This is a genomic window from Paenibacillus sp. Aloe-11, from assembly GCF_000245715.1.
Taxonomy (GTDB): domain Bacteria; phylum Bacillota; class Bacilli; order Paenibacillales; family Paenibacillaceae; genus Paenibacillus; species Paenibacillus kribbensis.
In genome coordinates this window covers 63,546-121,216 of record NZ_JH601081.1, presented here as the reverse complement: position 1 = coordinate 121,216, position 57,671 = coordinate 63,546, and the positions used below count along the sequence as shown (strand labels likewise).

Below are 57,671 nucleotides of genomic sequence, written 5' to 3'. Positions count from 1 at the left end.
GCTGAAATGAAATTGAATCGGTTGCCATCACAACGTCGTTATATGCCAGGCTTGGATGGATTAAGAGCGCTGGCGGTCATCGCAGTTATTGTGTATCATCTGAGTCCGGACTGGTTGCCGGGTGGTTTGTTGGGTGTAGGCGTGTTTTTTACTTTGTCAGGGTATTTGATTACCGATATTTTGGTCAGTCAGTGGGATACATATCATAGCTTTAAAATGAAAGATTTCTGGCTGCGTCGTGCCAGAAGGCTGCTGCCTGCCATGTTGACGGTTGTGGCTGTCATTGTTCTGTGCTCGCTGCTTTTCGATCCGTCACGGCTTACAGCCTTGCGCGGAGATGTACCTGCCGCTTTAGTGTATATGAGCAACTGGTGGTTTATTTTTCATCAGGTTTCGTACTTTGAAAGCTTTGGGCCACCTTCTCCGCTCGGACATCTGTGGTCGCTGGCGGTGGAGGAGCAATTCTATATTTTGTGGCCGCTACTGCTGGCGCTGGGGCTTAAATGCATGCCAAGGCGCAGTGCACTCGCCGGCTGGGTGACAAGTCTGGCGTTCATCTCTGCGCTTCTGATGGCCGTGATTTACGTGCCGGGAAGCGATCCGAGCCGGGTGTATTATGGCACGGATACGCGCGGGTTCGCTCTGCTCATCGGTGCAGCGCTGGCCCTGGTATGGCCGAGCGGCAAGCTGAAAGAGCAGACCTCAGCCAAGGCGCGGTTGCTTTTGGATAGCATCGGCGCCATTAGCTTGCTTCTGCTGTGTCACTGGGCGTGGGCCTCGAATGAATATGACCCGTCTCTGTACCGGGGTGGTTTGTTAGGCATCGCGCTGGTCACTGCTATTGTAGTCGCAGCATTGGCACATCCGGTGAGCCATCTCGGCCGACTGCTGGGACTCAAGCCCTTGCGCTGGATTGGCGCCCGTTCCTACGGGCTGTATCTGTGGCATGTTCCGGTAATCACACTGACGACACCTCAGGTGGATACCGATGGTGTGCATGTCACGCGAATCATTGTACAACTGTTAGCTACCATACTTCTGGCGTCACTCTCGTATAAATATATCGAGGTGCCGATCCGCCACGGGGGATTCCGTAGCTGGCTTACGGGAATCCGTTCAGCGGTTCGCAGACAGGCACGGTGGAGATGGATACCTGCAACGGCAGCATCTATGCTTTTGGTAGGCGTGCTTGCAGGTGCTGTTCACCTGTACGTGGCGTCTCCTGATGCAACGATACAGGCAGCATCAAGCGATGAGAAGCCTATTGCGAAGTCAAAGGCGATGCCTCCGCTTCATGGAACGGTATCCGTGGCTTCCAGAGAGTCCCAGGTCAAGCCGCCGCAAGCATCCCAAGGCAGCAAGGAGCAGACTCCAGCGTCGACCGGGCCCCAAACGCCCAAAAATACGGCGGTCAAGGCTGGGACTACCGATAACCTTACGACACCTTCGGATATTTCAACCCAACAAGCTGCGCCTGCGACAGTTGATGGCTCAAGTGTGACCGCGATTGGGGACTCGGTCATGCTGGATGTGCAGTCGTACATTGAGGAATCCTTCCCAGGCGCTGTTGTAGATGGGCGGATCGGCCGTCAGATGGCGGAAGCGCCTGCCGTGCTGGAGCAACTGAGGCAGAATGGGCAACTGGGGAAGACGGTTATTATTGAGCTGGGCACGAACGGTGCTTTTACCAAGGACCAGCTATCCAATCTGCTGGCCAGTCTGAAGGATGCGAAGCGTATTATACTTGTGAATACCCGTGTACCACGACCGTGGGAGAGCATTGTGAACAAGCATCTTGCCGAAGCGGCCTCCCAGGACTCACGAATTACGATGATCGATTGGTACGGAGCCAGCTCTGGTAAAAACTCATACTTCGAACATGACGGAGTCCATTTGAAACCCAAGGGCGCTAAAGCCTATGCGTCTTTGCTGGCTCAGGCCCTAACGAAGCAATCTTCATGATTGGCAATCATACTTCATACATTTCTTTAAGCTATGTAAGTGAAAAACCACCGGGAGTAGGCTATCCCCTGATCCGGTGGTTTTTCTTATTTAGTATCCGAAGGGAAGCGCACTTTGTGGTAAAGTAACCTATGTAAATATGTCTATATTGAGAGAAATATTAAATGTGGTGTGGAGGTACATAAGCTTATGGAAAAGGGCTATTCACATAGTAGGGCAAGCGAGTACCGCTCAAAGAGGAACAGAAGAAGACTCGTGTTGGCTGCTATTTTATTATTTATAGTGGGTTGTATTACTTTGATTACAATTATGTTTTCAGACAGCAAACCAGCGCAAACACAGGAGCTTGCTAAAAAGACAGATTCCGTTGCGCATGATCCATCTAAAGTAAAAGCAAATACGGATTCCAAGGGTAAAGCAGCTTTACCAAAAGACGAGACCGGCGTTGAAGATGGCGCTTTTGTTGAGAAATATTTAAACCAGCAAATGCTCGGACAAAAGCCGGATGGAGCTAATGGAAAAAAGGTAGCCTACCTATCTTTCGATGACGGACCATCTGTGACGGTAACACCTCAAATACTGGATATTCTGAAAAAACAGAAAGTAAAGGCAACCTTTTTTATCGTAGGCAAGGAAGCCAATGAAAACGAACATACAAGGAACATCGTCAAAAGAATCGTTAAAGAAGGCCATGCGATCGGAAATCATACGTATTCACATAATTATAGGTATTTGTATCCTCACAGGAAAGTAAATACTGAGCGTGTTATGAAGGATATTGAAAGGAATAATCAGGTCTTAAAGAGCATTCTGGGGCCGGACTTCTCTACAAGAATGGTCCGATTTCCGGGAGGCCATATGACATGGGAGAGAAGAGATCCGCAGGGGATGGCTGCATTGGATAAAGTACTGCTACAAAAGGATTACCATCAAGTAGATTGGAACGTGTTAAACAAAGATGCAGAGGGTAAGCCCAAGAAAGCAGCCGCATTGATAAATCAATTTATAAAGTCAGTAAAAGGTCGGGAAAAGGCCATAATCTTAATGCATGATACCTATGGCAAGGAAGAAACTGCAAAAGCTTTGCCACAAATTATAGAGTATCTCAAAAAGCAGGGATATGAATTTAAGATTATGAAGTAGATAATCGATATTGAGCTACATTTTCTGGAGTTGCCAAAACTGGACGATCACGCGGTTCCCGTTGAAAATGGTGGATTGGTCAACTGGTTACTATTTTTAAAGGGCGCCGATAAATCCAATTGGGAGGTGCTGAAGATGAATGAGCCTGTATTAAAGAAAGCAATGGATACGTTAGAATTTCTTAGTCAGGATACAGAAGCCCGCCGATTATATGAGGATAGACAGAAATACTTGCATGATGAAGCTTCTATGATTGAAGGAGCGCTAGCTGAAGGCGAGGCTCGTGGTGAGGCTCTAGGTAAACGGAAGAAGGCGGTTGAAATGGTCAAAGAACTTCTTGCTTTGGGAGTTGAAATTTCCATTATAGTAAGAGCCTCTGGGCTGTCTGAGTCAGAGATTTTGGCTTTAAAAAATAAATGATGGATCGCAAAAGGACGAGGGTCATTAGCCCTCGTCCTTTGTATTGCAGCATATGGAGTTGCTCTCTGCTTTTAGATCCGCTCTGCTTCACCCATCGCCTGAATAAAAGCACCGATTCCTTTAGGATCGTTGGTTACAATAGGCTCGCTGATATAGTAGGCGAATGTACCGTCCCGACGATCTTTACCGCCCAGGCCGCTTACTTGCACCGTTTTGTTCAGATTCACAAGTCCTTCTTCGGTAATCGTAATAAATTCATCGATAATCCCCTTGCGGATGATTTCCGCTTCTTGGCGATAATGCTCTGGCAAATAGCCTTTGCGTACGCCTTTGGCGATCGCATACAGAATCATGCAGGAAGCGGATGCTTCCAGATAATTACCTTTCACGTGGCCCAGATTGAGCACCTGATAAAAGACCCCGCTAGCTTCATCTTGGACCTTCAGCAGAGCTTCCAGTGTTTCTGTCAGCATATTGATCAAGGCAGGACGATCTGCATGATCCTCCGGAATATAGTCCAGCACGTCAACGAGTGCCATGACAAACCAGCCCATCGAGCGGCCCCAGAAGTTTTTGGAACAGCCTGTCTCCGGGTTGCACCAAGGCTGCTCATGCTTCTCATCCCAAGCGTGGTAGAGCAGACCTGTTTCAGGGTCACGCGTATGTTTGTAGCATAGCTTGAATTGCAGGGTCACATCGTCAAACTCTGATGAATCTCCGAATTCGCGGATAAATTCAGCGTAGAACGGTGCACCCATGTACAGGCCATCCAGCCAAATTTGGTATGGATAGATTTGCTTATGCCAGAATGCGCCCTCGCTGGTGCGCGGATGTTTTTCCAGCTGACTGCGTAATTGGTAAGCTGCCTTTTTATAACGTTCATCCCCTGTGGCACGATACAGAGTGAAGAGCAGCTTGCCGTTGTTTACGTGGTCAATGTTGAACTCATCTACTTTATAGCGCTGAATGACGCCATTTTCGTCAACAAAATGATCCATTTGTTTCTTTACATATTCCATATACTTGGGATTACCTGTTAGCTCGCCAACCCATTCCAGGCCTTTATAAATGACACCGTGGTCATATTCCCATTTTTCAAAAAATTCAGGACTACGTGCCAGTACAGAGTCGCTCATGCGTACAGCCCAGGAATCTGTTTTTGTCGGATTAGTCGTTGGTTGTGATATCGGATTTGCCATGATACAGTCACCTCTTTGGAAAATGTTCGATCGATGATCGTTGTTTTGGTTTACATGGACGGAGTATGTGTCTTAGGGTCAACGGGTTTGTTCTTGAAGCCTACATTGTTGTTGCCCCAGCACCGATCGTAATTAAACCCTGTCAGCTGTTCGAACACCTTACGTGCTTCCGGCTTGGCTGATTTCATGGAGCCCCCGTTTTTGAGACGATCAATTTCGGTGATAAGCTTCTTGTGGCTGTCAATGTCCAGCTTCATGATGACGGAAGCAATCATACCGATGATCGCCAGAGCGATCGTGCCGACGACGAGTACATAAAAGATGGCGTGCTGGGCAGCAAGCGGTTGGGTATCGGCTCCGGATACGAAGCCATAGTGCTGTAACACCCAGCCGAGAATGAAGACGACAACGGCCCGCACCATTTTGCCAGCAAACGTCATCATACCCGCGTAAATGCCCTCGCGGCGACGACCAGTCAGTGCTTCATCCACATCGGCAAGGAACGTATATTGGTTCCAGGGAATGTAGTAGACACCGCCTGTACCAAGTCCCATGAACAGTGTGACCACGTACAACCACATCATCATATTGGAGGCACCTGTCAAGTAGAGCACGCCGTAGCCCAATACGCTGAAGCAAACGATGACGAGTGCGGCGATGAAAGGCATACGGAAGCCTTTGCGCACGCAAAATTGAATGAACAAATAGGTGGAAATCAGTTGAATTACAGAGTTAAAGCTGTTGAGATTGGATACCATCTCCGAGCTTTGGAACAAGGAGAAGACAATAAAGTACGTGAAGGCAGATGTGAACAGCCACTCGGCTGAAAAGCCCCCTAAATACATACCAAGATGATGACGGAATGTTTTCACCCGGAAGGTCGATGAAATATCGACGAAGAGCTTTTTCATGGAATCAATAAAAGAGAGAGGAGCCTCGCCTTCCAATTCCTTTTGCAGCTCCTCGTCGGGACGTTCCCAGGAGTTTTTGTACAAAAATGCCATAGCAATCAGCAGAATCGCTGCAAACACAAGCCCGGTGTACAAAAAGGGCAATGGAGAATCTTTGCCGTAAGCGGCGATAAAGCGACCAGGGATGAAGGCAGCAGCAAAGTTGGCCATTTTACCGAACATTGCTTTCCATCCAGTCAGTCTGGAGCGAGCGCCGAAATCCCGGGTCATCTCTGCGGCAAGTGCTTCATACGGCACCATAACAGAGGTATATATCAGCTCAAACAGCACGTAGGTACTCAAGTAATACCAGAAGCCCAACCCATCTACCCAAAGCAACGGATACACGAGCATCAGCGGGATACCCAGCATGATGAAAAAACGGCGTCTGCCGAATTTACGGCCCAGGCGGGTTCGGTGAAAGTTGTCGCTGATGAAGCCCATGATCGGATTGCTGACTGCATCTATAATGCTGGCAACGGAGAAAATGGCTGCGGCCTGAACTGGAGACAGTCCGCAAAAGGTCGTATAGAAGTACATAAGCCATGCGCCGCTGACGGCAAGTGCGCCGCTTCCCAGCATGTTACCGCTTCCATAGGCGAGAGTGTGTTTCAGTGTGATTTTTCGTTCCATGGTCTGTTCACCTCATATTTTCTATGGTTATGAGGACAATCACCGGTCACTATATAATGCAGAATTGTCTAAGTTGGTAGATGGGCCAGGGCGTCCTGATTGGAAGGGGCTTTTAGCGCGCCCCTATATTGGTACCGCTCGGTGTTCCCGAGCCGATCAGATCGCTTCCCTTGGCCAGCTTAAGGAAATTGCCCAACTGGATGGAACCGTCTGCACCTCGTGTGATGGAAGGCGTGAGACTGACAAAATCGTCTGCACTGACTACCAGACCTTTGGCATTCGTTGATTTTTTGTTTTTCCACCAAACACTGGAATTGTCTTGATCTGTACCGCTTGTTTTGTCACTGGAGCTTCCCTCAAAGGAAAGATTATTGATGAACACGTGATCACCCTTGTCAAAAGCAAAATTACTTTGTCCATTGTCCCATGAGGTATTATTGGTCAACGTAATGCTGCCAGGATTGCTATTGTAGGTGAAGCCATGCTTCTTGTTCTGGAAAGCAATACTGTTTTTCACGATATGGTTGACCTTGATTTTGTCTCCACCCAGCTTAAAGCCGTTGCCGTCACTGTTCTTGGTAGACGTTCCATCTGAGGTCTGCCCGTTGTGGTGGGCAACACTGTTCAAAATCGTTACTTCACCGATAGGGCCCGTTTCGGTTTTGCTATACAAATCCCAGCCATCGTCTACGTTGTACGCAGCCAAGCAGTTATCAAATACATTGCCTGGTCCTACAGTCAGCTTGGCTGCAAAACCGTCGGCATCCTCACCATTATCGGGATCAGCGTTATCGTGAGAGTAGGAATTCAAAATCAAATTGTTTGAAGGCCACTCACTGTTGGAGGCGGTAGTGGAGTAACGTCCGAGCTGGAGTCCAGTATCCCGGTTGTGGTGGGTTTCCACATTTTCAATCCGGTTATTGCTGCCGCCAATATAGATACCGTTATCCCCGGCACCTTTGACTTCAAGCCCTTTTACCAGCCAATAGTCTCCGTTAAGCTGAAGTCCCCGGTTGCTTGAACCAAAGGCTTGAGCTGAAAAATCAAGCACCGGCTTTTCGCTGCCGTAAGCAACAAGCCCCTTGAGTGAGCCCTTGCTTCCGTTATTCCCATGCTGAACGGTGATCGTTGAGGAGTAGGCGTAGTTGCCGCCGCGCAGGTAAATCGTCTTACCCGGTGCAATTTGTGTTAGTGCTGCTTCAAGAGTGGTCGGACTGGATATGGTGCCCGGATTGGACACGTTACCATTTGGTGCTACGTACAAGTCGCCCGCAGCCAAGGTTGTGGCAACAGCAGATGAATCAACTGTGCTGGAAATCTCTGTAGAGAGGGCAGAGGAAGAAATGCTGGATGACGTATCTGCGTAAGCGGTTCCAATAAGGCATGAAGAAGCGAAAACAAAAGAAACACCGAGGCTTAGAGCGTTAAAGCCGTGTTTTGGACGATCATTGCGTTTAAACATGTAAATTCCTCCTTATTTGAGTTCTTATTTTGAAATAGATAGCATATTTACAAGCGGTCCATGCTGTCTTTCGAGTAAAAACAGGACACCTCCTGGGTGACAGATTCTCCTACCCTATGTCCAAAACGCTCTAAGATGCATATGCACAGTGTAATATATGTTAACGTTTGCATCAACAGTTTTTTGCTGTTTTTTTTGAGATTGTGAAAAAAAGTTCACACATTTGTTTCAACTAAAAATGTAGCTTTGCCAGATTGGGAAAATTTGATTATACTTAAACATTATACATATAATAGGAATGAAATCTGTGAGAAAAGGCGGGTTTAACGCATGGAGAACGGGAATGATTTGACGAATCCAACGTCTAAAGAATTGCTGGAAAAGCAGCCGCTAGCTAAAAGCGAGATGATAGATTGGCTTAAAGCGATTATTGTAGCCATTGTGCTCGTGTTCATTATACGTTGGCTGCTATTTGCGCCATTTATCGTTGAGGGAGCATCCATGGAACCGAACTTCAAGACAGATGAACGAGTTGTCGTGAACAAGATCATTTATAGTTTGCGTGATCCCAAGCCCGGTGAGGTTATTGTATTTCATGTCAGAAAAGAAGGTGAGGATTTTATTAAGCGTGTCATTGGTGTTGCGGGGGACCAGATCCAATACCAAGGCGACAATCTGTACGTAAATGGCAAGAAAGTAGAGGAGTCCTACATTCAAGGGGCCATCCAGAAGGCGCATGCCAAGGGAGAGCTATATAATAATGTGGACTTTCCAAACGGGACCATAACGGATTCCAAGGTTCCCGAGGGTTATATATTTGTCATGGGTGATCACCGCAATAACAGCAGGGACAGTCGTGCCATTGGCTTTGTCTCCATTAAAGATATTGTTGGACGTGCAGATGTGATATTTTGGCCGCTGGACAGTATGCAGTGGGTCAAGCACAAATAATATAGGTTGAGCTTAAAAGCTACCTATCATGCCACTGCATATTTTCTAGTTCAGCTTATATATTATATTTTTTTCGTAAAAGGGTCAGGCAGCTTCCGCCAGTCCTGTTCCATCTCTTCAGGAGTCAGCAGCGTCTCATCCAATGTACGTTCGATCTCTTCCCGGTCCATATCGATACCGATGAATACAAGCTTGGTAACCCGGTCGCCATATTGTTCATCCCAGTCAGGTGTCTTTTCAAAATCCTCGCCGAGATAGTATTGTCGTTCTTCTTCAGTCAAAGCAGATACCCATAGCCCTGCGCGCGCGAATTGCTTGGAGCTGCCCGCCTGACTGAATGTAAAAGCAGTACGGTTCTGCGTGGCGAACCACACCAGCCCCTTGGAACGGACAACCTCAGCAGGCCATTGTGCCAGCCATTTCAGCAAGCGTTCGGGGTGAAATGGAATCTTGCGCTTGTACACAAACGAAGCAATGCCGTATTCCTCTGTCTCCGGTATGTGCTCATCTTTGTTCATTTCCTGTATCCAGCCAGCCGCTTGACTGGCTGCTTCAAAATTGAAGCGATGCGTGTTCAAAATTTCCTTTGGATCAACTTTACCGTATTCGGAACGAAGGATTTTGGCGTTCGGTTGAATGCCGCGCAGCGCTTTTTCCAGTCGTTCCAGCTCCTCCAGGGACACAAGATCACATTTGTTAATGATCAGCACGTCACAGAATTCCACCTGCTCTATCAGCAGATCAACGATGCCGCGTGCATCCTCCTCCGCCACTTCCTGCCCACGCTCCTTGAGCGAGTCTCTCGAATAGAAGTCCTTCCAAAATTCCGGCGCATTCACAACGGTCACCATAGTATCCAGTCGCGTCAGCTTGGTCAGATCTATGCCATTCTCTTCATCTACATAGCTGAACGTCTGGGCAACCGGAATCGGCTCGCCTATGCCCGTAGACTCAATAAGGATATAGTCAAACTTTTTGTCGAGCGCCAGTCGCTCCACTTCCTTTAATAAATCCTCCCGCAAGGTGCAGCAGATGCAGCCGTTGGACATTTCCACCAGCTTCTCATCTACGCGCGATAATCCTCCACCGTCACGAACGAGATCGGCATCTATATTTACCTCACTCATGTCATTGACAATGACAGCTACACGCAAGCCTTCGCGGTTGTTCAGTACATGGTTGAGCAGCGTGGTTTTGCCGGCGCCGAGGTACCCGCTTAGTATCGTAACCGGTATTTTCTTTTCCGATTCCATCGTGTTTGCCAACGTAATCACTCATCCTTTCGAAAGTTTATGAAATGCTGAATATGTTGCAGTACTTTTCTTTTTCGAATTACTTAATCGTAATAATTACGAATAATAAAAATAGTAAATCATTAATGAGAGAAAATGTCAAGGAAAGGGAGAGGTAGCTGACGACAGAAGAGATGCTCAAGGCATTGGGGCGGTTTAAGGCTTAGTGTGGTGCTATACAGATGCACAGGCTCGATTATGATAAGGCCAAGAGGACTTGCGTTAATCACACGCAAGTCCTCTTTTTTCACCTTTATATTCATATAGCTGTCTCAGCCCTTTACAGCTCCGGCAACAACGCCTTTGACAATGTATTTTTGCAGAAAGATAAATACAATAATGGAAGGCAGCACAGCCATTACCATGGCGGTCATGGCATATTGCCAGTCTGACGTATACTGACCGACGAAGGTATAAGCCGCCAGCGTAAGCGTTTTGGTGCTGGGCGAGCCGTTAACCATGAGCAGGGGCAGCAGGAAATCATTCCAGATCCACATCACGTCGATAATAACGATGGTGGCAGTGACTGATTTCAGCAAGGGGAAAATCACGGAAAAGAAAAGCCGGAAGCCCGAGGCTCCGTCGATCTTGGCGCTTTCGTCAATCTCGGCGGGAATGCCTTTCACGAAGCCGTGATAAATAAATACGGCCAGCGGTGCGCCAAAGCCCCAGTACAATAGCCCTAGCCCCCAAGTGCTGTCCGCCAAATTCAGGTCTTTTGCCAGCCGCAGGACGGTTAGCATGATGGACTGAAACGGAATCAGCATCGGCATGATGCACAGCATGTATATCACGGAGCTCCATTTACTTTTGGTTCGTGCCAGCTTGTAGGCGGCGATAGAGGATATCAGCACGATACCTGCCAGGCCGACCACTGTAATGATCGTGTTGTTCAGAAACAAGCGTGGGTAGTTAATAAACTGCCATACATATACGTAGTTATCCAGCGAAAACTGTTTGGGCAGCGCAATGACGTCGGTCATGACCTCAGCGAAGCTTTTGAACGAATTGTTAATGGCGAGAAACAGCGGGTACAAAAATAACAGCGATAATACAATCATGCCCGCTTCCAGCAAAATACGTCCCGTACGGCTGCGTTGCATCAGGCTTCAACCTCCCTGCGTTTGAAAATAGACAATTGAATGATTGTAATGATCAGTACGGCGACGAATAAAATCAAAGCTTTGGCTGTCCCGTAGCCGTATAGATTGTTCTGGAACGTGTCCCGATAAATATCATAAGCAATACTGTAGGTCGTACCTCCCGGTCCACCGCCAGTCAGGGATAAAATGACGTCGAACACCTTGATCGAATTGGTCAATGCCATGAAGACCGAGATGGTAATGGAAGGTGCGAGCAACGGCAAAATAATACTGAAAAACCTGCGAATCGGCCCTGCTCCGTCTACAATGGCAGCTTCCTTCAAATCATCCGGTACGGATTGCAGGCCTGCAATGTAAATCACCATGTAAAAGCCAATCGATTGCCAAATGGATACCGCCAAGATGGAAACAAACGCGAGTCCTTCCTCACCCAGCCAGCTTAGCTGGAAGATGCCCCAGCCCGTACTGTGCCCCAGTGATTCAAAGCCTTGCATGAAGATAAATTTCCATATAAATCCGACGATCACGAGGCTGAGGATGTAAGGGATAAAGAAAGCCGCCCGCAGCCAGGCCGAGCTTTTCAGCTTCATGTCAAGGACGAGCGCCAGCAAAATGGCCAGCACGTTCACCAGCACAATGTACAGAGCGGCATATTTGACGGTAAACCAGGCTGCATGTGCAAAGTTGGCGTCTCCGAGCAGAATTTGCTTGAAGTTATCCAGACCTACAAATTTCGGATGTTTGGCAATGCCGTTCCACTTGGTCAGGGAATAGCGTATCGTCATCAAAAACGGAATATAAAATGCAATCGTAATGCACAAGATTACGGGCAGTGTGAATAAACCGAATTCCAATTTACTGCCCTTGTCGCCCCGAATTCCCCTTTTTTTCAGCATAACGCACCTCTTTTTCTCAACATTTTCCGATCTTTCGCTCCAAGCCGTTTGAGATATAATGAAAGTATAGGATAGCCTCTCGGCCGGACCAATGGATTTAAGAAAACAGTTGAGGGTAAAAATGTGTACGCTTTCAAAAGGGGCGATGATCATGATATTAGAACGGGCAGGCGCGCTTCTTCGATCCATATGGAGGCGAATTACGCAGAAATTAGTGAACAAGCTCATACTGCTTTTTACCTCGGTGATCATTCTGGTGGTGGGCTCGCTCACGATTATTTCCTATCAGATGATTGAAAAGGAGTCAGTCAACCATAGCATCGCCAGCACAACCAATAATCTGCTGCTGGTCAATCAAAATTTGGAGGATTACCTGGAAGGGATGCAACAGTTGGCGCTTCCGCAGCTTCGTTATAACGATATCATGAACGCGATTGCCAATGAGAACAATGACTATGCTTCGCGCATGGTCATTGAAAATTATTTGCGCAGCATGTTTTATTCGCGCAATGATCTGGAGGCCATCTATCTGTACGTGGCCGACCGCCATCAATACTATGTGGTTACTCGGGAGACGTATAACATTACGGTACGCAAAGGAGTTAACACGGATATTCCCAAGCTCTCCTGGTATCAAGAGGCGATGGCGAGCACGACCAACGAGTCGTTTCAATCCTTTGTGGGCTCCCGTTCCGATATGGGCTATGTGGCGCCGCAGGCCAGCTTTATGGCATATCATCGAGTGCTGAGGTCGATTGCATCCCGTCATCCGCAGGCGATGTTGTCCTTTTATTACAATACGAGCGCCGTCGACGATATCATGAAGAACATTCCACTGGGCAAAGGAGATCATCTGCTGCTGATAAACCCCGAACGGGTTCCCTTTTATGTGGACAGCTTTCCGCTGTATGAGCGGATACGGGATTCGGGGGTACTGGCACAGATCGGCAAGGGAGGAAGTGGACGGGTAACGTGGTCAGATCGCAGCAGCAACCAGGAGTATCTGATTGTTTATGATGCTGGCGAAAAGGAAGGCTGGCAGCTGATCAAGCCTATTCCTTACCGCCAAATTTATGAAGCGGCAACGACGACACGCAATTGGAGCTACGTGATCGGGGCTTTATTTTTAGGCGTATCTATTATTTTGGTGACGCTGACCTCGAATGCCATTACCCGGCCTTTACATAAGCTGTCTACCCAGATGAAGCGGTTTAGCACCGGAGATTTTGGGGCAGCGGCTCCTGTGAAGGGACATGACGAGATTGCGTATTTGTCACTGCATTTTAACGAAATGGTCCAGAGAACCGAAGAATTAATTAATGAGCGCTATCGAATGAAGCTGGTCGAAAAAAATGCCATACTCAAGGCACTGGAGGCTGAAATTAATCCTCATTTTCTGTATAATGCCCTGCAAGCTATATCCACACAGGCATTAAAGCGGGAGATGTTCGACATGGCCGATATGGTCGATGCCTTGGCCCAAACGCTGCGATATTCGATCAACGGCAAGGATATCGTGGCTGCCCGCGAAGAGCTCAAGCATATTGAACGATATATGGGCCTGCAAAAAGCAAGATTCGGGACGAGGCTGCGGTTGGAGCTGGTGTGGGAGGAAGCGCTGATGGAGCTGCAGATTCCGAGGTTATCCGTGCAGACGTTGGTGGAAAACTCCATCAAGCATGCACTGGAAAAAGTATCGAGCGATATCCTGATTGTGATTTCAGCCGAATCCGGTGCTACAGATGCCATCATTACAGTCAGGGATAACGGGCCGGGGATCTCGGAGGACAAGCTGAGACAGGTGCTGGATTCGTTCCATGAAAAATGGGAAGAACGGGAGAGCGAGCATATCGGCTTGAAGAATCTGAATACACGGTTAAAGCTTTTGTATGGAGATCAGGCAGGATTATTCATACTTGCAGATGAAACGGGAACGGAAATCAAAATGCGCATCCCCCAGGGAGGAAATATTCATGTATAACGTACTGATCATTGACGATGAGGAGCCGTTGCGCGAAGCCATTCGTATTGTCGGGGATTGGGAGCATCTCGGCATCGAGCATATCTATGAGGCAACGAACGGAAGGCTTGGGCTGGAGATGCTGAGTCAGTACAACATAGATGTGGTCATGGTGGATATGAAAATGCCGGAGCTGAACGGTATCGAGTTTCTTCGTGCCATCGAAAAGGCGTATCCCCATCTGCTGACGATTGTCATTAGCGGCTACAACGATTTCGAATATACACGACAGGCGATACAGTCCCGGGTGGTGGACTATTTGCTGAAGCCGATCCACCGACAGGATCTGAACCAGGCGCTGCGCAAGGCCGTGGACATCCTGGCAAGCCGCAAGCAAAGCGAAAACGAGTTCATCAGCCAGAACATTACGCTGAATATGTCGCTGCCCAAGCTGAAGGAGAAGCTGTATCTGTCCATTTTAGATGGCAGCTTCAAAAGGCAAGCGAATACGACGCTGCTCCCCTTGATCGGAGCAGATCAACCGGGGAATCGCTTTGGAGTGAGCGTACTGCGGCTGTTGAACAGGGATGAGGTTCGCAGGACACGTTTTCATGGCGATACCGAACTGATGGACTTTGCCGTAACGAATGTGCTGGCTCAGACATCGGACGAGCGATTGAGCTGCTTTAGCTTCCCTCATCCAAGAAGGGAGCGTGAAGTCATCTCTGTCTGTACCCTGGCTCCGGGACGGGAAGAGCATATGGCTCTTCTGCTGGCACAGGTGACACAGAAGGCGGTGACGAACCTGCATGGGCTGTTCGGCATGGTGGTGGCCGTCGGGGTAGGCCAGCCTTGCACAGATGTAATGGAGCTGGCGTCTGCTTACGCGGATGCGAAGGCGCTTATTCACAGCACAGATGTGTTAAAGCTGGAAGGAGCATCCGTTCTCCATACGACGCCGCGGCAGATGATAAAGTCAGAGGAAGTGCAGTGGACGGATCGGCTGCTGCTGATCCAAAAGGACGCCCAGACAGGCCAGGCGAACCGGGCAAAGGTACTGCTAAACGATCTGCTGAAGTCATTGGCATCCGGCTCTGTGTTCCGCTTGCAGGACGCGGATCGGTTGATCAGGGAGTTTCATTTTTTGCTGAGAGAAGCAGCGGTTGAATTGGGCGCATCTGTGTTGGCATCTAGTCAAAAGGGCGCTTTTGGGGAAGTGGAACGGGTGGCTGAAGGCGAGCTGACTGCTGATTTTACAAGCTTTGCCGACTACGGACAGAGGCTGACCCGGATGCTGGAGCTTTACATTGCCGGGGTTCAGCATGCCCAGGCGGGGAACCAGCCCTTTGACATATCGGATATCAAAAAGCATATCGACCGTTACTATTTTGAGGATATCAAAATTTCATTTTTTGCCGAGACTTATTTCTTGAGTCGGGAGTATCTGATGAAGCTGTTCAAGCAGCAGTTTGGTTATGGCATTCACGAATATGTACAGAAGGTTCGCATGGACAAGGCGAAGGAACTGCTGAGCGATTCCAGTCTGAAAATTCAGGAGATTTCCGATATGCTGGGCTACAAGGATAAAAACTACTTCAGCAAGGCTTTTCGCAATTATTATCAGGTTTCACCGTCCGAGTATCGCGTGAGCCTGCAATAAACTACTTTTTTACCCTTAACGCTTCACTTATCTGCCTTTTTAAATCGGACCATATTTTTTAGAATGAGCGCATGGACGTTGATCACAAACAAATGGGGGAGTATCCATGTTAAAGAAGATGATGGCGTTGTCCGGCAGTTTGCTATTGACGGTCGGTTTGTTGAGCGGGTGCGGAAGCAGCGGTGACTCAGACGCGGCGAAAGGGAAGGCTGGCGGCAACGAAGAATTGAAACCGGTTACAATCAATATGTTCACAGCCTCACCGGAGTATACGGATGCTTTTAACGCGTATATTGAGGAGTATAAGAAGGTCAAGCCTAACGTAAAGATCAATCTGGAAATCATGCAGGCAGACTATAACACGATTCTCAAGTCGAAAATTGCCTCAGGCAGTACACCGGATGTATTCCAAACGACGGCAGGAGGCGATATTGATACGTATGCTGATTATAGCGCCGATCTGACCAATGAACCGCTGGCGGCAGCCATGACAGATGCAGTTCGGGCGAATATGAGCTCCAGCGACGGCAAAGTGCTGGGCTTACCAGTGAAGGGGAACCTGTTTGCGCTGATTTACAACAAGGATTTGCTTGCCAAGGCCGGAGTAACCTCCCCGCCTAAGACGATTGCGGAGATGCAGGACGCAGTCACCAAGCTTGAGGCGAAAGGCATTACTCCATTTGCCAACGCGTATAAAGAGTGGTGGGTATGGAAGCACATCTTCCAGCACTATGTAGATGCCGCCGCGCAGGATGCGGGCGTAGAGCCGAAGCAGCTCGTTAGTGATTTTATTGCAGGCAAAGCCAAAATCAAGGACTACCCGGTGCTGTACAACAACTTCTTCAGCTTCATTGATTTGACGGTGAAGCATGGCACAGATAAGCCGCTGGAACGGGACAGCAATGCGGAAGTGAGTGATTTTGCATCCGGTAAAGCTGCGTTTATGACAGGTAAAGGCGCATGGGATGAGGAAGCAATCAAGAAGATTAATCCTGATCTCAAGATTGGCATCATGGGATATCCGGTAAGTGACAAAGCCGAACAATCGGTCATCATTACCGGGGCGGATCAGGCGCTGCGTATTAACAAGGATTCCGAGGTAGCCAAGGAAACGATTGAATTTTTCAACTGGCTATACACCTCAGAATACGGTAAGAACTGGTTCTCCCAAGTAGCAAAAGTAATTCCTCCAATTAAGGATGCGCCGCTTCCTGATCTGGAGATGCCTAAGGAAATGGAAAGTATTTTGAAAACATCGAAGTCCGGTGATCTGTCTGTCAACTACTCGCTGGATACGTTCCACCAAAAGTTTGGCGAGCTGATGCAGGCTTATATCAGCGGCAACATGAACAAGGATCAGGCGGTTGCAGAGATTGAAAAGGCCTGGGTACAATTAGGCTCGTCACAATAAGGCTGATTTTACAGAGACGTCCGCAAGGACGTCTTTTTGTGCTATGGAGAGGCTTTTGAAGGAGTATTGACAAAAAAATATCTAATAATATTTAAATATTTACTTGCAAAAAGTTATTGGATTATGGATAATAGATTGTGTGCAATATATCTACGACATACAATATACATAATGACTGCACGGTGCAAATACGAGGGATACTCCGGTTGGGGAATCTCTTTGTTCCGTTTGGGCTGTGCCGATTTTGGTAGTACAGATTAGAAAAGAGAGGATGAACATTTTGACGAATTCGTTGTTTACACCGTATAAACTCAAGGATTTGGAATTAAAAAATCGTGTAGTCATGGCCCCAATGTGCCAATACTCGGTGACGGCCAAGGACGGGATTCCGAATGATTGGCATCATGTTCACTACTTAAGCCGGGCTATTGGAGGCACGGGTCTAATTATTATAGAAATGACGGACGTAGAGCCGGATGGACGAATCACGGACTATGATTTGGGACTCTGGTCAGATGAACATATTCCTGCTTTTAAAAAGATCGTGGACGGCGTGCATGCGCACGGGGCCAAGGTAGGTATCCAAATTGCCCACGCGGGCCGTAAAGCTGAGGATGCGGCAGTGCCAGTGGCTCCTTCTGCCATTGTCTACCCGGATGCGGGTTATAAACAGCCACGCGCACTCACCACGGAAGAAGTACAGGGCATGGTGCAAAAATTCGCAGATGCCGCCCGCCGTGCGGTTCAAGCGGGTGTGGACACGATTGAGCTTCATGGTGCGCACGGTTATTTGATTCACCAATTCCATTCGCCGCTCACGAACAAGCGGGATGACGTATATGGTCAGGATTTATCCCGTTTCGGTGTTGAAGTCATTCAGGCTGTACGCAAGGAAATGCCTGCAGGCATGCCGTTGATCTTCCGCATCAGCGCGGTGGAATACGTGGACGGCGGATACGATGTGGATCATGCCATCGAGCTGAGCCGTGCTTATCAAGCTGCCGGCGTAGATGTCGTTCATGTCAGCTCAGGCGGGGAAGGCCCGGCCGGAGCAAGAAAGCCGGGCAACTATCCGGGCTACCAAGTGCCGTTCGCGCGCCAAATTCGCGAAGCGCTGAGCGTTCCGGTGATCGCTGTCGGCGCACTGGATGACCCGGCCCTGGCGCAGTCTGTTATCGGCAACGAGGATGCCGATCTGGTCGCTATAGGACGCGGATTGCTGCGCAATCCTTACTGGGGCACGCATGCAGCGGTCACGCTGCGCGGCGAGAAGCCTTCCATACCTGAACAATATCAACGTGGCTACTGAGGCCTAAGTAATCCCACGTTGTTTATATATAAACAGGCACCTGACGAAGTATACGCTTCGTTGCAGGTGCCTGTTTTGTTTTAGAGGACAGACATTAAAATGTAAGCAATCTTGCAATCGATACTCGTATGGATTAGTGTTTGAGATGTTGAGAGGCTATTTCGAAATAGAGAAATAAATAGAATATGTAAGTAGAAAAAGACGATGAGTGTCCGTATGAGGTTGGTTGAATAAACTGTAAAATGTTGTCGCAGAACGACGGATTTACGTGCTATAATTCCAGTAACAACAGAATGGCTTAGGTGGGCGGTCGGCTAAGTCTCCCGGAAGGGAGGTGATGCCTGTGGAGGTTAAAGATGCTCTGACATTAATGATGATGTTCGGCACGCTATTAGTAGCGTTGATCGGATTAATCGTTACGATTGTTATTGCGTTGAACCAAAACAAATCGAAATAGACCGCCCTGGAGAGGGAAACACGGTCTATTTCTAATAGCTAGCCCTTTTCAGCCGACCGCTCTTCAAAGCGGCTGTTGCCAAGAGTAGGGATGTTACCAGCATCCTTGCTCTTTTTTAGTATAACCTTCTATAGCTCATTTTAGCACATTTGAATAATCAATGTAACTGAATGCGGCTGTTACTTGGTGAAAACTTTAATCTCCTTCGGAGCGAGCGTCACGGTGATCGAACCGTTGTTGATCTGAATGGAGTCGTTGCTTAACTGATTGGTCAGACGGGTGCCGTTGGACAGATTGTCAAAGTTGCCAATCGTGCGGGTTTGGCTACTCCACGAGTTGTTGATGAGTACGATAGCCTCGTCGCCATTTTTAGAGCGCTGGAAGCTGTAAAAGGAGTCGTCTGCCCATTTTTCCTTTTGGCTGCCGTTTTGTAGGGCAGGGTGGCTGTTGCGCACACGGTTTAGTTTGGCAATGTACTGGTACAGCTCATGATTGGCGTTAAACACGACGTTTTCACGGTTGGCGGGATCATCTCCGCCGCTAAAGCCCTGCTCGGTGCCTTGATAGATGATTGGAATCCCGCGCGACGTCAAAGTAAAGCCCAAGGCGGCCTTGAGCTGTGGCCATTTGTCAGAGCTGGCACCAGGCTTGCCGGAGGCATCGTTGAGGAAGCGCTTCACATCATGATTGTCGATAAATACGCCGTTCGTCTGGGCATCGCGATAGTAACGGTCATCCGAGTAGCGTTCCTTGATTTTGGTCATGGACTGATCGCGCCCGAAAACATCCTTGATCGTATAATACATGGGGAAATCCAGTGCGGCATCGAGATATCGGGTGTAATCGCCTACATAAGCGGGATCGCCGCTATAAATTTCACCGATGGTAAAGGTATTGGCCGCTTGGTCAAAATCCTTCAGGAAGCCTTTAGGTACATGCTTGGCAGTGTCCACCCGCAGTCCGTCGACGCCTGTCTCGTTCAGAAGCCATTTGATCCAGTTTTTGAGCTCGTTGGCGGTTGCGGGGTTGTCTTGATTCAGGTCATCCAGTCCGGCCACATCACCGTTTTCGATTTTCCATTGGTTGTTGGAGCTGTAGTCTGCCCCTGTGATGTCGCCATTGTGATGATACCAGTCTGCTTTGTCAAAAGGGGCCTTAGCGAAGCCGTTTGCTGGTTGAAAATCGCCTGTGTGATTGACAACTACGTCCAGCATAATGGCGATTTTTTTGTCGTGCGCTTTACGGACCAACTCTTTGAACTTGTCCATGGTTCCGAGATGCCCATCTACTGCATAAAAATCATACGTATGATAGCCGTGATAAGCGAATTCGCTCTTTTGCATCGTTACCGGAGTAATCCAGATGGCGGTAAAGCCCATATTCTGAATGTAGTCGAGCTGATTGATTATGCCTTGAAAATCGCCGCCATGCCATTTGCGCATGTCGCTGTTGTTGGAATTGAAGCCACCGTAATTATCGTTCGATGTATCCCCGTTGCTGAAACGGTCTGTCATGATAAAGTAAATGCTCTGTTTGCTCCAGTCGGTGCCAAGGGGAGATGGATTGGAGGGATTACCCGGTTCAGTGGGAGTAGAGCCGCCCGAAGGCGACCCCGTTTGGACAGTTCCTGCGGCTCCGTTAGAGCCAGGTGTGTAGGTAGAAGTACCTGTGCTAAAGAAGTAGTTTTTGGTGTTGTTGCTGTCCCAGTTGTTATTGCCGTCATTAAAGGCGGCTTCCAATTGGGAAGCAGAACCGATATCGACGGTAATTTTAGCATAGCCGCTAATCTCGGCATCCTGCATTTTCACACCGGGCACGGCAGTCCAGTTTCCGCCAGCCGGGCGATAGTGAATGTAAGGTGTGTTGAAGCCTTTTTTGTAGTATACAGTTACCTTGTTAGTTGTACTGCCGCCATCCCCGGGATCGGTACCCGATGGAGCGCCAGATGTGATGGTTCCCGCATTGCCGCTGTTGCCTGGCGTGTAAGTAGAAGTACCTGTGCTGAAGTAGTAGTTTTTGGTGTTGTTGCTGTCCCAGTTGTTGTTGCCGTCATTAAAGGCGGCTTCCAATTGGGAAGCAGAGCCGATATCGACGGTAATTTTGGCATAACCGCTAATCTCGGCCTCTTGCATTTTCACGCCAGGCACAGCCGTCCAGTTTCCGCCAGCCGGGCGGTAGTGAATGTAAGGCGAGTTGAAGCCTTTTTTGTAGTATATGGTTACCTTGTTGCCTGTACCACCGCCGTTATCGCTGGGCTTGGCCTTGCTGATAATATATTGTTTGAATCCATTCATTTCCCCTGTTGGTGAGCCGTCGCTGTTGACGAGATTGTTGATGCGCAATAGCGTAAAGCCGTGATAACCGAATTTCGTGATTTTTTCTTCAATCTTCTGGAATCCGCTGCCGCCTGTTGGGAGTGCATTTTCACCATTCAGGCGAACGCCCTTCGCATTCGCGATTGAGGAGATGGTATCTACCAGTGTGGACGGCAGGGAATAATTCGGTGCAGTGCCACTGTCATTCATCTCCAGTGCAGTAAAGGTCAAATCCAGATCGGCATCTTTGAACTTCTGAATGAGACGATTGTAATCATAATATCCGCCAGCATGCTCTGTGCTGTGAGGCATGGCAGGGTTGTTCATCTGCCAGTGCAGTCCGGAAATCTTGGCTCCGATGCGGACGCCGAACACGGAATCGAAGTTTTTGTGAGCAGCTGCTCCGATGACGCCCAGATGGTTTTCGAGCACGCTTTGGTACCACGACAGAAAATCCTTTCCATAGGTAGAATTATACCCGCCGTTCGTGTAAAATCCGTCCCCGTCAGTCGGCGGGTTGATTTGGCTAAGGCTGCTTAGCTTGGTACTCCAAGCCGCATTAATCTTGTCCAATGATCCATACTTTTCATTCATGGCCGTGCGGAACGCATTTTTGGCTGTTTCAGTATAGGCTTGGAACTTGCCCCGTGCCGGGTAGCTCCATCCTGCCGCCGGATAGTATGACGGGTATCGCAATTCGCCGGAAGGGCCACCGCTTAAATAGATTTTGGGGATCATGCTTTTGTATCCGGCAAAATGTTCAGCGAACGAGGCATACAGTTCATCATATTGCTTGCCAGCCCCGCTCCATAGCGGCGAAAGGGCTTCGTTATTGACATAGCCGCTTTCATCCTTGAACTGCATTTCATCTGCACTGCCTTTGCTCGACAGCCAGCTTGGCAGCGGGATGTTGCAGTCATCCCCGACATTTCCCCCACACTTATGCGTAGAGATAATAGGAACCCATTTCAGTCCTGCCTCTTTCACAGCGTTGGCATACGTCTTGTAATAGCTCCAATCGAACTGGTTATCTCCTGCACTTTCCACATAGCCCCACCAGACGTCGGTGGTGATGGCATACACGCCGTTGCTTTTCAGCGTTTGCAGTTGCTTTTTGAATGCGCCCCAGTCATTGATTTTTGCCAGCGGTCCCATAACGGAAGCCTGAAAATCATCAGCAACTGCGGCGCTCGCCGTATTGGAGGGTGAGCCAATGAAGGCGGTCAGAGACAGCACAAGGCTTAGCAGAATCAGGCACCCTTTGTTCCATAGACTTCGATACAAGATCAAACCGATCATCCTCCCCAAAGCATAGTTTATTTCGACAACATTTTGTAAACGTCTACAAAAATAGTATAAAGCAAGCGGTTGCATAAAAAGAAGAATTTATTGCACACTCGGGGTGGAGAAATATGACCATTTTGCAGTGACAATCTTGTGCTTCCATACGAGTACAAGCAAAAAAACAAGGCATAGGTCTGAATCAGACGCATGCCTTTTAGGGATGTTCGAATAGTAAATTCCAGCATATTTCCTTAATAGATAGGACGATTCTTTCGGTCGGCAATGCCACTTTTGCGGTAAAAATACGTATTGATCCGATCCCGCCATTCCTTGGCGTGCTCAGCCTGATGCTCCAGCCGCTCAAGCACCTGTTCATATATCCCTTCATTCAGCTGCTCCCGCAGACTGATCCAAGTGTCTTTAAGCTGGGCCGCACGTTCAGCACCTTCAAAATGGGTATCATAGATATGCTGAATGACCGTTTGGCCGGAGTGGAGCGTGTGCGTATAAGGAACATGGTGAAAAAATAATAGCAATTCATCCGGGCAGGTGTCAGTAGATTCGTAAATATCGGCATGAGGAGAAAAATATTGTCCTGCATAGCCCGTTCCGGTTGCTGTCGTGCGGTCTACACCAATCCCCCAGCAATCGGCAAAATGGTAGGTGCCCCACATCGAATATTCATAGCCGTCCACATCCGGCCCGTAATGGTGACCGGGACTAACCATCCAGCCGACCCCGAGAGGAGCGGTGTAGGATTCGTAGATATTCCACGAATCGAGCAGCATTTGCTTAATGGCAGGAATCAAATCTGCACTGGCATCATCAGCCCCTTGCCCGCTAAACGTCAGCCGAACCCATTCATCCGCGATTTCATCTGCGGACAGCTCCGGGTCCCATGCCAACCGTCCGTAGCCGTAAAGATTGGATTGGGCGAGCAAATGTCCGGTCCAATTAGCGTCAGCTCCAATATTGGACACAGCGGCGATCCCATAGTTGCCGCGTTTGGGAGAAGGGCTCGTTTGTTCCTCTTGGAAGCTTCCGCTGCCGACATGGACAATAGCCTTCCTGCGGCTGGAAGCAGAATCGCTCTTGCTATGCAGAGCGCCACTCACAATTCGCTTGATGGTGGAGCCTTTTCCCTGTGCATAGGTGTCAAAATCCAGTACCTCCTTCCATTGCGGAACAAGGTAACACAGATGTCGCTGCTGTCCCGTGTACTCTTGTGCAATCTGAAATTCCAGCAGTACCTGGGTAGCTTCCAGCGCACCAAACAGGGGAGAGACAGGCTCCCGCACCTGAAAATCCATGGGGCCATTTTTAATCTGTAAAATGACATTATCCCGAAACAGCCCATCCAGTGGCTTAAAATGGTCAAAGGCCGCGCGAGCCCGATCCGTCTTGCGGTCCCGCCAATCCTGCTTGCAGTCATAGACAAAGCAGCGCCAAATCACACGCCCGCCATAGGGCCGCAGCGCATCTGCCAGCATGTTGGCTCCATCGGCGTGATGACGCCCGTAGCTGAACGGGCCGGGCCGATTCTCGGAATCAGCCTTGACCACGAAGCCGCCCAGATCGGGAACAGCAGCGTAAATCTCCCGGGCCTTGGCCTGCCACCATCCAGCTACACCGGGGTCCAGCGGATCGGCGGTGGTTAATCCGCCGAGCTGAATAGGGCTGGCATAGTTAATGCTCAGGTAGATTTGGATGCCATAGGCGCGAAACACCGCGGCCACTCTGGCCACATCCGGTAGAAATGTAGCTGTAATCAGCTCGGTTTCTACGTGATGGACATTCACATTGTTAATGGATAGCGCCTGAATGCCAACAGAGGCAAGCAGACGAGCATAGTCTCGAAGGCAATCCATATTTGTAGTAAAGGCATAATTGTCATAGAAAATGGACGCGCCCGCATACCCGCGCTCTACACTGCCGTCCATGTTATCCCAGTGGTTAATCATACGGATAGGATTAGCCGGATTGGACAGCACATCCAGAATGGGTGCCTGCAACGATTCTTCGCTGGTAGGCTTCAGCTTGCCATCCAGTCCACCTTGCAGGTAGCGCAGCAGATGAAAAACCCCATATAATACGCCTTTGCTGGTCTGCCCGGCGACCGTGACGTACGCCCCTTTGATATCATCGTTTTTATATGGAGCTGAATGTGCCGGGTTGGAAGTCTCCATCCCGCGAATTCGGTAGCCTTCTGTGCTCACTTCTGCCTGTTCTTCTGGGCTAAATCGTTCTGCAACCCATGCATGCTCTTGGAATGTACCCAAAGCGATGAATGGCGCACTCACAGGAACGGCGCTGATCCGCGGCTCCTGTCCGAACATGGAGCTCAATCCGTGCTGAAGCTCACTTGCAGCTGTTTGAAGCACTTCATCTGCCTTTTGAGCCACAATGACTTTGCACCAAGCTGGCAAATTCTCCACCTTACGATTACGTCGATAATGCAGCCAAGCGTTATAGCCGCTCTCTTTTTGCATATCCATACGCTTGCTCATATTTGGGGCCTCCTTTTGGGCAGGTGAAGGTTATTGTCAGACATGCTGCTCCTGATCCTGACTCATATGCCGGGGAAGAACGAGACGATTGCCCTTGCCTTCATACAGCCATAAAATAGCGGTAACTCCGCGGGGGTAATATTTGCTGCCGTGGGCAATGCCGGAGAGCATTTGGTCGCTCCAGCACCAGTAGGATTCCTCGGGGTGAAGGAGCCATGAAACATGGGCGGCATCTGCGGCCTGCCCTGCTTCTTCCCAAGGCAGCTCCAGCAGCTCACGGGCGATAAACTGCGACAGATAGATTTTACTCAGCCAGGAGTTGTTACTGGTCGAGGACAGCTTCCAGCCCCCATCTTCGAACAGGCAAACCCCTGGTACCAGTACGGTTTCCAAATGGCGTCGCAGTGCCTGGATATATCCGCCGAACCGTCCATCAGGCTTAAGCGCGTCCTCACAGCCTGTAAAGTAAGGGAAGATCAGCCCCTCAATCGCAGGGATAATCTGTGAATCATTGCCTTCCTGAATGACGGCCGGAATATAGCCCTTGTCTGTCATGTGTGCTGTGATCGCTGCTGCACATTTGTCTGCCTGTAAGCCAGCTTCTCGTGCAAGCGAGTCGAGACCTTCTGAGGCAAACACCTTTTCCAGCGCAATATATACAGCCCAGCATTTGCTGCCCAGATAAATGTTGTTGCGGGACTGGCCCAGGGATACGTCCAGACTATCGTAGGTCGTAATTTCCGCACCTCCAAGGGTTCTGGAGCTGTCCAGGCCCATTAAGCCGTTACGTTGTGCCGGGTCTGGATGATCCCGCTGCAGCATGCTATCGAAGCACTCACGCAGGGTAGGCAGCATACGTGTCGTAAATGACCGATCCTGTGTCTGCTCGATATATACTATGGCGCAGCATAGCCAGTTCACCAGCTCTTCGTGGCTCATATAAGAGAAGCAGCCGTCAATCCCTGCCAGCTCATAACAGGAATACCCCTGCCGGGAGAACACATTCGCCACGCCCATATCGTGCGTAAACGTGATACCGCCCGAATGGGTTTGTTCCTCTCCAGGAAAGCGTACCTCATCCCGGTAGCTGTATCGTTTGACAAACCACTCCAGCTCGTTCCGTACCGTCCACGGGTTCCAAATCAATTCATAATAGAGCTGATCCGCCGTCAGATCGAGCGTATTCATCATCCGATACTCGCCTTCGTTCACAATCCAGATCGGTTCTCCGTCTGCTTGCTGACTAAGCAACTGGGTGCTGCCGTAGTAGCTGTGAATGGCCTGGGCGAGCATGAATTCCTGATCCGGGCTCAAGCTTGCAGATTCCATCCAGCGATTAGCCTGGACACAGGCTGCGGTCAGGTCTGCAAAATGCTCCAAGGCATAGCTCCCCACGTCTTCAATATCCTTGAATAGCCGGGTGTAGTAATACGCCGCTTCGATGCCTGTCGTCACGATGCCACCGCGATAGAAGCATATGGCGAAGGAATACGTACGCTTCTCGCCTGCCGGAACATCCATGAGGAGTGCACCAGTCAAGCCCAGGCCAAAGGATAAATTCTCGGCCATAGGCTCTCCGAGCAGCTTCTCCAGTGCAAATCCACTGGCAGGTATCGCCTCGCTGCTGTTGGTCACAATGGCTGTGCTGCGCCCTTGGCCGATGCCTGTGAGTCTATCCGAGCGGGGAGAATTCGTAGCATCCCTGCGCGGGTCCTCTCCTACAATGCGTATGCCGCTGTAGGGATCACTGCCCTGATAGCCGAAAAAAGCTCTCCGTGCAGCAGTCCCCTGCGTGTTATCGACCGTTAGCTCGGCAAATACCGCCGGAACCAGCGCTGCCCGCAGCTCGCTTGTGTTCGCAGATCCTGGCTCGGGCACCGGACGAACCGGAGAGTACAGCCGGAACGTCAAATCCCCGGCCTGCCATGTATCCGTTCCCGCTTTCAGCTCACGGGTAATGTCTTGATCAGCAAAGGCAACGAGTAGCGGCTCTATTTTTTTATCCTTTTTCTCCACATCATAGCGAGTGCTTTCGTCCTGTGCAGATGCGAAAAAAGGAAGCGCCTCGTATACGCTGCCGTCTCTGGATTGCAGCCCGATGTATACATTTTCATCCGCAGGCTTCCCCAGCTCCAGGCCGAGTCCGCCGCGATTTCCCTTAAACCCGAGCGTAAAGCTGGAGAAGGCACCTATAGGTGCATGTTGTGTGTTATAAAATATGCTTTTCGTCATATAGTAAAACCCCTTTCACAATGAAGTTTAACTTTCGTTTAACACACATAGAGCCTAGCATGTCATTTGCAAGGGAGCCATTGTCAAATCGCTCAACTATTTATCCAAATCGCGCCAAACACGATATACTGGGGGTAATTACTATGCAGTCAGGAGGGAAAACATGTCATCACCACGTTTACCAAAGCGTCCGGATCACCCAGACCTTACGGCTGCCGGGGAGGAATTCTTTTTTCCCGATGTGCGGACTACGGTCAATCTGTTTGCCATCCATACGCGAAGTGTCGGAAGAGACTGGAGCTATCCACCACATGAGCATCCTCAATATGAAATTAACGTCGTGCTTGCGGGAGAACAGATCATGGTCGTGGATGGTCGCAGCTATACGCAGCGTGAGGGTGATTTGGTGCTGCTGCGGCCGGGAATCGTCCACTCCAGCCATAGCAGTGGAGAGGGCTTTACGTATTTTTGCATGCATTTTGATATTGATGATAAGCTGTTTCTTTCGCTACTGAGCCGTTTGGAGCAAGTCCTGTTCCCGGCCGAAGGCACGGTAGCGGGGCAAATGGGACCGGCACTGAGCAAGCTGCTCGATCTTTCTGCGCTAGAAGACATGGGAGCAGGCGGTGATTCGGTGGCCAAGCGTATGCGGATTCAGTCCGCTGTATTTGAGCTGTTTGCCACGTTGTGGGAAGCGGTATCGAGCGAAGCGGCACATCTGCCAGGACGCGGATACGTGCAGACAGAGCTTGCCCATCAGATTGCCAGTCGTCTTCAGGGCAGGGTGAATCAGCCTTTTGGACAAGTCGGCTCAGTGGAAAAACAGGACGGGATCGAGGGGATTTCATCGGAGCTGGGCATTAGTGTGTCCCATTGTAACCGTGTGTTTAGGAGTGTTTTCGGCGTATCCCCCCGTGTATATCTGTCCGGGCTTGTCCTGCATGAAGCCAAGCTGCTGTTGGCTGATCCGCAATGGTCAGTACAGCAAATTGCTGACATGCTAGGCTACGGAGATATTGCGCATTTTAGCAGACAATTCAAGCGTTGGTCGGGTCAGTCGCCGACCTCCTACCGCAAAAGCGCGGTGCAGGGAAACCCGTCTGAATAAAAATATGTATACTCATAAAATAGTTATGTTATAATCCCTATAAAGGAGCTGAGATTAATATGAATTTACAGCATCAGCGTGTCGTCGTAATTGGCGGCAGTTCAGGTATAGGGCTGGCAACAGCCATAGAAGCAGCAAAACAGGGGGCGAGTATCGTGATCGCCGGGCGTTCTGCGGACAAACTGGAGCAGGCGAAGAAACTCATCCCTGCCGAATCGGTGGAAGCCTTCCAACTGAACAATCAGAAGGAGGAGGAAGTGCAGGCGTTTTTTGAAAAGGTCGGAGCATTCGATCATTTGTTCACACCGGGCGCGAGCTATACACGTGGTCCGATCACTATAGATACGGAAAAGGCGAAAACTCCGTTTGAGGGGAAATTCTGGCCGCAATATTTTGCTGCTAAGCATGCGGTGCCGCATATCTCCAGGGACGGCTCGATCGTCCTCATGTCCGGGGCTTTCAGCCAGCGGCCAATGGGCTTTGGTGCTACATATGGAGCGGCCAACGGCGCCATCGAAAGCTTGGGCAAGGCGTTGGCGGTGGAATTGGCCCCGGTACGGGTCAATGTCGTATCTCCCGGCACCATTTGGCGAGACGGCCCCGAGGGCGAGCAGCGGGCGCAGGCTTTTGAGGAATACAAGGAAGTCACCTTGCTCCGTCGAGTGGGCTATAACGAGGAAATCGCACACACCGTGTTGTACCTGATGACGAACAAGTTTACCACTGGAAGCGTGCTGTTCCCGGATGGTGGCTATACGCTGATCTAAAGCGCACAGAAGTGTATGTTTCATTCTGATCTGATCCGACAGGCAGGAATAAATCTTTAAACAAAAACCGGTTCAACACCATACAAAGTGTTGACCGGTTTTTTTATGATAACAGGTTTGGTTCTTCCGTTACTCCATCCGCAGTCTTGTCACTGGATAGCCCCGAACAACATTGCCTAAACCCTTGCAACTCTTTAGTTCTGCACTTCTAATCTTTTATATTTTCGAAAAATACGTGGATAAATCACTTTAGACCCGATGCATACCAGCGCTAGCATGGCGAACAACAAGCCGCTCCACAGCGTCCCCTGTATCCCTGCTCTGGCAATAAACCACCCCCCTGCCAGCGAGCCCAGTGAAACCCCTAGGTTAATAAACGAGATATAAAGACTGTTGGCAAACGCGGGAGCTTCTTTGGCCTCATCGATCACCCAAATCTGGGCGACAATCAGCCCACTGGTATGAACGGCCCCCCACACGATAATGATGAAGAGCGTAGGGATAAATGAAGAACTGATCCCGTACAACAGCAAATAGGTGCCCCCCAAGACTACTGGATGAAAAAGAGCGGTGCGAACCTTATGCAGGCCCATGAGCTTGCCAGCCAATAGATTGCCGAGCATTCCGCCGATACCAAAAATAATAAGCAGAAAGCTAATAACATCGCTGCTCATACCTGTGTTTTGCCCCAAATATTCGGCAGAATAGCTATACACCGAGAACATGGCTGCAAAAATAAAAGTAGCCGCCCCGATATTGAGCCATAGCGGTATTTTACGCAAAATGCCAAGCTGCTTCCGGTAGGAGGACATTTCGGCTTGCGGTGTATCCGGCAGCATGAATAAAATGCCGACCCCTGCAATCCCATTCGCTACCGCAGTAAACCAGAAGGAGGCCTCGTAGGAAAATTGATTGGCGATATAGGCCGTAATCGGAATACCGAGTACCATTCCCATACTCGTGCCGAGAAAGGCTTTGGCGGAAGCTTGTGTTGCTTTTTCCGGGGGATACAACGCAGTGGCGGCGACAAAAGCCAGCGAGAAATACACCGGGTGGAACAGAGCCGGAATGATACGTAAAATCACCAGCAGATAAAAGTTGGATGTATAGGCTGACAGCAAGCTTGTTACGGCAAAAACAAACAACGACATTGTCATGATTCGCTTGCGGTTAAACCTGGACATCAATAGCACCATGAAGGGACCAAACAGCGCGATGATCAATGCAAATGAACTGACAAGAAACCCGGCCTGAGCTGTCGTAATATGAAAACGTTCAATGATGACCGGCAAAATGCCAACCACACCGAACTCAATCGTGTACACGCCGAATAGGCCAAGCGCAATGAAAAGCAGGGGCTTTCTATATTTCATTAGTTTCATTCCCTCTCTATGTCTTCCCGCTTTACGTCCTTGATTTTGCATGCTAATATTTTATTAAAGCACGAAATTGTAAGTCAATACCCGAAATGTACATAATAATAATTGTGTTTATGCAATATGACCTTGGATTTAAGGAGATGAATTTGATGGACCAAGTGGACCATAAAATTTTGTTGTGTCTACAAAACCAGGCGCGTATCTCCATGACCGAGCTGGGTAAGGAGGTTGGACTTTCCCAGCCTGCCGTAACGGAAAGAGTGCGGCGCATGGAGGATAAAGGGATCATCACCGGGTATCGTGCCATGGTTTCACATGAGAAAGTCGGGAAGCCGATCATGGCTCATGTGCTCGTGCACACGAATCAATGCAGTTCATTTGTTGAGTTTTGCCAATCTGCACCTGAAGTCATTGAGTGCCATCGAATCAGCGGCGAGCAAAATTATCTACTTAAGGTTATGACCGAATCCATGCTTAAGCTGGAGCAATTCGGGGATGAGTGCGGAAAGCACGGTCACTCTACCACGTTAATCGTCCTGTCCTCGCCTGTAGAGCACAAACATGTAACGCCCGTTTTATCAGACCCTATTTGAGCTGCCGTAAATGGCTTGGCAAAGCTCGGTTGTAAACGGACCTGACATACCTTCATATACTGTATTGGTAAAAGCGACTACACTGAGTCTTTGCGCGGGATCAACGAACCACGAATGACCGTAAGCTCCTCCGAGGCGCCACGTTCCGGGGGATTCTGCTGTTCCACTTTCGTCGGGATTGTGGAGTACGGTGAATCCCAGTCCAAAGCCCCGCCCTGGCCAGCTTGCCAAGGGGAGGCTTCCGGTCTGGATGGTGCCCATTTCACGAACCCACTCCTCCGGAAGTAAAGGATTGCCGCCGTTTCGCAGTGTTTCCAGCAGCCGCATGAAATCTTTTGCGCTGCCAATCATACCTGAGCCACCAGAATGAAAGGCCGTGGGATCAAAGGCTCGTGCAGGCTGAAAACGAATCCCCGCTGTGCCTTCAAAAACCTGTGCAACCTCAAGCTCACGCATTCGCCGGGGTTCTGGTGTATCGTTAACATAAGGAGCGGCAAGCCGTCCGGCATCAACGACCGAGAAACTGGTATCGTGCATACCCAGAGGTTCTGTAACGAGCTTTTTGACAGCTGCATCAAGGGTTGTGCCACATACACGGCTAATGATAGCTCCGAGTACATCAGTGGCAATCGAATAGCCCCATGCTTTACCTGGTGTATACAACAGAGGCACGGAAGCCAAACGTTGCAAGTTCTCTTCCAGCGTAAGATTTGAGAAATCCATGCCATCCGACACGCCTGCACGATGATAGGGCCCGCCGCCTTCCTCCTCTAAAAAGCCATAGGTCAACCCTGCAGTATGTGTGAGTAATTGGCGTACTGTAATGGATGGCTGTTCGCCGCTGATTAATCGGGGGCGGAAGTCCGGTAACCAGCGCTCTATAGATTCATCGAGTTCAATCAACCCTTGGGCGGCCAAAACCAAGGCCGCAGTAGATACAATCGGCTTGGACACAGAAGAGAGCCGAAATAAAGCATTCTCATGCATAAGACGATGTTCTTCTCGATCAGCCAGCCCCGCCGCACGGACATACACGGGTGAACCATCCAAATATATCATGACCACTGCGCCGATTAGACGCTTCTCGGCAAGGGTTTGATCCAGGACTGCATTTACACGTCCGTCCAGACCATCTTGTATCGCAAAAACTTTACTTTCCAAACTCATGAATACCTCATCCTCTCTATGATCCAGCGGTTACCGCTTGGTGGAACTTAGTTTACAGGATGAGAAGGCGATATTACATATGTAAACAAAGGTATTGAGTGGGTATTAACGTTAAAATAAAATTATATTATAATGATGGCCTTGGATTTAAATGAATAGGATTTTACAAGAAGCTATGCTGCGTTTTACAGTAGCTTTTTAAGCTGAGATACACGCCCTTGTGAGACCCCAAGCCATTTTGCATAATCGTATTGTCTGGCATCGGGATGCTCCTGCATAAGCTCTCTAAGGCGTCCGAGCAATTTTTCTGCCGATTGATTCGTTCTTTTTGGAAGTGTATGTTCTTGAACAGAAGGAGCTGGTATGGGGCAACAATCGATATTCCCCTTTAATTTCTGGGTGCAGTCTACGCATAAAAATGAAGCTCTGTAATATGTCAGGTGTTCAACTGTGCCACACAGCTTACAGGTGACACCTGTATACTTCTTTAAAGCCATAAAGCCTGTTTCCTCATCCACAAAAAATTCTACCGAATCCCCACATTTAATATTCATAGTCACCCGTATTTCCTTGGGAACAACGATTCGATTCAAAGTATCCAACGAGCGCGTCATACCTGTGTTTTTCATAATCTACCTCCTATTAAAAAGATGATAAGTAATAAAATAGTAGTATTCATTGTTGTTCCAAAAGATGGTACTATGGTGAACAGGAAAACATTTCATAATAATATGAATTTTTGAACTACATAGATTCTGTCAGAGCCATCCGACGATGGCTGATGTACGGTAGGCTAGCTGATCGAGTCTATGGATGTAACTTTTTCGTTTTTGGAGGTATTGCGAATCAAAATCACACCAAAAAACCTGGCGATTTGCCAGGTTTTTTTCAGTATAATCTTGTTCTCCTTAAATATATTGCCCCTTTCCCTGAATAAAGAACTGCGATTGTAGATAGTTGTACGTATTTCTGGCGAAGTCAAACGGTTGACCATTGCTTAAATGAAAAGTTTGATCAACGAGCAACTTCGGATCACCCGGTTTCAGACCCAGATGCTCCGCTTCCTCTTCATTCAGCTTATCCACGTGTAAGTAAGAGTCATAGAAGACGATCTTTACATTCAGCGCATCCTGCAAATATTTAAAGATGGAATCCAGTACGATTTCCTTGTTGAGGTAAGTCACAACGGATTTATTAAAGTAGGATTCTTCAATACAAAACGGCTGATCGAAGATGTAGCGGATTCTTTTGACATAGTACACGTCTTCATCCATACCGATATTGAGATTATTTGCCACTTCTTTTGTCGGCTTGCGCAGGTCCAGTTCGAGCAGCTTGGACGAAACGTTATCCTTCTTCTTGCTATCGTTTATCTGTAGGCTAATATAGCCTGTACGTTTCAGCTTACGGACAAAGATGCCGCTGCCCCGAATCTGAAATATATTTTCGTTTTTATCCAGCAATTCCAATGCCTTAATGATCGTGCTTTTGCTCACATCAAAATGTGTCATCCACGTCTCCAAGACAGGTAGCTTATCGCCCTGGTTAAGCTGTTTCTCTTCAATGTATTTCTCAATTTTCTTTGCGATTTGATGATATTTTAACATGAGTATTCCTCTTCACTTGATTATCAGTTATTAATGATTAAATTGTAACATATACCTGATCGAAACACACACTGTTAAATTATAACCAAACATATTTTTTATCATCTTGTTGAAAAATTGTACCGTTATAATTATAATGTAAACGTACACATGAGATTAGGGGGCGATTGAGATGGCAGAAAAAGTTAGAGATTATCCAAAGCTTGCACAAAGCATTCTGGACGCTGTTGGTGGCCAAAGTAATGTTATTGGGGCTACACGCTGCGCCACCCGGCTTCGATTGGTGCTTAAGCAATCAAGCCCAGAGGCGAAAGAAATTGTGGGAACGCTACCAGGGGTTATTACCGTCGTAGAAAGCGGCGGGCAATTTCAGGTTGTTATTGGACAGCATGTCGGCGAAGTCTTCGAATCATTTGCAGGTCTCGTGAACCTGGATGATACTGCAGTAGAACAGGGCGACAAAAGAACCGTATTGAACCGGATCATTGCTACGATGTCGGCAGTCTTCGCGCCCTTCATTTATATCCTGGCTGCAGCTGGTATTTTGCAGGGGATTTTGATCCTGATCAACCTGGTGTCCGACAGCTTCGCGATTACGGGAACCTATCAGGTACTGAGCTTCATGTCATGGGCTCCTTTCACGTTCTTACCAATCTTCATCGCGATTACGGCATCAAAGTACTTTAAAGTGAATACCTTTATCGCCGTTGCTTGTAGTGTTGCATTGGTTAGCCCTGACTGGGCAACAATGGCAGCAAGTATTACAGACGGAGCGAGCATCAGCTTCCTGGGTATTCCCTTGACGGGAACGACATATACGTCCTCGGTGCTTCCACCGCTTCTCCTGGTATGGTTCTTGTCCTATCTGGAACGCTTCCTGAACAAAAGAATACATGAAATGATCCGGCCGTTGTTCGTTCCATTACTATCCATGGTTATTATGGTTCCGCTGACTATTTTGCTACTCGGACCCTTGTCAACATGGGGGGCAAATGGTATTGCTGCTGGTTACAATTTCCTTGCTGAGAACTTACCGTGGCTTGCAGGGGCAATTATCGGCAGCGCATGGCAGATTATCGTAATCTTTGGCATCCATTGGGGCGTTCTACCGATGGTTCTTGCGAACTTTGATCTCTATGGTCGGGATTCATTCCAGGCTTATCAGACGATTGCCATTATTGCTCAAATCGGTGCCGTGCTTGGCGTTATTTTGAAGACCAGAAATCAGGAAACCCGCAAAGTCGGTGTCTCCGCAGGTATTACGGGATTGTTTGGCATTACGGAACCGGCGATCTACGGCATTACTCTCAAATTCAAGAAGCCGATAATCTACGGATGTATTTCTGGTGGTATCGGCGCGATTGCAGCCAGTTTCTTTAATCCATTCTACTTTGCTTATGCCGGACTGCCAGGCCCACTGACGCTTGTCAACGGAATCAGTGATGAGTCGCCGATGTCCATCTGGGGCATTCTGATCGGTGCTGCCATTGCGTTCATTCTTCCCATTATTTTTATTCAAATTTGGGGTTACGGTGAAGACAAAGTGAAAGCAACGGCTGCAGCAACTCCAACTCCAGCCAGTGAAACACCAGCCGCTACTACCGTTCCTTCCGAGGAAGGGGAAGAAGCCATTTCTGCTCCACTGGTGGGCAGAGTTGTACTGCTTTCCGAAGTCCCTGACGAAGCGTTCAGCTCAGGAGCCATGGGCCAAGGCGTTGCCATTGAGCCGTTGGAAGGTAAGTTGTATGCACCGTTTGCTGGAACGGTTGCAACGACCACGCCTTCCAAGCATGCGATCGGACTGCGTTCGGCATCCGGCGTTGAATTGTTCGTTCACATCGGTATAGATACGGTGAAATTAAAAGGGGCGCCATTCACCTTGCATGTCAAGGAAGGCGACAGCATCAATAAAGGCGATTTGCTTATCGAATTCGACATCGCCATGATCAAGAATGCAGGCATGTCGACCATAACACCTGTCCTTATTACGAATGCATACGAGTACCAAAATGTGATTCAAGAAGACGCAGATCAAAGCGCTTTGACTCAAAAATTGCTTACAGTCATTAAGTAAGACAACAATACCATGATAAAAACCAGATTACCTGAAATTTCCTAGGGGGTGCGCTCTCGTCACCCATTAATTTGGGGGTGGCTGGAACCAGGGAAGCAAGGGTTCAAACGGTGTTAATGAAGGTAACGGATCATGAAGCGCTACAAAACTTTGAATAGTATAAACATGTTATTGTTTCAATTGCGGGAGTTTAGGACCATTCCACTTTATTAGCAGTGCATCTTAGTTTAATTGAAGGGGCTCAGTTTCTAAGGAGACATATGAGCTCCATCATATATTTTATAGGCTGTTCTTGCTAATAATCGCCTCAATAATTTGTAAGTTCAAACATCTGACAATAGCTATGTCACTCTGAGTCGTTTTTGAGCTGGTTTAATCTACCCCACATTGTGTTTGGCTCTTCATCACGGAGTGAAACATCCTTACTCAGAAAAGGTTTCGTTCGCTTGGGGGCGAAGCCTTCTTTTGTTTCACTGGAGCAGTGCAGCATTCTCCACAAGGTTGAGCTTTCCTTCAAAATGATATATCCGATAAGCGGAGGAACCGATGTTCACCAGATCGGTATCCGATGTCGAGATGTAGGAAGCAAAGATTTTGAGCAATTGCCGGATGCCTTGAGAATAAAAAATAGGGTTCATCGTAATGTTCCATAGCAAAGGGAAACACCTGATTTACTGAACGAAGCCCCTTGAATGGGGATGGAGCTTGTGGCGAAGGCTTGAATTTTTCACACACGTATCATCCAGGATCACAAAAATGGAGCCATGATCTAGTGATGACTTCGTTGAAAGAGATGGCCAGACAATAATCAACAGCAAATAGAGCGGAATGGAGAACGAAATGGGAACCAGAATGAAAATTAGAGTAGAGCCCAGACGGTTAATTATCATGTTGATAGGAAACATATTTATGGGTTTGGGAGTTGCTATTTTCAAGCTGTCCGGATTGGGAAATGATCCCTTTAACGGGATGGCAATGGCACTTGCGGAATATATCGGGTTCTCATATGCCACTTTTTTAATTATGCTGAATCTCGGATTGTTTGTAGCTCAATTCTTCACGGGGCGAAAATTCATCGGAGCAGGTACAGTTGTAAATGCCTTCTTATTGGGCTACATCATCACATACTTTTACGACTCTGCGCTGGGGCTCTTTGGTGAACCTCAGGTGCTATGGCAACAGGTAATCATCGTTGTGGCCGGGGTCGTAGTAATCAGCTTGGGGGTCTCTCTATATCAAACGTCCAATGTGGGCATTTCCCCGTACGACAGTCTGTCTCTTATTATGCGGGATTACGTCCCGAAAATCCCTTATTTCTGGCACCGAATGTTTACAGATACTATTTGTGCATTGATTTGCTTCCTGTTCGGAGGCATTGTTGGGCTGGGGACGCTGGTATCGGCATTTTGCCTGGGACCGATTGTTCAATTTTTTGATGTCCATGTATCGGAGAAGCTACTGGCTAAAGGGCGCAAGGATATTCAAAACTCCGCACGAACATAGGCACGTATGCACAGGTATATCAGACCTTTTCAACAGAAACTTTGCAACAACAATTGACCAACATTTCCCTTAAAACAAATCCGTTACAACAATGTCCAAGTGTTACGGCTTGAAAATGGCAATAAAACGGTGAATGATGATTACCGTATTCAATACCTGAATGACCACTTGGTGCAGGTAGGCGAAGCGATCCAAGACGGTGTAGAGGTTATGGATTACACATCATGGGGCTGTATTGACCTTGTAAGTGCATCAACGGCTGAAACGAAAAAACGTTATGGTTTTATTTACGTAGACCGTAACAATGATGGTACGGGTACATTAGAGCGTTACAAAAAGAAATCATTCCACTGGTACAAAGAAGTCATTAGTACAAATGGTGCAAGTCTTAAAAACAATAACGAATAATTATGGTCTCGCTTTTGTTTCTGAGGAAAAGTCTAAAACAAGGTTAACACAATACTCAATCTGGCATCATCTCATGCCAGATTGAGTAGCATTAACTGCTTTCACAAGAACGTTTTCATATAGGTCAATCTGTGTAGATAATGCTTATGGATACGGATTCTTACTGTTCAAATCAGGCGGAAACTTGCTTTGTCATCATTGGTAACGTTTTAGGAAAGTTTAATTCATTATATCCACAAACTACACAAACATATTTACTCATTGTAATATCATCACATTCCTTAATTGGCTGTTGTAATTCTTTGTCCTTAACGCTCAGTTCCAACATCAATACTTTGTTTGTTAAATACTCAACCGTACATGCATATTTCTTTTGTTACATAAAAATGTTAATGAATTTTAATCTAGTCCTATACTGATGTCATTGTATCGTAGATGATGATCAGTACGTTAGGATTATCATGATGATAAAATAGCACAAAATGAACAATACAGCTTACATCAAAGCTGCCCGTCGTTCTTCATACAAGTAGCGTGATCATGCGTAAACGTCTGCATGCCATTCGTATTAAGTGTATTTTCGATTCTTTACCTACAATATTTTTTTATATATAACGCTCTTTTATAAAAATAGTGTACTATAAACATTTAGGATGATCCCGATCTAACATTTTGACTGACGCTTGGGACGCTTTGGTACCATATAAGAATAGCTCCGATTAATATCCTAACAAAAAATTTTAGGGAATGTCTTTTGTTGCTGATGCTATTCGTATCGGCAGTTGGTAGATTAAAGTGCTCGATTATCATAAACTACTGTAGAATTCGGTTCTAAGTAACAATATCTCGTTCCCCTATCCCGTCTCGGTCAACCATCAGTTTTCCAGTATTGCCGCCTCAGAATTGATGAACCGTCTTTAAGTTTAAGCCTCTCATCCTCTGATTGAACAACAGACGAACAAATCCTTGAAACGAACTTCCTCGGCTTCCCAAATGCGCGCAGAATTTTTTAGCATTCCAAGCGCTACAACTCCGTGACGAACTTGATGCGCTGGGGCAAATCGCCGCTCAACTGGCTGCCCCAGCTGTAAAAAGCCAGGTGTTTATACTTTCGTTCTCAATCGTTCAATTGCGGGAGAAGCAACGGCACAAAGCAAGATCAGAATGCTAGCACCCAAAATCGCTGCGGTGATACCACTTACATTGATAGCCCAACCTCCTAACGAAGCACCTACTGCGATTCCGCAGTTGCATGCGGAAACATTCAACGTGCCCGCCAGTGCTTTTCCTTCGTTTGCAGCATTGATAACCCGAGCCTGGCTAAGCGGAAAAAGCGCCGTATGTGCTATTCCCCATACAGCCAGCGCAGCTACGAACATTGCAGGATGTCCGACGAGAAGAACTGCACTTGCCGCTCCTACAGCCAATAGAAGGCAGAACAAAACGTTAGCTTTTATGGCGTGACGGTCAACAAGTCGACCAGCCAGATAGTTGCCGTATAGACCGACTGTACCAAACCCCATCAGCCACCAGCCTACATGCGATGATGCGATACCAGCATATCCTTCCAGCATGTCAGCGAGGTAGGTGTAAGAAGCGTACATCGCTGACAGTATTGCAACTGAAAGGACGAGGTTGGCAATAAAGTAACGATTCGAAAGAGATTTGATCTGACTTTTCAAGCTTGTCTCCTCGACAGGATGGAGTTTTGGCATGGCTTTGGCCAAAAGCAAGGCCACCGCAATCGAAAACACGGCCAGAAACCAGAAGGCTCCTCGCCAACCTACAGCGTCACCAAGTACGGTGCCCAAAGGGATGCCAAACACCAATCCACCAGTTAAACCCAAATAGAGTTTGGAAATCGCCTTGCCGGCATCCTCTTTTGGTACAAGCTTAGCAGCAACATCGCTGCCGACTCCCCAGAAGACTGGAAGTAGAGCCGCAGGGACAATTCGTGCAATCATTATCGTCCAGAAGCCCGGAGCTAATGCGACGGCTGCATTACTCATAGCAAATACCACCAATATCCATGCAAATAGCGTGCGCCGCTCCACACGCGCGAATAATACGGTCATAATAGGGCCGGCGAAAATAATAATGAGTGCAAACGAAGTCACCAGCTGACCAGCGACCGGTATCGAGATATTGAGGTCTCTTGCCATATTCGGCATAAGACCTATTATAATAAACTCGGTTGTGAAGATTACAAATGCAGCCAGCGATAGGATGAAAATCGATAGGTCTGCACGTTTATTTCTGTCCTTAGTACTAATGGTATTTATAATATTTCACCTTCCTGAATTATGTGTTCTTCTCTGCTGTACTGAATCTATACGAAACATATATATCTATTTTTATCGGTATATAGATACAACTGTTTTCAAGAAAGTAGGCTATAGCACGTATCCACAAAATGATGTACTAAGAATTATTCTAAGCCAGCTTATTTGAAAAAAGATTATCATTTGAAACAAGCGTGAGGATAAATCCATTAAAGCACGATCAACCTCTCGCTCATCAAATAAATATAACGGACGCACTGCTCTTGATAGGCAACAGTTACCGCAAAAATAGATCAAAGAATTCATTTATAAGTTCAATCACAGGTGAACCTGCAAGAAAATAATACATGAGTTGATACAACGCCTACACTCGAAGTCCCCACGGAGTATCTCCAGCTCCAAATACTACGATGAGAAATCCACCTGCCGATCCAAATCCCCAAAGTACAAAACCAATTATGGCTAACAAATAGGCAAGTCTAAAAATGTCGGTAACTTATTCTTATAAAATCAGAAATAGCCGTCAGTCTCAGTATAGGAAATTTCCCAATCAATTCGGCAATAAATTGCTGTTGCAAGAATTGGTATGTTACTCTCTCAAGTGGACAAATTTATTCATCGATTCGGCAATCTGCTAATATTTCTGGTTTAAAGCGCATGCTATCAGCCTCAGTTATAGGGCGAATGACCTTACAAGGAACACCAGCAGCAAACGAATTTGCTGGGATATCACGAGTCACCACGCTCCCAGCACCAATCACACAATTGTCACCTATGGTAACCCCTCCACAAACCGTTACATTGGCTGCCAGCCAGACATTGTTACCAATGGTTACTGGCTTTGCGTAACATAAGTGTTTAACCTCTCCTTTTTGATTAATCATCTGCTTTCGCTCTGAAGCAATAAAGGGATGGATTGGAGTAGCAATGGTGACATTGGGACCAAAAAGGGTATTGTTTCCAATTTTAATTTTAGCATCATCCTGAACTGTCAAGTTATAGTTAGCGAAAAAATGATCGCCGATTTCGGTGTGTGTACCATAATGAAAAAAAATAGGTCCTTGCATATAACAATTCTCACCTATACGTCCTAGCAATTTCTGGAGTATACTATTACGTTCTTCTTCCTGATTCTCGTACATATCGCTATAATATCGACTCAGATTGTGAGCATTTCGTTTTATCAGTTTTAAATCAGGGTGCGATGGAGCAAATAACTTCCCTTGGAAAATACGTTCTTCTTCTTTCATATTTATCAGATCCTCTCAAATGACCAGTTTTAATAATTGACTGAATTTACACGTTATTTAGTATAGATTTATAAACACCATTTCAGGTGTAATCTCTCGCGAAATGTATAGACAATAAAGAAAAAGCCAATCTACTCTTTTCAGTTAAGCATTTATTGTTTTCTTCCCTTTGGCAGAAAAACTGCCAATAATCCTAATAGTGGTGAAAAGGAACATAGTTGTATGACCCAAGCTACACTTGTAATATCAATCAATGATCCCAAAATAACAGAGCCCAAGCCCCCCCAATGAGTGTTCCAATCATGCCCGCAAACTGTAGGATAAATAAACTGATTTGTGCTTGAGATAATGTTACTCCATATGTCCCAGCATAATAAAACGAATAATATCCAGTCATCCCTGCTAGATACACGAATTTGGAAAAGAGAAGCAGTACTAAGATAAAGAGTGTAAAAGCAATGAAGAGGTTGTTGCGATTTGAAGTATTTGGAGCTACATTATTTGTCGTAGAATGAATCGTAGATTGCTTGGTATAGCAATTTTTGCTTTATACCAACGACTGACCCGACTTTGAATGAGCATACCTAAGAAACCTAATCCTAATAACCACAAATAACTATGTTGACCTTGTGGAAAAATTAAAAAGGCTACAACTAAAAGCATCCAAAATGCAGATGAAAATGCAAAGCCAAGCATACCGATTAGTGAACATAACATGCCAGCCGGTAATAAGATTGGCATCGGTTTGCGATCGGAAATATAACCAACAGGGGTTGCAGAACCGATGCAGGTATTACTGTCTGCATTGTATCATTCAGTAGATGTGCAATACTTACACCGGCTAATGCCCAATTAGCTGCTCGGTTGATTTGTAAGGGTGATGAATTTGAACTCACTAAATCGCCTCATTTTGCTAAACATAGTTTCTCACCAGGGTTCTATCATGATGTGTTCTAGGCACCCTGATATTGATTATCAGATCGTGTTTATTAGTTCCAACATTAAATATATAAATGAATTCAGTATTATTTGCCGAATCTGATATTTTTTACGGTCGTTTGTTCTAATGAAATATGTGAATAGTTTCTATTTCCGCCTCTGCCAGTCGGAGATTGAGCAAGAAAACCTACCTTGACTTTATCCTCAACAGGAAGATTAAAGAATCTAGCCATGAAGAACTGTTCACCATCTAAAGAGTAGTGAAATGCAAATGACTGACCGGATCGTGAAATTTGTAGCCACACGGAATCTCCTTCGATATTGTTACCGTTAGCATCGTCTGAAGTTTGGTTTGTAACTACACTAACAACAGCATGTGTATTGAAATCGGTAAGTTCGAAACATAGTTTCCCCCATACTTCCCAGTCCTTCATCACCATTATGCAAGCTGCATCGTAAACATCTTTGAAATCAAGTTGTACTTTTGCACGCAATACAAAATTTCCGCAAACTTCCGTATAGAAAAACGGAGCATTTACAAGACTCTCAGGTGTAATGCCTTCTTCTGAAACAGCTCCATTATTGCAAAAAATATCAGTTTTCTCTGGGGCGTACATAATCACTTTGTCATCTTCAAATGATATATGAGATTCGTTTAACCAAAAAAAATTGTCAAAATCTTGAATGCTCACCCTAATTCCCCCTGTTTTTATAATATGGTTTGCAACTATTCAACACTTCAGATGGTATTATATCATCGAAAATATGCTGGACAAGTCACTTTATCTCCATAAAATATCACTATATTCCCAGAGAGGATGATTTTAATGAGAATTGATACGATGCCATTAGATAGTACATTCTTCGAAAATATTCAACATGGTCAGCTTGATTTTCCAATTCAATACTATGTAGATGAGCTACATAAATTTAATAACTACAAAGTCCCACTTCACTGGCACTTTGAGCTAGAATTCTTTGTTGCTCGTGGAGGAACTGTGTTGGTTCAAGTGGGTCATCACCAAATTAAATTAGAAGCTAATGATGGCATCTTCATTAGTAGAAATACATTGCATTCCTATGAACAAATAAATGAAGATGACCTATGTGAATGCCCCGTCATCGTTTTTTCTGCTGAACTGATTGCTCCCCATACAAGTATTTTATATAAAAAATACATCGTGCCGATTCTTAGCGACAAAAACTTGCCATATGTCGTATTTCATACTCAAGAAAAATGGCATAAGGAAATTTTGATAAAGCTGGATTACATCTTTGCTCTACTTCAACGATATGGTGCTGTGAGCAGTTACGGTTCATTTCCTATTCTGGATTTTGATGTAGATCCAATCTCAGATGTTGGTTTCGAAATGCAAGTACAATGCCTTCTCAATCAGATTTGGTTGTTGATTGTTCAGCATCGAAACCACCTTCCTGTGGTTACTACTGATAAACGGGAATTACATTCTCAAGTAAGACTTCAGAACATGATTTCATTTATTCAAAAAAATTACATGAACCCTGTGACACTCGAAGACATTTCAAACTCCACAAATATTAGTAAGAGTGAGGCGGCACGATGCTTTCATTCTTATTTGAAATGTTCTCCTGTAGAATATTTATTGCAAGAACGGATTGATGCGGCGAAACGTCTTTTACACACTACTCCCCGCTCTATCCAAGAAGTCTGTTTGGAGTGTGGTTTTAATTCCTCAAGCTACTTTATTAGAATGTTTAGAAAAAAAGTCGGAGTAACACCTGGAGAGTACAGAAGGAAAAATACAATTTAGTTTATCGTTAACACCATTTTTTTAGAAATAACTATCATATCTTCACATCAATCCAAATCGTTCATGCGATTATATCACTGTTAATCTCGGTAATCGATACAACTCTTGGCCTCAACAACTAGTTGGATTACTAATATCCATAACTGTGTGAACAATTTCATGTTCAGTAAATAGAGCTCTGATCAATTCGATTTTTGCTTTGTCGTAAGTCAGAATCCCCACTTCACTTTAGCTTATTTAGTAAGTGTAAATTACATTTGCTATAACAGGAAATTTTAAAAGCACAGTATAATTGCAGCTATGTCACTGTCTTCAACCAAATTCAAGGCTCGCCAATTGGCGAGTTTTCTTTATCTCAGTTAACCATCATAAGTATAGCATAATCCTTAAAAAACGACCCAATATCATTATTAGTATATAAAGTTTTTATTTAGTCATTGATAAATTGTAGCGGTATAATTATAATTTAATTATACTGTTACAATAAAAAGGAGGAAATGAAAATGGGACAATTACCAAAAGACTTTTTATGGGGCGGCGCTTTAGCCGCGCATCAATTTGAAGGTGGCTGGAATCAAGGCGGTAAAGGGCCAAGTGTTGTAGATGTAATGACAGCAGGTGCATATAACGTACCACGAGAAATTACAGAAACAATTGAAGCTGATAAGTTTTATCCAAACCATGAAGCAATTGATTTCTATCATAAGTATAGAGAAGATATCGCCTTGTTTGCTGAAATGGGATTAAAATGCTTACGAACATCGATCGGCTGGAGCAGAATTTTCCCAAAAGGCGATGAAGCTGAACCGAACGAAGAAGGATTACAATTCTATGATGATGTATTTGATGAATTACTAAAGTATGGAATTGAGCCTGTTATTACACTTTCTCACTTTGAATTACCGTTGCATTTGGCAAGAGAATATGGTGGATTCAGAAATAGAAAAGTAGTAGACTTTTTCGTACAATTCGCGGAGGTTTGCTTTAATCGCTATAAAGATAAAGTAAAATACTGGATGACATTTAACGAAATCAATAACCAAATGGATGTGAATAACCCCCTGTTCTTATGGACAAACTCGGGTGTTATGGTAAAAGAAGGCGAGAACGTGAAAGAAGTAATGTATCAAACCGCACACCATGAACTGCTCGCAAGTGCATTAGCAGTAACAAAAGGAAAAGAAATTAACCCAGAGTTCCAAATCGGGGCAATGGTATCTCATACACCAATTTATCCTTATTCATGCAATCCAGAAGATGTGATGTTAGCTGAAGAAGAAATGAGACAACGCTACTTCTTCCCTGATGTACAAGTTCGTGGTTACTACCCAAGCTACGCTTTAAAAGAATTTGAAAGAGAAGGATATAATATCAAGTTCGAAGAAGGCGATGACGAAATCTTAAGAAATGGTACAGTTGATTATTTAGGCTTTAGTTACTATATGTCTACAACTGTCAAAAGCGATGTCGTAAATGATAACACTGGAGATGTTGTGAATGGCGGATTGAATGGCGGATTACCTAATAGTGTAGAGAATCCGTACGTCAAGGCTACTGATTGGGATTGGACCATTGATCCAACTGGACTTCGATATACATTAAACCGTTTTTATGATCGCTATCAAGTTCCATTATTTATAGTAGAAAATGGATTTGGTGCTGTGGATACTTTTGAAGCGGATGGCTCCATCCATGATCCAGAAAGAATCCAATATTTAAAATCACATATCGAAGCCTTAGAAAAAGCAGTCACTTATGATGGTGTTGATTTAATTGGCTATACGCCATGGGGAATCATCGATATTGTGTCATTCGGAACAGGAGAAATGAAAAAACGTTATGGCATGATTTATGTGGATCGTGATAATGAAGGAAACGGATCAATGAAGCGTTATAAGAAGGATTCGTTCAATTGGTACAAACAAGTTATTGAAACGAATGGGGAAGAATTATAGGATATCCCCTGTTAACTTAGCAATGAACAATAATCCGAATAATGGACGCTTATAAATAAATACCTCATTCGGGTTATTTTGTAAATTTACGGTTTGCAGCCGCGCTTATGATTAGAACAAGGTGTTTTCTGGAATATCTTGTTCTAAATTCATTCGCAGATTGAGTTGGCTCGTGGTGATATATTGAATTTACAAAAGAAGCCCTCCTTTGAATGGTAGCTCCACTTCCATTTTTATAAGGAACGACTTCTTTTTCTGTGACATAATTGAAAAAGGGTATCCTTAAGTCATCTACGATGACTTTTGGGACAGCCCCTTTGTGAACAGCCTGAAAGGGGCTGTCTTTTGTGTGACACGATCAACAATATGCAAAAAGGTATTCATCTACCATAATGACATCTCCAAGTCTTGCCACTAACATCTTTTCCGAAGGAAGCATCATTAAATGTTACCGCGAACAACATAGCAATAATGAATGCTCCTTCAAAATAACGTGCTCACTGCCAAATCTTGCTCGGTTTAGTTGAAAAGAAACCAAGAGCTTGTATTTTTACAAAAAATGACTGTTCGTTTGTACGAAGAATTGCGATTGTTCATAGTTATACGTTATTTTGGAAAAGTCGAATGGTTGCCCATTGGTTAAGTGAAACACAGATTCAACGTATAGTTTAGGATCTCCCTTTTTTAACCTTAAATACTTTGCTTCTTCATCAGTCAACTTATTGACATGAAGAAATGTATCCGCAAAACCGATATTTAATCCTAATCCTTCTGTAATATAATTAAATACTGATTCAGAAATAATTTCGTTATTCAAATAAGTAATGATCGATTTATTGTAATACGATTCCTCTAAGCATAACGTTTGCCCGTTAATATAACGAATCCTCTTTAAATAATAGACATCGTCACCTGGTTCCATATTTAAATTAAGAGCCGCTTCTTTTGGTGGTTTACGAACGTCTAATTCAATCACTTCTGACGTTATTTGAAAATCTTCAAGGCTTTTTTTATACCCCTGATTAGATAGAAAACTAATATATCCTTTTCTCTTATGCCTTCTAACAAAAATTCCACTACCTCTGACTTGAAACACAATCCCTTTTTTCTCTAAGAGATCTAAAGATTTGGTAATTGTACTCTTACTCACTTCAAATTGAGTCATCAACGTTTCTAAAGATGGCAGTTTCTCTCTCTGTTGAAGTGAATGCTCTTCAATATATTTTTCCAGTTCATTTGCGATGTGTTGATACTTTAACATATACATTCCTCTTTATTTTTTATCAATACCAGAATTATACCATAAACTTTTTAAAAGTACACTCAACTAAATTGTACATGTTTTAAAATTTTGTTTGGTTTTTTATATATTATACCGTTAAAATTATAATGTAAGTGTAAAGTGAATTAAGGACGGATCCAATGACAGAAAAAGTTGAGAGATTATTTCAAGCTTGCAAAAGATATACTAAAAGCTGTTGGCGGAGAAGAGAATGTTCTAAGCGTTACACACTGTGCAACTCGACTTCGAATCATACTCAAGCGCTCTAATGTACAAATTGCAGAAGGAAACAGTATTTCGTTCTTAGGAATTGCCATAAGTGCAACGACGTATACCTCTTCGGTGCTGCCACCGCTATTTTCAGTATGGATGTTGTATTACCTTGAGAAGTTTTTAAATAGGAAAATAAACGAAGTGATCAGACCGTTATTTCTCCCATTTTTCTGTTTAATAATTATGGTACCGTTAACAATTTTATTAATTGGTCCTGCGACATCAATGGGCGCAAATGGAATTGTAACGGGCAATCGGTCCATCTCTGTTAATCAATTGGATCGTATAACTTTAGCTATGGAGCGATCCGCAGACCATTTTTATGATCGTTATGTTAAAGAATGTATTGAGGAAGAACCGCTGAACTGGCGAAGAATTAGCCCCTTTTTGTACCGCTGCGTGGAACTGGATCGGCTCGATTGCTTGCAGCGAGTTGTCATTTTGCTGCTGGATAACCCTATCTATCCTCCGTTGCTCTTTGAAGTAGCCGAGGATATTTTCAAAGACGGACACAATGCAGCAGCGGCGTTCCTTTATAAAAATGTCGCCGAGAGTGAAAAACATCAGCATTCTGAGCGACTTGCGGTGTGTCAGTATCGCCTGTTTAAGCTTACGATTGGGAAGGATCGAGCGATTAATCTCGAAGCAGCAAATAAATTTGAGCCTTTTGTCAATCGTTTGGGCGAAATCGATCAACTCGATGCCTTAAAAGATTTGGCGAATGTATACAGAGCATTGAGCCAGTGGGACAAGGTATACAAGTTTGCTAAGGAAATGAGGCGGTTAGGGCAAATAAAATATGCTCTGGCTCATAGCCCCAAACACAAGAAACAACGGTCACTAAAGCAACTAAGTAGACCACTTTTTGTATATATAGCCTATTCTGATTTGATGTGTGCAAATGCATGTGATGCAAAAGGAAATTATGCACAAGGCTTAGAACATATCCGTGCTTATACTGATTTAAGCTGGGTGAGGGAGCAAGACCCGGATACACTTCATTGGATTGGCCTCTTTCAACGCTGGGCAAAGATTAATACATACGTAAACAAGCTCATGTCTGGAGATGTTAGTGTACTGCCAGATTACGTAGAGTATATGGCCGGTGAACAACACATTTTTGCCGAACTTTTGAACGTTATAGAAGCAGCCAATCGTTACAATATCAATGTGGATCATATCCTTCAGCGCTTTGAGCCTCAGATTGCAGCTTATCAAGAACCCACATCTGAAGATATGTTTACCCAGCAGGTTTTACCAGAAGAGTATGTTCGGTTTTGGTATAAGCTTGCTAAGTACAGCCTAAATAAAGGAAAATTTCCTTATGGTTTTAAATGTTTAATAATTGCTTTTGAAAAAGCTGTTACAATTAACCATGTACTACTTATTTCCAATTGCTCAGGTTTGTTTGATCGTTTCAGAGCGTATGTCGCTCCTGGAACACTGGCTCAGTACGAAAAAATGTCTCAGGAGGTGTGGGAAAGAAATGATCAAAAGGATGGCTTTCTTCTTGGCAGTAACTAGCTTTTTACTGGTATTCGCACTACCAATTCAAGCTGGATACCCAAGCCATGGTGGAATCCAAATTCAAGGACACATTGGCGGAGCCTGAATCAAGCAACAACTCATTGCCAGAGACCAGCTTCAAGTGCTGGTCTTTTTTGTTTCAAATTTTTTTTGAATGAAAAAATGGATAATTCATATTTACTCATTCCATCCTAAAATGAGATTCATTGGGAGGGAATTTGAATGAAGACGTATGAAACGTTACATCAACAATTAGAGAATGCCAGACAGCTGCTTTATGATCTGTGTAACCACTACGGTTTTGAACATACCTCTGTACTTGAGCAATCTATGCTCTTAGACGAACTCATAACCAGTACAACCGTATCTTCCAATCCCCCCTATGCAAAACTAATCCCCCTAACGAGTAACGGAACTGATTATATCATAATATCTATAAAATGCCTTATATGAAATAAAAATACATCCGAAAGTCAAAAAATGTAATAAATTGTGTGGAGGAAGCTTGATGTGATTTTCTTTGTAACAGTAGATCAGGCAAATGCTGCTCTCCCTCAATATTTGTACAATATTGTCCTTGAAGTAAACAATGTTGAAGTCACATCTGATGCAAATCCTTATATTGAACGAGCAACCAGTACAACGTATGTTCCCATTAGATTTATATCAGAGAATTTGGGTGAAACTGTAAGTTGGAATAGAGAGAAGCAAGAGGTTACAATTCGTTCAGGAAATGGAAAAATCGTGCGTCTGACTATTGGAAGTAGAGTAGCTTATGTAAATGATAAAGAAAAAATAATGCCTGGTGCGCCTGTTATGCCAGTATCGCCAAACCGTGTGATGGTGCCGCTCAGATTTGTTTCAGAGGTGATGGGTGCGACTGTAGAGAGTACCTCAAAAAATGAAACTATATATGTAAACATTACTAAGCAATAACTTGAGTAAATTGCAGAATACATGAATGCTTCTATGAGCCGTGATTACGACAAAATGCTTTCACTGTCTGATGATTATCGCTTTAAAATAGACCGGGCACGACTTAACTTTCTAAAAGCCCAAGGAACACCGATAGACTATCGTATCATGTCTGTAGATGAATGCACGTACAAGTTGAAAATGAGGAATGTTGTGGTCAATATGATTCCTTCGTCATCTGACTATAAAACAGTCGAGTACGAGTCTGAGAAGGTAGACGATAGTTTAGAGGATAATATTTAATGGTTAGGGAGACTTATAAAGAAAATAGGCGGAGAGGTGGAGAATTTGAATAGTGTTGCTTGGCATCGAGTTGCTTTTGAATGAGCTCTCTAACGCTTTCCGATTTATGATATATTCTCGATATATGATTTGAATTGGATGGTGATGACTGAATGAATCGTGTACAGGACCTGGGTAAGTTAATCAAACTAACTGGAGATAGAGCTAAACTGGACGCTAAAGCAAATGGCACCTATATCGTCTATAAAACGCCGGATGGTCAGTTTGTTAAAGAGTACAGTAATGGTGAAGTTGAACGAATCAATGAACAGGATATTCAAATTACTGGTTAAGAATAAACCGACAACTGTATGATACAGTGATCGGTTTATTCTATATTTACATCGTATTGTGCCCACAATGTCAATTCGATGTGTATTGCACCTCAAAACAGAGCCCGTTAGTAATGAACTGTTCTCATTTTTCAACAGATTTCAATTTTCTAATCACACGATCCAAAACGTATCCAATAAGATACCAGAAACCCAGTGTAGTTAGGTATACAACGGCTATTGGAATATCTGCTTTTCGCACAAATTGAAATGACTCGTAAATCCAAACCAGCGGGCTAATAATAGCCAATAGTATATTATAGTCATCGTAGCCCGAAACATTTACGATAATTACTAAAATTGAGATTAGGACCAACCAAAAGCGAAATGATTTCATGTAGCCATACCTCCAAACAAAAAAATCAGATTGGCCATGCTTCTTCAGGCACTCCGTATTGTGAGAAAATATAATCTCTCGACTCATTGGCTAAAGTGCGCAGGCGTTGGATGTCTGCATGCAGCATTTTTCCGTGCCGTTTGACAGCTTTCCCAGCCACAAATACCGAATCGACGTTGCTTGTGTTGGCACATTGCACAACAGCGCCGATTGGATGATTTACCGGAAACATATTCAGATCGTCGGTTCGAATCATAATCAGATCGGCTTCTTTCCCTGGAGTTAACGTACCGATTTTATGATCCAGTCCCAATGCTCGGGCACCGTCAATCGTCGCAAATTCTAAAATGTCCCGTGCGGAAATGGTGAATTCCACCGGCATTTCTCCTCTGGATAACATTTTTTCATTGATTCTGGATCGTTCTGCCTGCAAAGCGAACTTCATTTGTGCAAACATGTCTCCACCGGTTGATACGACGACATCGACTCCTAATGAAGGTCTTCCTCCGTTTTCCATAAACAACCCTGTAGCTGGGTAGCCATGTCCCATCATCATTTCGATTTCCGGAGTCACGGAAATGGAGGCGCCCGAATCTGCGATTAGCTTATACTCCTCATAGCTGAGTGTATTGGCATGGACAAAGTTAAGATCCGATCCGAGCAGTCCGGCCTTATGCAATTTTTCAATCGACCGATCCACCGAACCCCATGTCCCGAAGCCCAAATGCATTGTACACAGCACACCGAGCTCCCGAGCGAATCGAATCTCATCAACCGCTGTTTCCCATGCGCTAAATTCTGGTCCTCTTATGGCCAACCCCATGGTAAGCAACTGGTCATCTGACGAGAAATATTGCTTTTTCACCCGTCTGCTGTCATCGGATTGTCGTATCTGGCTTTCTCTGGACCAATATTCGGCGTCACCAGGAGCTCCGTGGGCAAAGACCGCTCGTGTTCCCGATTCTTGCAAGCCCCGGATCAGCTCATCTGTATGATCGGGTGAATTAATCATCGACCAATCCAGTAGTGTGGTAACCCCTGCATCCAACGCCTCCAGCGCACCCAGCAGATTGGCTACATATCCATCCTGCGGGCGTAATTTAGCTCCAATATTCCCATAGTACATACGCCCCAGGTACTTTTCGAGAGACCAATCGGCACCTACATTACGAACGACAGATTCCCAGGTGTGGCGATGTGTATCCACGAATCCTGGCATCACAATCATGTTTGTAGCGTCAACAACTTCATAATCGGATGCGTCCAACTCCGGTTGAACAGCGACAATTTTGGTTCCCTCGATAAGAATATCCGCTTTTTTAAAATCACCTATGGTCTTATCGAGCGTGAGTACACAGCCGTTTTTGATTAATAAACGATGGTTCATTCTTTTATCTCCTTTTTGTGTTGTTAGATGACTTGTTTCTGTGTTCCTTCTTAAAAATAGGCATTTAACCTACATATGTATATTGTAAGCCTGATGATATAAATCACAGCATACTTATTTCGTGCAGGGACCAGAATATACACCAAAAAAGCCTACCTACCGATCATCTGGCAGATAGACTTTTGTAAAAGTGCCCTAGTCTGATAAGGATTAGCGTTCCCATGCTTCTGTGCGCAACTGCTGCTGGCGCGTAAATAATACCGGATAAATAAACAGGCTGAGCAGCACGCTGGTCAAAATCGCAGAGGTCATGGTGGTAAATACGATCAGCAGCTGCAAACGGACGGCGGCAATGGGATTGGCTCCTGCGATGATCTGCCCGGTCATCATACCGGGTAGCTGGACAAGCCCCAGCGTTTTCTGTCCCTCAATGGTTGGAATCATACTGGAGCGTATGCAATCCTTGAGTATGGGAAAAATGGCTTGTCTCGGTGTGCCACCCAGTGCCAGGATGAGCATGATTTCAGGCTTACGCAGCAGGACCTCTGACTTGAGCCGGGACACCAGCAGGCTGGACAAAATCATGGAGCTGCCAATGATCATGCCGCTAATCGTAATCATATACCTGGCTGTCGCCGGAATGATATGCAGGCTAATCAGGAATGCCTGTGTAACGATTTCCACACACAGCAGCGTCAGAAATGATTTCCACATGAGACCGGGAATAAATCGTCCTTTGCGTGCCACATTTTGCGAGGCTACGGTGATCATGAGCAGAATGAACAATACGATAAATCCGTAGCTCTGCATCCCGAAAATCAAATGTAATACATAACCGATAGCCAGCAGCTGAACCGATGCTCTGATCGTGGCGATGATAATATCCCGATCCAGACCAAGCTTGAAGGATTTGGACATGACGATGGCAATAAATACAAAACCGAGGGAAAGAATCAAGGCAATAATCGTCATACCCATTCCCCTGCGATGAACCTGCGGGTTTCACTATGCTGCGGCGCATGGAAAAAGGTCTCGGTATCCGCTTGTTCCACCAGTCTTCCGTCGATCATCAGCCATGTTTCGTGGCCGACTCTGCGGGCTTGTTCCATATGATGCGTAATCCAGATCATGGTCGTTCCCTCTTCCTTGTTCATTTGCAGCAGCAGATCCTCAACCTCTTTTACCGAGGCGGGGTCCAGTGCGGAGGTAATCTCATCCAGCAGCAAAATATCCGGGCGGTTGGCGAGCGTCCGGGCCAAGGCCAAGCGCTGTCTTTGACCACCGGACAGATCCTGCGCTTTCTGGTCCAACAGGTCGCGGGTGAGCCCTACGCGTTCCAACAGACCGGACGGATCATGCAATACCGTACCGTGCAGCCGTTCTGCAGTTTGGAGATTGTACAGGACGGTTCCTTGAAGCATGGGAGCATCCTGAAAAACCAATGCGACTTTCCGTCTCAGTTCAGGGATTTCCCACTCGGATACAGGTTTGCCAAATACGCTGATTTCCCCTCCATCCGGTGACAGTAAAAGGTTGCATAGTGAGAGCAGTGTACTTTTGCCAGACCCGGACGGGCCGACGAGCGTGGTAATTTTGCCGGGAGAGACCTTTGCCGTAATTCCGTTCAGGACAGCACGTTGCCGCTCAGATCCGGTAAAATACTTGGTGACGTGCTTAAATTCAATCGCTGGAAGTGGTATGGAATCCATAAATATAGTGTTCTCCTTTATAGAGGATCAAAAAAGTTGTCAGACCCGCTCTATGAGCTTATTTCTTTTATTATACCAGTTGTTGCAAACGGCATTGTCTTTGTATAGACTAACAGGATTAGTTAAAATGGAAATAGGGTTCGAAATTCGATAAAAGGAGACATAGGGATGTCACCGAGAAACGGAGTAAAGCTGCAAGATATTTTACAAGCTGCCGAGGATATTGCCAATGAACGGGGGATGGGGGAGGTCACGCTCACCACGCTGGCGCAAAAGCTGCACATTCGTCCTCCATCCTTGTACAACCACGTAGACGGATTGAACGGACTGCGTCAAGTGCTGGCACTGCATAGCCTTGAGCAATTAGAGGAGGCTTTGACAAGTGCGGCGGTTGGCAGAGCGGGCGATGATGCACTGACTGCGATGGGGAAAGCATATATGCGATATGCCCGCGAGCGACCCGGGCTGTATGAAGCGATGCTGTATGCTACCGACCGCAAGGATACCGAATTGAGGGACGCTGCGGATCGTGTGGCGGAGCTTGTCATTTCCGTCCTGTCCAGTGGCTACGGCTTCAAGGAAGAGGATTGCATTCATGCAGCAAGGGGGTTCCGTAGTCTTCTGCATGGGTTTGCCTCGCTTGAACAGAAGGGAGGCTTTGGTTTGCCTGTGGAAGTGGATCGGAGCATTGCAGTGATGATGGATACCTTTTTGGCAGGCCTGAGCGTGCAGCAGCAGCGAAATGCCGAGCTTTCAGAAAAATCCTGAGGTCGAACAAGTGTAGTCTGCTGATTGTCTCTTTGATACGAAGGGTAAAATACTGCTGTATAATCATGGAGATGAAACTGCGAATACAGGAGGGATATGTGTGAACGTGCTGGTAATCGGTGCAAATGGAAAAGTGGGCAGACATCTTGTTCGCCTACTGGGACAAAATGAATCACATCGCGTAAAGGCATTCATCCGTAATCCGGATCAGACTGAGGCGCTTGAGCGTTTGGGAGCGGAAACGGTGATAGCTGACCTTGAAGGGACGGTTAGCGAAATTGCCGCAGCCGTAAAAGGCAGCGATGCTATCGTGTTCACGGCAGGCTCTGGCGGAAAAACAGGAGCAGATAAAACCCTGCTCATTGATCTCGATGGAGCGGTCAAGGCGATGGAAGCTGCCGGGCAAGCGGGTATCCGCCGCTTCATTATGGTCAGCGCCCTGCATGCGGAGAATCGGGAGCAATGGCCCGAGTCGATTAAGCCGTATTACGTGGCAAAGCATTATGCAGACCGTCTGCTGGAAGCGAGCAATCTGGATTACACCATTCTTCGTCCGGGTGGGCTGACAGATGAGCCGGGGAGCGGTAAAGTCACTACCGGGAATAATCTTGACAGCCACTCTATTTCCCGTGAGGATGTGGCGGGGGCGGTAGTCGCTGTACTGGATGAACCCCAGACATATCAACGTGCGATTGATTTGGTGTCAGGCAGTACGCCTATTGCCGAGGCTGTTCGGCAGGGTTGATGAGTCGAAAGGCATTTGTATTACATGATAGAGAGGCAGACCCGGAGTCAGGAATCCAGGTCTGCTTTTTTGCTCCTTTTTAACCATTATTGCCCCCACCACTGCATGAGAAGACGGTTAACGATGAATGTACCGGCCAGAATGATAGCCCAAAGATACCGTTCGCTGCGAAATAGCGCTGCAGTTGCTAAACCAAAGATCATTAGTTCAGCGCCAAGATGAACCCAACCTTGAAGAGGCAGGGGGCCAGCGAATCACCCTCTCCTTCAGCATGATGTGATAAATACAAGCTCCAGATGATATGAAAGAAAAAATTTGATTAAAACTAATGATATTATTTATAATACTAATATAATTAGTTTTATAAAACAAGGAGATGAAATGAATGCGTATCGTTCAGGTGCAACATATGTATCAATTGACGTTTATGCCCCGACTGTTCCCGGTGAACTGTTACTTGGTGGAGGAGAACGATGGGTTCACCCTGATCGATGCCGGATTGCCTTACAGTGCCAAAGGTATTGAACAGGCTGCTGCGCGGATGGGGAAGCCGATTATACGAATTGTATTTACCCATGCCCATGAGGATCATGTGGGTGCGTTGGATCGGTTGAAGGTAAGAAATCCTGATGCGCAGGTATTTGTCTCCAGACGAGATGCGCGGTTGCTGCGGGGTGATGTGTCGTTGGAGGCGGGTGAACCGGATACTCCCATTCGGGGCAGTGTGCCGAAAGGCATTCTTACCCGGCCTGATGTCTTGCTGGAGGATGGGGACCATGTAGGCTCGCTGCTGGCGATCAGCGCACCGGGACATACGCCGGGCTCGATGGCATTTCTGGACATGCGTACCCGTGCGTTGATTGCAGGTGATGCCTTCCAGGTCCGAGGTGGTGTGGCGGTGTCGGGAAGGCTCAAGCCGCTGTTTCCATTTCCCGCACTGGCTACCTGGAACAAGGACCGCTCGCTGGAAAGCGCCAAAAAGCTCGCGCATCTCAAGCCGTCCTTATTGGCTGTCGGGCACGGCAACATGCTGCAGTATCCGCAGACCCAACTGGAAAGGGCAATTAAGGATATGGAGCAACAATACACAGCGCAATGATCCCATATTCAGCCAACATTCAGCCAGAACTCACAAAGTCCTAAGCTAAGGCAGATACAATATGAGGAAAATAGAAACAGAGAGAGGTGCATCGGATTTGAACGTTTGGAAAGCGAACGGTCTGAAATATATCCTTCTATGTAGTCTCATATTGTGTGCTGTCGTGAGTGTCGTTTCTTTATGGAGTTATTCGGGCAGCTCGGCGTCCCAGTCCGCCGCTTTTAGGCAGGGCCCATCCGGCGGATTCGGAGGCGGTGGACCTGGCGGGGGCATGGGAGGACCGGGGCAACGTCCCTCCAACGGTCAGACTGACGCAAATCGTGGAGCAGGAGATGTAGGGCAGGATACAAGCTCAAATTCGACATCGACGGATACCACGAATAGCTCTGACGGTAAGAGTCAAGGTACAACAGGTCAATCTGCCGATTCATCCACCCCATCCACCCAGAATACATCGACATCGGGCAACAAAGGTACAACGGCCGGGAATGACAAATCTTCATCCGGAGGCAGCGGTGCTGCTAGAGACGGGCAGCATCGAGGTCCGGGTGGCATGTCCGGCAACGGACCTGGTATGGGCGGACCTGGCGGCGGTATGGGTGGTGGAAGAAGTGGAAACTCTTCATCCGCTTATGCAACTCCGCTGGCGATCTTTGCCGCTGTATTCTTTGGTGTGTTCGTGTTTATTGCGTACCGTTTTCGGGCCCGTGAATGGAAGCTCGGGGAAAGCAACCGGGGGCTGATGCTGTGGACCGTGCTGGGTGCGGGATTCTTTTTAAAAATGGCGATCGCCCCGTGGATCTCGGGTCACATGGATTTAATGCTATTCCGGAACTGGGCTATGACGGCAGCGGATAGCTTATCGGGCTTTTACACGAACGGATCAAGTGATTATCCGCCGTTCTATATTTATATTTTATATGTGATCGGTAAAATCGGCTCTACAGATGCTTTCAGTCCCTATATGTCTGTGCTGCTGCGGCTTCC

Annotated in this window: 44 protein-coding genes and 3 pseudogenes; 26 read left to right on the top strand and 21 right to left on the bottom strand. The window is 46.3% G+C overall.

Features of this window, described 5'->3' with window-relative positions; all coding sequences use genetic code 11:
* Positions 1-6: 6 nt before the first annotated feature.
* From WG8_RS24735 to WG8_RS24725, 3 genes and pseudogenes are all read left to right on the top strand, one after another.
* Positions 7-1,962 carry an acyltransferase family protein gene (locus WG8_RS24735; protein WP_043891409.1) on the top strand — a complete coding sequence of 652 codons (1,956 nt, stop codon included), beginning with the start codon at positions 7-9 and terminating at the stop codon, positions 1,960-1,962.
* A 189-nt stretch (positions 1,963-2,151) separates the two neighbouring features.
* Entirely contained in the window at positions 2,152-3,105 is a 954-nt protein-coding gene (locus WG8_RS24730; RefSeq protein WP_043891397.1) for a polysaccharide deacetylase family protein, read from the top strand.
* Between the two features lie 6 nt (positions 3,106-3,111).
* Positions 3,112-3,525 (top strand): annotated as a pseudogene (locus WG8_RS24725) (Rpn family recombination-promoting nuclease/putative transposase); the annotation flags it as partial.
* 71 nt (positions 3,526-3,596) lie between these two features.
* Here WG8_RS24725 and WG8_RS24720 read toward each other — a convergent pair.
* The 3 genes from WG8_RS24720 to WG8_RS24710 form a co-directional block, all read right to left on the bottom strand.
* Positions 3,597-4,724, bottom strand: a complete 1,128-nt coding sequence (locus tag WG8_RS24720) for a glycoside hydrolase family 88/105 protein (protein ID WP_007433027.1) — start codon at positions 4,722-4,724, stop codon at positions 3,597-3,599.
* A 50-nt stretch (positions 4,725-4,774) separates the two neighbouring features.
* Complete coding sequence (locus WG8_RS24715) at positions 4,775-6,307, bottom strand: MFS transporter (RefSeq protein WP_007433026.1); 1,533 nt, start codon at positions 6,305-6,307, stop codon at positions 4,775-4,777.
* A gap of 112 nt (positions 6,308-6,419) precedes the next feature.
* Positions 6,420-7,769, bottom strand: a complete 1,350-nt coding sequence (locus WG8_RS24710; RefSeq protein ID WP_007433025.1) for a right-handed parallel beta-helix repeat-containing protein — start codon at positions 7,767-7,769, stop codon at positions 6,420-6,422.
* 330 nt (positions 7,770-8,099) lie between these two features.
* Between WG8_RS24710 and lepB the strand changes: the two genes are divergently transcribed.
* Complete coding sequence (gene lepB, locus WG8_RS24705) at positions 8,100-8,720, top strand: signal peptidase I (protein WP_007433024.1); 621 nt, start codon at positions 8,100-8,102, stop codon at positions 8,718-8,720.
* Positions 8,721-8,782: 62 nt separating this feature from the next.
* Here the strand turns inward: lepB and WG8_RS24700 are convergent, their stop codons facing one another.
* The 3 genes from WG8_RS24700 to WG8_RS24690 form a co-directional block, all read right to left on the bottom strand.
* The gene (locus WG8_RS24700; RefSeq protein ID WP_007433023.1) at positions 8,783-9,985 is read right to left on the bottom strand and encodes a GTP-binding protein; all 1,203 of its coding nucleotides are present in this window, start codon (positions 9,983-9,985) and stop codon (positions 8,783-8,785) included.
* A gap of 299 nt (positions 9,986-10,284) precedes the next feature.
* Positions 10,285-11,115: a carbohydrate ABC transporter permease gene (locus tag WG8_RS24695; protein ID WP_007433022.1), complete on the bottom strand. Its 831-nt coding sequence runs from the start codon at positions 11,113-11,115 to the stop codon at positions 10,285-10,287.
* The gene (locus WG8_RS24690; protein WP_007433021.1) at positions 11,115-12,011 is read right to left on the bottom strand and encodes a carbohydrate ABC transporter permease; all 897 of its coding nucleotides are present in this window, start codon (positions 12,009-12,011) and stop codon (positions 11,115-11,117) included. The genes WG8_RS24695 and WG8_RS24690 overlap by 1 nt, the downstream gene beginning before the upstream one ends.
* A 121-nt stretch (positions 12,012-12,132) precedes the next feature.
* On the opposite strand from WG8_RS24690, the gene WG8_RS24685 reads away from it, so the two are divergent.
* The 5 genes from WG8_RS24685 to WG8_RS29215 all read left to right on the top strand — a co-directional run bounded on the left by WG8_RS24685 (position 12,133) and on the right by WG8_RS29215 (position 18,808).
* Entirely contained in the window at positions 12,133-13,992 is a 1,860-nt protein-coding gene (locus tag WG8_RS24685) for a sensor histidine kinase (RefSeq protein WP_043891396.1), read from the top strand.
* A complete protein-coding gene (locus WG8_RS24680; RefSeq protein ID WP_007433019.1) occupies positions 13,985-15,631 on the top strand; it encodes a response regulator in 1,647 nt (548 codons plus the stop codon). The genes WG8_RS24685 and WG8_RS24680 overlap by 8 nt, the downstream gene beginning before the upstream one ends.
* 106 nt (positions 15,632-15,737) lie before the next feature.
* A complete protein-coding gene (locus WG8_RS24675; RefSeq protein ID WP_007433018.1) occupies positions 15,738-17,042 on the top strand; it encodes an ABC transporter substrate-binding protein in 1,305 nt (434 codons plus the stop codon).
* A 280-nt stretch (positions 17,043-17,322) separates the two neighbouring features.
* Positions 17,323-18,351, top strand: coding sequence for an NADH:flavin oxidoreductase/NADH oxidase (locus WG8_RS24670; protein WP_007433017.1), 1,029 nt, complete (start codon positions 17,323-17,325; stop codon positions 18,349-18,351).
* A 343-nt stretch (positions 18,352-18,694) separates the two neighbouring features.
* Positions 18,695-18,808 (top strand): putative holin-like toxin, encoded by a 114-nt coding sequence (locus WG8_RS29215; protein ID WP_232289167.1) that lies wholly within the window; start codon positions 18,695-18,697, stop codon positions 18,806-18,808.
* 179 nt (positions 18,809-18,987) lie between these two features.
* Here the strand turns inward: WG8_RS29215 and WG8_RS24665 are convergent, their stop codons facing one another.
* From WG8_RS24665 to WG8_RS24655, 3 genes are all read right to left on the bottom strand, one after another.
* Positions 18,988-22,413 (bottom strand): family 14 glycosylhydrolase, encoded by a 3,426-nt coding sequence (locus WG8_RS24665; RefSeq protein WP_007433015.1) that lies wholly within the window; start codon positions 22,411-22,413, stop codon positions 18,988-18,990.
* A 245-nt stretch (positions 22,414-22,658) separates the two neighbouring features.
* The gene (locus WG8_RS24660) at positions 22,659-24,914 is read right to left on the bottom strand and encodes an alpha-glucuronidase family glycosyl hydrolase (protein ID WP_007433014.1); all 2,256 of its coding nucleotides are present in this window, start codon (positions 24,912-24,914) and stop codon (positions 22,659-22,661) included.
* Positions 24,915-24,950: 36 nt separating this feature from the next.
* Positions 24,951-27,146 (bottom strand): glycoside hydrolase family 52 protein, encoded by a 2,196-nt coding sequence (locus WG8_RS24655; RefSeq protein ID WP_007433013.1) that lies wholly within the window; start codon positions 27,144-27,146, stop codon positions 24,951-24,953.
* A 163-nt stretch (positions 27,147-27,309) separates the two neighbouring features.
* On the opposite strand from WG8_RS24655, the gene WG8_RS24650 reads away from it, so the two are divergent.
* Both WG8_RS24650 and WG8_RS24645 read left to right on the top strand, forming a co-directional pair.
* Entirely contained in the window at positions 27,310-28,254 is a 945-nt protein-coding gene (locus WG8_RS24650) for a helix-turn-helix domain-containing protein (RefSeq protein ID WP_007433012.1), read from the top strand.
* Positions 28,255-28,313: 59 nt separating this feature from the next.
* Positions 28,314-29,021 (top strand): SDR family oxidoreductase, encoded by a 708-nt coding sequence (locus WG8_RS24645; RefSeq protein WP_007433011.1) that lies wholly within the window; start codon positions 28,314-28,316, stop codon positions 29,019-29,021.
* Positions 29,022-29,215: 194 nt separating this feature from the next.
* Here the strand turns inward: WG8_RS24645 and WG8_RS24640 are convergent, their stop codons facing one another.
* On the bottom strand, positions 29,216-30,394 hold the full coding sequence (locus tag WG8_RS24640) for an MFS transporter (protein ID WP_007433010.1): 1,179 nt from the start codon (positions 30,392-30,394) through the stop codon (positions 29,216-29,218).
* 155 nt (positions 30,395-30,549) lie between these two features.
* On the opposite strand from WG8_RS24640, the gene WG8_RS24635 reads away from it, so the two are divergent.
* The gene (locus tag WG8_RS24635; RefSeq protein ID WP_007433009.1) at positions 30,550-30,993 is read left to right on the top strand and encodes an Lrp/AsnC family transcriptional regulator; all 444 of its coding nucleotides are present in this window, start codon (positions 30,550-30,552) and stop codon (positions 30,991-30,993) included.
* On the opposite strand, the gene WG8_RS24630 is transcribed toward WG8_RS24635, so the two are convergent.
* The 3 genes from WG8_RS24630 to WG8_RS24620 form a co-directional block, all read right to left on the bottom strand.
* Entirely contained in the window at positions 30,979-32,160 is a 1,182-nt protein-coding gene (locus tag WG8_RS24630; protein WP_007433008.1) for a serine hydrolase domain-containing protein, read from the bottom strand. The genes WG8_RS24635 and WG8_RS24630 overlap by 15 nt on opposite strands.
* A gap of 185 nt (positions 32,161-32,345) precedes the next feature.
* The gene (locus WG8_RS24625) at positions 32,346-32,789 is read right to left on the bottom strand and encodes an AbrB/MazE/SpoVT family DNA-binding domain-containing protein (RefSeq protein ID WP_007433007.1); all 444 of its coding nucleotides are present in this window, start codon (positions 32,787-32,789) and stop codon (positions 32,346-32,348) included.
* Positions 32,790-33,068: 279 nt separating this feature from the next.
* Positions 33,069-33,767: a GntR family transcriptional regulator gene (locus WG8_RS24620; RefSeq protein WP_007433006.1), complete on the bottom strand. Its 699-nt coding sequence runs from the start codon at positions 33,765-33,767 to the stop codon at positions 33,069-33,071.
* A 172-nt stretch (positions 33,768-33,939) separates the two neighbouring features.
* Between WG8_RS24620 and WG8_RS24615 the strand changes: the two genes are divergently transcribed.
* Positions 33,940-35,841: a beta-glucoside-specific PTS transporter subunit IIABC gene (locus tag WG8_RS24615; RefSeq protein WP_007433005.1), complete on the top strand. Its 1,902-nt coding sequence runs from the start codon at positions 33,940-33,942 to the stop codon at positions 35,839-35,841.
* A gap of 470 nt (positions 35,842-36,311) precedes the next feature.
* Here the strand turns inward: WG8_RS24615 and WG8_RS24610 are convergent, their stop codons facing one another.
* Positions 36,312-36,497, bottom strand: coding sequence for a hypothetical protein (locus WG8_RS24610; protein WP_007433004.1), 186 nt, complete (start codon positions 36,495-36,497; stop codon positions 36,312-36,314).
* Positions 36,498-36,750: 253 nt separating this feature from the next.
* Here WG8_RS24610 and WG8_RS24605 point away from each other — a divergent pair, with 253 nt between their 5' ends.
* Positions 36,751-37,344: a YczE/YyaS/YitT family protein gene (locus WG8_RS24605; RefSeq protein ID WP_007433003.1), complete on the top strand. Its 594-nt coding sequence runs from the start codon at positions 36,751-36,753 to the stop codon at positions 37,342-37,344.
* A 111-nt stretch (positions 37,345-37,455) separates the two neighbouring features.
* Positions 37,456-37,752: pseudogene (locus tag WG8_RS24600) on the top strand (family 1 glycosylhydrolase); the annotation flags it as partial.
* 1,103 nt (positions 37,753-38,855) lie between these two features.
* Here the strand turns inward: WG8_RS24600 and WG8_RS24595 are convergent.
* The 3 genes from WG8_RS24595 to WG8_RS24585 all read right to left on the bottom strand — a co-directional run bounded on the left by WG8_RS24595 (position 38,856) and on the right by WG8_RS24585 (position 42,915).
* Entirely contained in the window at positions 38,856-39,980 is a 1,125-nt protein-coding gene (locus tag WG8_RS24595; protein WP_232289170.1) for an MFS transporter, read from the bottom strand.
* Between the two features lie 665 nt (positions 39,981-40,645).
* Complete coding sequence (locus WG8_RS24590) at positions 40,646-41,284, bottom strand: sugar O-acetyltransferase (RefSeq protein WP_043891391.1); 639 nt, start codon at positions 41,282-41,284, stop codon at positions 40,646-40,648.
* A 1,025-nt stretch (positions 41,285-42,309) separates the two neighbouring features.
* A complete protein-coding gene (locus WG8_RS24585; protein WP_007432999.1) occupies positions 42,310-42,915 on the bottom strand; it encodes a DUF1349 domain-containing protein in 606 nt (201 codons plus the stop codon).
* A gap of 135 nt (positions 42,916-43,050) precedes the next feature.
* On the opposite strand from WG8_RS24585, the gene WG8_RS24580 reads away from it, so the two are divergent.
* Complete coding sequence (locus WG8_RS24580) at positions 43,051-44,013, top strand: AraC family transcriptional regulator (RefSeq protein ID WP_052310882.1); 963 nt, start codon at positions 43,051-43,053, stop codon at positions 44,011-44,013.
* Between the two features lie 503 nt (positions 44,014-44,516).
* A complete protein-coding gene (gene bglA / locus WG8_RS24575; RefSeq protein WP_007432998.1) occupies positions 44,517-45,968 on the top strand; it encodes a 6-phospho-beta-glucosidase BglA in 1,452 nt (483 codons plus the stop codon).
* 550 nt (positions 45,969-46,518) lie between these two features.
* Here bglA and WG8_RS24570 read toward each other — a convergent pair.
* A complete protein-coding gene (locus WG8_RS24570) occupies positions 46,519-47,229 on the bottom strand; it encodes a GntR family transcriptional regulator (protein ID WP_043891390.1) in 711 nt (236 codons plus the stop codon).
* A 174-nt stretch (positions 47,230-47,403) separates the two neighbouring features.
* On the opposite strand from WG8_RS24570, the gene WG8_RS24565 reads away from it, so the two are divergent.
* The 5 genes from WG8_RS24565 to WG8_RS24550 all read left to right on the top strand — a co-directional run bounded on the left by WG8_RS24565 (position 47,404) and on the right by WG8_RS24550 (position 50,600).
* Positions 47,404-49,047: a PTS transporter subunit EIIB gene (locus WG8_RS24565; protein ID WP_083837616.1), complete on the top strand. Its 1,644-nt coding sequence runs from the start codon at positions 47,404-47,406 to the stop codon at positions 49,045-49,047.
* Between the two features lie 225 nt (positions 49,048-49,272).
* Complete coding sequence (locus WG8_RS29635; RefSeq protein WP_157136365.1) at positions 49,273-49,503, top strand: Spo0E family sporulation regulatory protein-aspartic acid phosphatase; 231 nt, start codon at positions 49,273-49,275, stop codon at positions 49,501-49,503.
* A 57-nt stretch (positions 49,504-49,560) separates the two neighbouring features.
* A complete protein-coding gene (locus WG8_RS24555; RefSeq protein WP_007432995.1) occupies positions 49,561-49,986 on the top strand; it encodes a copper amine oxidase N-terminal domain-containing protein in 426 nt (141 codons plus the stop codon).
* A gap of 33 nt (positions 49,987-50,019) precedes the next feature.
* Positions 50,020-50,268, top strand: a complete 249-nt coding sequence (locus tag WG8_RS26880) for a hypothetical protein (RefSeq protein ID WP_232289166.1) — start codon at positions 50,020-50,022, stop codon at positions 50,266-50,268.
* 152 nt (positions 50,269-50,420) lie between these two features.
* Positions 50,421-50,600 carry a hypothetical protein gene (locus WG8_RS24550; protein WP_007432994.1) on the top strand — a complete coding sequence of 60 codons (180 nt, stop codon included), beginning with the start codon at positions 50,421-50,423 and terminating at the stop codon, positions 50,598-50,600.
* 401 nt (positions 50,601-51,001) lie between these two features.
* On the opposite strand, the gene WG8_RS24540 is transcribed toward WG8_RS24550, so the two are convergent.
* The 3 genes from WG8_RS24540 to WG8_RS24530 all read right to left on the bottom strand — a co-directional run bounded on the left by WG8_RS24540 (position 51,002) and on the right by WG8_RS24530 (position 54,072).
* Positions 51,002-52,363 carry an amidohydrolase family protein gene (locus tag WG8_RS24540; protein WP_007432993.1) on the bottom strand — a complete coding sequence of 454 codons (1,362 nt, stop codon included), beginning with the start codon at positions 52,361-52,363 and terminating at the stop codon, positions 51,002-51,004.
* 210 nt (positions 52,364-52,573) lie between these two features.
* Complete coding sequence (locus WG8_RS24535; protein WP_007432992.1) at positions 52,574-53,335, bottom strand: ABC transporter permease; 762 nt, start codon at positions 53,333-53,335, stop codon at positions 52,574-52,576.
* The gene (locus WG8_RS24530) at positions 53,332-54,072 is read right to left on the bottom strand and encodes an ABC transporter ATP-binding protein (RefSeq protein ID WP_007432991.1); all 741 of its coding nucleotides are present in this window, start codon (positions 54,070-54,072) and stop codon (positions 53,332-53,334) included. The genes WG8_RS24535 and WG8_RS24530 overlap by 4 nt, the downstream gene beginning before the upstream one ends.
* A 168-nt stretch (positions 54,073-54,240) precedes the next feature.
* On the opposite strand from WG8_RS24530, the gene WG8_RS24525 reads away from it, so the two are divergent.
* The 4 genes and pseudogenes from WG8_RS24525 to WG8_RS29210 all read left to right on the top strand — a co-directional run.
* Positions 54,241-54,840: a TetR/AcrR family transcriptional regulator gene (locus tag WG8_RS24525; protein WP_007432990.1), complete on the top strand. Its 600-nt coding sequence runs from the start codon at positions 54,241-54,243 to the stop codon at positions 54,838-54,840.
* Between the two features lie 100 nt (positions 54,841-54,940).
* The gene (locus tag WG8_RS24520) at positions 54,941-55,585 is read left to right on the top strand and encodes an SDR family oxidoreductase (RefSeq protein WP_007432989.1); all 645 of its coding nucleotides are present in this window, start codon (positions 54,941-54,943) and stop codon (positions 55,583-55,585) included.
* Positions 55,586-55,970: 385 nt separating this feature from the next.
* Positions 55,971-56,684, top strand: a complete 714-nt coding sequence (locus tag WG8_RS24515) for an MBL fold metallo-hydrolase (protein ID WP_007432988.1) — start codon at positions 55,971-55,973, stop codon at positions 56,682-56,684.
* Between the two features lie 271 nt (positions 56,685-56,955).
* Positions 56,956-57,671, top strand: a pseudogene (locus tag WG8_RS29210) (glycosyltransferase 87 family protein); the annotation flags it as partial.

What these genes read in the sequence shown, in the direction of transcription:
- WG8_RS24735 (WP_043891409.1), top strand. Translation starts at nt 7, where the DNA reads ATGAAATTGAATCGGTTGCCATCACAACGTCGTTATATGCCAGGCTTG.
- WG8_RS24730 (WP_043891397.1), top strand. Translation starts at nt 2,152, where the DNA reads ATGGAAAAGGGCTATTCACATAGTAGGGCAAGCGAGTACCGCTCAAAG.
- WG8_RS24720 (WP_007433027.1), bottom strand. Translation starts at nt 4,724, where the DNA reads ATGGCAAATCCGATATCACAACCAACGACTAATCCGACAAAAACAGAT.
- WG8_RS24715 (WP_007433026.1), bottom strand. Translation starts at nt 6,307, where the DNA reads ATGGAACGAAAAATCACACTGAAACACACTCTCGCCTATGGAAGCGGT.
- WG8_RS24710 (WP_007433025.1), bottom strand. Translation starts at nt 7,769, where the DNA reads ATGTTTAAACGCAATGATCGTCCAAAACACGGCTTTAACGCTCTAAGC.
- lepB (WP_007433024.1), top strand. Translation starts at nt 8,100, where the DNA reads ATGGAGAACGGGAATGATTTGACGAATCCAACGTCTAAAGAATTGCTG.
- WG8_RS24695 (WP_007433022.1), bottom strand. Translation starts at nt 11,115, where the DNA reads ATGCAACGCAGCCGTACGGGACGTATTTTGCTGGAAGCGGGCATGATT.
- WG8_RS24690 (WP_007433021.1), bottom strand. Translation starts at nt 12,011, where the DNA reads ATGCTGAAAAAAAGGGGAATTCGGGGCGACAAGGGCAGTAAATTGGAA.
- WG8_RS24685 (WP_043891396.1), top strand. Translation starts at nt 12,133, where the DNA reads ATGTGTACGCTTTCAAAAGGGGCGATGATCATGATATTAGAACGGGCA.
- WG8_RS24680 (WP_007433019.1), top strand. Translation starts at nt 13,985, where the DNA reads ATGTATAACGTACTGATCATTGACGATGAGGAGCCGTTGCGCGAAGCC.
- WG8_RS24675 (WP_007433018.1), top strand. Translation starts at nt 15,738, where the DNA reads ATGTTAAAGAAGATGATGGCGTTGTCCGGCAGTTTGCTATTGACGGTC.
- WG8_RS24660 (WP_007433014.1), bottom strand. Translation starts at nt 24,914, where the DNA reads ATGAGCAAGCGTATGGATATGCAAAAAGAGAGCGGCTATAACGCTTGG.
- WG8_RS24655 (WP_007433013.1), bottom strand. Translation starts at nt 27,146, where the DNA reads ATGACGAAAAGCATATTTTATAACACACAACATGCACCTATAGGTGCC.
- WG8_RS24650 (WP_007433012.1), top strand. Translation starts at nt 27,310, where the DNA reads ATGTCATCACCACGTTTACCAAAGCGTCCGGATCACCCAGACCTTACG.
- WG8_RS24645 (WP_007433011.1), top strand. Translation starts at nt 28,314, where the DNA reads ATGAATTTACAGCATCAGCGTGTCGTCGTAATTGGCGGCAGTTCAGGT.
- WG8_RS24640 (WP_007433010.1), bottom strand. Translation starts at nt 30,394, where the DNA reads ATGAAATATAGAAAGCCCCTGCTTTTCATTGCGCTTGGCCTATTCGGC.
- WG8_RS24635 (WP_007433009.1), top strand. Translation starts at nt 30,550, where the DNA reads ATGGACCAAGTGGACCATAAAATTTTGTTGTGTCTACAAAACCAGGCG.
- WG8_RS24630 (WP_007433008.1), bottom strand. Translation starts at nt 32,160, where the DNA reads ATGAGTTTGGAAAGTAAAGTTTTTGCGATACAAGATGGTCTGGACGGA.
- WG8_RS24625 (WP_007433007.1), bottom strand. Translation starts at nt 32,789, where the DNA reads ATGAAAAACACAGGTATGACGCGCTCGTTGGATACTTTGAATCGAATC.
- WG8_RS24620 (WP_007433006.1), bottom strand. Translation starts at nt 33,767, where the DNA reads ATGTTAAAATATCATCAAATCGCAAAGAAAATTGAGAAATACATTGAA.
- WG8_RS24615 (WP_007433005.1), top strand. Translation starts at nt 33,940, where the DNA reads ATGGCAGAAAAAGTTAGAGATTATCCAAAGCTTGCACAAAGCATTCTG.
- WG8_RS24605 (WP_007433003.1), top strand. Translation starts at nt 36,751, where the DNA reads ATGGGTTTGGGAGTTGCTATTTTCAAGCTGTCCGGATTGGGAAATGAT.
- WG8_RS24590 (WP_043891391.1), bottom strand. Translation starts at nt 41,284, where the DNA reads ATGAAAGAAGAAGAACGTATTTTCCAAGGGAAGTTATTTGCTCCATCG.
- WG8_RS24580 (WP_052310882.1), top strand. Translation starts at nt 43,051, where the DNA reads ATGAGAATTGATACGATGCCATTAGATAGTACATTCTTCGAAAATATT.
- bglA (WP_007432998.1), top strand. Translation starts at nt 44,517, where the DNA reads ATGGGACAATTACCAAAAGACTTTTTATGGGGCGGCGCTTTAGCCGCG.
- WG8_RS24570 (WP_043891390.1), bottom strand. Translation starts at nt 47,229, where the DNA reads ATGTTAAAGTATCAACACATCGCAAATGAACTGGAAAAATATATTGAA.
- WG8_RS29635 (WP_157136365.1), top strand. Translation starts at nt 49,273, where the DNA reads ATGAAGACGTATGAAACGTTACATCAACAATTAGAGAATGCCAGACAG.
- WG8_RS26880 (WP_232289166.1), top strand. Translation starts at nt 50,020, where the DNA reads ATGAGCCGTGATTACGACAAAATGCTTTCACTGTCTGATGATTATCGC.
- WG8_RS24550 (WP_007432994.1), top strand. Translation starts at nt 50,421, where the DNA reads ATGAATCGTGTACAGGACCTGGGTAAGTTAATCAAACTAACTGGAGAT.
- WG8_RS24540 (WP_007432993.1), bottom strand. Translation starts at nt 52,363, where the DNA reads ATGAACCATCGTTTATTAATCAAAAACGGCTGTGTACTCACGCTCGAT.
- WG8_RS24535 (WP_007432992.1), bottom strand. Translation starts at nt 53,335, where the DNA reads ATGACGATTATTGCCTTGATTCTTTCCCTCGGTTTTGTATTTATTGCC.
- WG8_RS24530 (WP_007432991.1), bottom strand. Translation starts at nt 54,072, where the DNA reads ATGGATTCCATACCACTTCCAGCGATTGAATTTAAGCACGTCACCAAG.
- WG8_RS24525 (WP_007432990.1), top strand. Translation starts at nt 54,241, where the DNA reads ATGTCACCGAGAAACGGAGTAAAGCTGCAAGATATTTTACAAGCTGCC.
- WG8_RS24515 (WP_007432988.1), top strand. Translation starts at nt 55,971, where the DNA reads ATGCGTATCGTTCAGGTGCAACATATGTATCAATTGACGTTTATGCCC.